The 55,278-nt window shown below is 67.8% G+C and carries 54 protein-coding genes and 1 riboswitch (2 of these 55 running past the window's edge); of the genes, 28 read left to right on the plus strand and 26 right to left on the minus strand.

The genetic code is table 11. The features are described from left to right. The 7 genes from H2037_RS06770 to H2037_RS06800 form a co-directional block, all read right to left on the minus strand. Nucleotides 1-479, minus strand: the 5' portion of a protein-coding gene (locus H2037_RS06770) for a response regulator (protein ID WP_292119432.1). The gene continues 1,078 nt to the left of window position 1, outside the view; 479 of the gene's 1,557 nt are visible here — the first part of the coding sequence; the start codon lies at nt 477-479; the stop codon falls past the left edge of the window. Nucleotides 480-548: 69 nt separating this feature from the next. Next, entirely contained in the window at nt 549-2,171 is a 1,623-nt protein-coding gene (locus H2037_RS06775; protein ID WP_292119435.1) for a YifB family Mg chelatase-like AAA ATPase, read from the minus strand. 61 nt (nt 2,172-2,232) lie between these two features. Further along, a complete protein-coding gene (gshB, locus tag H2037_RS06780) occupies nt 2,233-3,189 on the minus strand; it encodes a glutathione synthase (RefSeq protein ID WP_292119438.1) in 957 nt (318 codons plus the stop codon). Between the two features lie 91 nt (nt 3,190-3,280). Continuing rightward, entirely contained in the window at nt 3,281-3,475 is a 195-nt protein-coding gene (locus tag H2037_RS06785; protein ID WP_271164955.1) for a Trm112 family protein, read from the minus strand. A 25-nt stretch (nt 3,476-3,500) separates the two neighbouring features. Next, a complete protein-coding gene (locus H2037_RS06790) occupies nt 3,501-4,157 on the minus strand; it encodes an LON peptidase substrate-binding domain-containing protein (protein WP_292119442.1) in 657 nt (218 codons plus the stop codon). A 15-nt stretch (nt 4,158-4,172) separates the two neighbouring features. Beyond that, nucleotides 4,173-5,078 carry a thioredoxin gene (trxA, locus tag H2037_RS06795; RefSeq protein WP_292119443.1) on the minus strand — a complete coding sequence of 302 codons (906 nt, stop codon included), beginning with the start codon at nt 5,076-5,078 and terminating at the stop codon, nt 4,173-4,175. A gap of 308 nt (nt 5,079-5,386) precedes the next feature. Further along, nucleotides 5,387-6,145: an SDR family oxidoreductase gene (locus H2037_RS06800; RefSeq protein WP_292119444.1), complete on the minus strand. Its 759-nt coding sequence runs from the start codon at nt 6,143-6,145 to the stop codon at nt 5,387-5,389. Between the two features lie 250 nt (nt 6,146-6,395). Here H2037_RS06800 and H2037_RS06805 point away from each other — a divergent pair, with 250 nt between their 5' ends. Then, nucleotides 6,396-7,685: a cation:proton antiporter gene (locus H2037_RS06805; RefSeq protein WP_292119446.1), complete on the plus strand. Its 1,290-nt coding sequence runs from the start codon at nt 6,396-6,398 to the stop codon at nt 7,683-7,685. A gap of 10 nt (nt 7,686-7,695) precedes the next feature. On the opposite strand, the gene H2037_RS06810 is transcribed toward H2037_RS06805, so the two are convergent. Then, nucleotides 7,696-8,208 carry a prolyl-tRNA synthetase associated domain-containing protein gene (locus tag H2037_RS06810; protein ID WP_292119449.1) on the minus strand — a complete coding sequence of 171 codons (513 nt, stop codon included), beginning with the start codon at nt 8,206-8,208 and terminating at the stop codon, nt 7,696-7,698. 37 nt (nt 8,209-8,245) lie between these two features. Here H2037_RS06810 and H2037_RS06815 point away from each other — a divergent pair, with 37 nt between their 5' ends. After that, nucleotides 8,246-9,013, plus strand: coding sequence for a DUF6065 family protein (locus H2037_RS06815; protein WP_292119452.1), 768 nt, complete (start codon nt 8,246-8,248; stop codon nt 9,011-9,013). Between the two features lie 18 nt (nt 9,014-9,031). Here H2037_RS06815 and H2037_RS06820 read toward each other — a convergent pair whose 3' ends face one another. Beyond that, a complete protein-coding gene (locus H2037_RS06820; RefSeq protein WP_292119455.1) occupies nt 9,032-9,448 on the minus strand; it encodes a Tat pathway signal protein in 417 nt (138 codons plus the stop codon). Nucleotides 9,449-9,581: 133 nt separating this feature from the next. Here H2037_RS06820 and ahcY point away from each other — a divergent pair, with 133 nt between their 5' ends. The 3 genes from ahcY (at nt 9,582) to H2037_RS06835 (ending at nt 12,771) form a co-directional block, all read left to right on the plus strand. Next, complete coding sequence (gene ahcY / locus H2037_RS06825; RefSeq protein WP_292119457.1) at nt 9,582-10,973, plus strand: adenosylhomocysteinase; 1,392 nt, start codon at nt 9,582-9,584, stop codon at nt 10,971-10,973. 24 nt (nt 10,974-10,997) lie between these two features. After that, nucleotides 10,998-12,218: an NAD(P)/FAD-dependent oxidoreductase gene (locus H2037_RS06830; protein WP_292119460.1), complete on the plus strand. Its 1,221-nt coding sequence runs from the start codon at nt 10,998-11,000 to the stop codon at nt 12,216-12,218. A 220-nt stretch (nt 12,219-12,438) separates the two neighbouring features. Continuing rightward, the gene (locus H2037_RS06835) at nt 12,439-12,771 is read left to right on the plus strand and encodes a zf-TFIIB domain-containing protein (RefSeq protein ID WP_292119462.1); all 333 of its coding nucleotides are present in this window, start codon (nt 12,439-12,441) and stop codon (nt 12,769-12,771) included. 2 nt (nt 12,772-12,773) lie between these two features. Here H2037_RS06835 and H2037_RS06840 read toward each other — a convergent pair whose 3' ends face one another. Then, nucleotides 12,774-14,495: a hypothetical protein gene (locus tag H2037_RS06840; RefSeq protein WP_292119465.1), complete on the minus strand. Its 1,722-nt coding sequence runs from the start codon at nt 14,493-14,495 to the stop codon at nt 12,774-12,776. Nucleotides 14,496-14,696: 201 nt separating this feature from the next. Between H2037_RS06840 and H2037_RS06845 the strand changes: the two genes are divergently transcribed. The 5 genes from H2037_RS06845 to H2037_RS06865 all read left to right on the plus strand — a co-directional run bounded on the left by H2037_RS06845 (nt 14,697) and on the right by H2037_RS06865 (nt 18,225). Further along, entirely contained in the window at nt 14,697-15,401 is a 705-nt protein-coding gene (locus H2037_RS06845; RefSeq protein WP_292119468.1) for a response regulator transcription factor, read from the plus strand. Further along, nucleotides 15,370-17,007, plus strand: coding sequence for a stimulus-sensing domain-containing protein (locus tag H2037_RS06850; protein WP_292119471.1), 1,638 nt, complete (start codon nt 15,370-15,372; stop codon nt 17,005-17,007). Before H2037_RS06845 ends, H2037_RS06850 begins: the two co-directional genes overlap by 32 nt. Continuing rightward, nucleotides 17,004-17,432 carry an HPr kinase/phosphatase C-terminal domain-containing protein gene (locus tag H2037_RS06855; protein WP_292119474.1) on the plus strand — a complete coding sequence of 143 codons (429 nt, stop codon included), beginning with the start codon at nt 17,004-17,006 and terminating at the stop codon, nt 17,430-17,432. The genes H2037_RS06850 and H2037_RS06855 overlap by 4 nt, the downstream gene beginning before the upstream one ends. A gap of 119 nt (nt 17,433-17,551) precedes the next feature. Next, nucleotides 17,552-17,956, plus strand: a complete 405-nt coding sequence (locus tag H2037_RS06860) for a PTS sugar transporter subunit IIA (RefSeq protein ID WP_292119475.1) — start codon at nt 17,552-17,554, stop codon at nt 17,954-17,956. Continuing rightward, nucleotides 17,953-18,225: an HPr family phosphocarrier protein gene (locus tag H2037_RS06865; protein ID WP_292119477.1), complete on the plus strand. Its 273-nt coding sequence runs from the start codon at nt 17,953-17,955 to the stop codon at nt 18,223-18,225. The genes H2037_RS06860 and H2037_RS06865 overlap by 4 nt, the downstream gene beginning before the upstream one ends. A gap of 4 nt (nt 18,226-18,229) precedes the next feature. Here H2037_RS06865 and H2037_RS06870 read toward each other — a convergent pair whose 3' ends face one another. Further along, the gene (locus tag H2037_RS06870) at nt 18,230-19,336 is read right to left on the minus strand and encodes a phytase (protein WP_292119479.1); all 1,107 of its coding nucleotides are present in this window, start codon (nt 19,334-19,336) and stop codon (nt 18,230-18,232) included. A 235-nt stretch (nt 19,337-19,571) separates the two neighbouring features. Here H2037_RS06870 and H2037_RS06875 point away from each other — a divergent pair, with 235 nt between their 5' ends. The 3 genes from H2037_RS06875 to lpdA all read left to right on the plus strand — a co-directional run bounded on the left by H2037_RS06875 (nt 19,572) and on the right by lpdA (nt 25,515). Continuing rightward, nucleotides 19,572-21,881: a TonB-dependent receptor gene (locus H2037_RS06875; protein WP_292119481.1), complete on the plus strand. Its 2,310-nt coding sequence runs from the start codon at nt 19,572-19,574 to the stop codon at nt 21,879-21,881. A 213-nt stretch (nt 21,882-22,094) separates the two neighbouring features. Continuing rightward, nucleotides 22,095-23,975, plus strand: coding sequence for a PAS domain-containing protein (locus H2037_RS06880; protein ID WP_292119484.1), 1,881 nt, complete (start codon nt 22,095-22,097; stop codon nt 23,973-23,975). A gap of 133 nt (nt 23,976-24,108) precedes the next feature. Next, nucleotides 24,109-25,515 carry a dihydrolipoyl dehydrogenase gene (lpdA, locus tag H2037_RS06885; RefSeq protein WP_292119487.1) on the plus strand — a complete coding sequence of 469 codons (1,407 nt, stop codon included), beginning with the start codon at nt 24,109-24,111 and terminating at the stop codon, nt 25,513-25,515. A gap of 103 nt (nt 25,516-25,618) precedes the next feature. Here the strand turns inward: lpdA and H2037_RS06890 are convergent, their stop codons facing one another. Together H2037_RS06890 and mutS are read right to left on the minus strand one after the other, a co-directional pair. Then, entirely contained in the window at nt 25,619-27,445 is a 1,827-nt protein-coding gene (locus H2037_RS06890) for a methyl-accepting chemotaxis protein (protein ID WP_292119490.1), read from the minus strand. Nucleotides 27,446-27,536: 91 nt separating this feature from the next. Further along, a complete protein-coding gene (gene mutS / locus H2037_RS06895; RefSeq protein ID WP_292119493.1) occupies nt 27,537-30,242 on the minus strand; it encodes a DNA mismatch repair protein MutS in 2,706 nt (901 codons plus the stop codon). A gap of 96 nt (nt 30,243-30,338) precedes the next feature. Further along, nucleotides 30,339-30,479: riboswitch (cobalamin riboswitch) on the plus strand. Nucleotides 30,480-30,646: 167 nt separating this feature from the next. Here mutS and H2037_RS06900 point away from each other — a divergent pair. Next, nucleotides 30,647-32,476, plus strand: coding sequence for a TonB-dependent receptor (locus H2037_RS06900; protein WP_292119495.1), 1,830 nt, complete (start codon nt 30,647-30,649; stop codon nt 32,474-32,476). Here the strand turns inward: H2037_RS06900 and H2037_RS06905 are convergent. The 3 genes from H2037_RS06905 to H2037_RS06915 all read right to left on the minus strand — a co-directional run bounded on the left by H2037_RS06905 (nt 32,460) and on the right by H2037_RS06915 (nt 34,752). Further along, a complete protein-coding gene (locus tag H2037_RS06905) occupies nt 32,460-33,380 on the minus strand; it encodes an aldo/keto reductase (protein WP_292119498.1) in 921 nt (306 codons plus the stop codon). The two genes, H2037_RS06900 and H2037_RS06905, sit on opposite strands and share 17 nt — an antisense overlap. Before the next feature lie 83 nt (nt 33,381-33,463). Further along, a complete protein-coding gene (gene maiA, locus H2037_RS06910) occupies nt 33,464-34,099 on the minus strand; it encodes a maleylacetoacetate isomerase (protein ID WP_292119500.1) in 636 nt (211 codons plus the stop codon). After that, nucleotides 34,099-34,752 carry a fumarylacetoacetate hydrolase family protein gene (locus tag H2037_RS06915; RefSeq protein WP_292119502.1) on the minus strand — a complete coding sequence of 218 codons (654 nt, stop codon included), beginning with the start codon at nt 34,750-34,752 and terminating at the stop codon, nt 34,099-34,101. The genes maiA and H2037_RS06915 overlap by 1 nt, the downstream gene beginning before the upstream one ends. A gap of 138 nt (nt 34,753-34,890) precedes the next feature. On the opposite strand from H2037_RS06915, the gene H2037_RS06920 reads away from it, so the two are divergent. The 3 genes from H2037_RS06920 (at nt 34,891) to H2037_RS06930 (ending at nt 35,936) form a co-directional block, all read left to right on the plus strand. Next, nucleotides 34,891-35,235 carry a DUF883 domain-containing protein gene (locus H2037_RS06920; RefSeq protein ID WP_292119504.1) on the plus strand — a complete coding sequence of 115 codons (345 nt, stop codon included), beginning with the start codon at nt 34,891-34,893 and terminating at the stop codon, nt 35,233-35,235. Next, nucleotides 35,235-35,645, plus strand: coding sequence for a hypothetical protein (locus tag H2037_RS06925; RefSeq protein ID WP_292119507.1), 411 nt, complete (start codon nt 35,235-35,237; stop codon nt 35,643-35,645). The genes H2037_RS06920 and H2037_RS06925 overlap by 1 nt, the downstream gene beginning before the upstream one ends. A gap of 111 nt (nt 35,646-35,756) precedes the next feature. Then, on the plus strand, nt 35,757-35,936 hold the full coding sequence (locus H2037_RS06930; protein ID WP_292119509.1) for a DUF1328 domain-containing protein: 180 nt from the start codon (nt 35,757-35,759) through the stop codon (nt 35,934-35,936). Nucleotides 35,937-36,009: 73 nt separating this feature from the next. Here the strand turns inward: H2037_RS06930 and H2037_RS06935 are convergent, their stop codons facing one another. The 3 genes from H2037_RS06935 to H2037_RS06945 are packed head-to-tail and all read right to left on the minus strand — an operon-like array spanning nt 36,010 to nt 38,211. Further along, nucleotides 36,010-36,861, minus strand: coding sequence for a metallophosphoesterase (locus H2037_RS06935; RefSeq protein WP_292119511.1), 852 nt, complete (start codon nt 36,859-36,861; stop codon nt 36,010-36,012). Continuing rightward, nucleotides 36,861-37,817 carry a diacylglycerol kinase family protein gene (locus tag H2037_RS06940; protein ID WP_292119513.1) on the minus strand — a complete coding sequence of 319 codons (957 nt, stop codon included), beginning with the start codon at nt 37,815-37,817 and terminating at the stop codon, nt 36,861-36,863. The genes H2037_RS06935 and H2037_RS06940 overlap by 1 nt, the downstream gene beginning before the upstream one ends. A gap of 43 nt (nt 37,818-37,860) precedes the next feature. After that, the gene (locus H2037_RS06945) at nt 37,861-38,211 is read right to left on the minus strand and encodes a hypothetical protein (protein WP_292119515.1); all 351 of its coding nucleotides are present in this window, start codon (nt 38,209-38,211) and stop codon (nt 37,861-37,863) included. A gap of 142 nt (nt 38,212-38,353) precedes the next feature. Between H2037_RS06945 and H2037_RS06950 the strand changes: the two genes are divergently transcribed. The 3 genes from H2037_RS06950 (at nt 38,354) to H2037_RS06960 (ending at nt 41,485) form a co-directional block, all read left to right on the plus strand. Then, the gene (locus H2037_RS06950; protein WP_292119517.1) at nt 38,354-38,695 is read left to right on the plus strand and encodes a glycine zipper domain-containing protein; all 342 of its coding nucleotides are present in this window, start codon (nt 38,354-38,356) and stop codon (nt 38,693-38,695) included. A gap of 144 nt (nt 38,696-38,839) precedes the next feature. Further along, on the plus strand, nt 38,840-39,247 hold the full coding sequence (locus H2037_RS06955) for an OmpA family protein (RefSeq protein ID WP_292119520.1): 408 nt from the start codon (nt 38,840-38,842) through the stop codon (nt 39,245-39,247). Nucleotides 39,248-39,304: 57 nt separating this feature from the next. Next, entirely contained in the window at nt 39,305-41,485 is a 2,181-nt protein-coding gene (locus tag H2037_RS06960) for a thioredoxin family protein (protein WP_292119523.1), read from the plus strand. A 16-nt stretch (nt 41,486-41,501) separates the two neighbouring features. Here the strand turns inward: H2037_RS06960 and H2037_RS06965 are convergent, their stop codons facing one another. Then, nucleotides 41,502-41,978, minus strand: coding sequence for a hypothetical protein (locus H2037_RS06965; protein ID WP_292119526.1), 477 nt, complete (start codon nt 41,976-41,978; stop codon nt 41,502-41,504). A 109-nt stretch (nt 41,979-42,087) separates the two neighbouring features. Here H2037_RS06965 and pgi point away from each other — a divergent pair, with 109 nt between their 5' ends. Continuing rightward, nucleotides 42,088-43,719 carry a glucose-6-phosphate isomerase gene (pgi, locus tag H2037_RS06970; RefSeq protein ID WP_292119529.1) on the plus strand — a complete coding sequence of 544 codons (1,632 nt, stop codon included), beginning with the start codon at nt 42,088-42,090 and terminating at the stop codon, nt 43,717-43,719. Nucleotides 43,720-43,722: 3 nt separating this feature from the next. Here the strand turns inward: pgi and H2037_RS06975 are convergent, their stop codons facing one another. Then, nucleotides 43,723-44,307, minus strand: coding sequence for a DUF1826 domain-containing protein (locus H2037_RS06975; RefSeq protein WP_292119532.1), 585 nt, complete (start codon nt 44,305-44,307; stop codon nt 43,723-43,725). A 96-nt stretch (nt 44,308-44,403) separates the two neighbouring features. On the opposite strand from H2037_RS06975, the gene zigA reads away from it, so the two are divergent. After that, complete coding sequence (gene zigA, locus H2037_RS06980; RefSeq protein WP_292119535.1) at nt 44,404-45,624, plus strand: zinc metallochaperone GTPase ZigA; 1,221 nt, start codon at nt 44,404-44,406, stop codon at nt 45,622-45,624. A 56-nt stretch (nt 45,625-45,680) separates the two neighbouring features. Here zigA and H2037_RS06985 read toward each other — a convergent pair whose 3' ends face one another. Continuing rightward, nucleotides 45,681-46,115: a hypothetical protein gene (locus H2037_RS06985; protein WP_292119538.1), complete on the minus strand. Its 435-nt coding sequence runs from the start codon at nt 46,113-46,115 to the stop codon at nt 45,681-45,683. A 285-nt stretch (nt 46,116-46,400) separates the two neighbouring features. Here H2037_RS06985 and H2037_RS06990 point away from each other — a divergent pair, with 285 nt between their 5' ends. Both H2037_RS06990 and groL read left to right on the plus strand, forming a co-directional pair. Further along, entirely contained in the window at nt 46,401-46,688 is a 288-nt protein-coding gene (locus H2037_RS06990) for a co-chaperone GroES (RefSeq protein ID WP_287927486.1), read from the plus strand. Between the two features lie 53 nt (nt 46,689-46,741). Further along, nucleotides 46,742-48,388, plus strand: a complete 1,647-nt coding sequence (gene groL / locus H2037_RS06995; RefSeq protein WP_292119544.1) for a chaperonin GroEL — start codon at nt 46,742-46,744, stop codon at nt 48,386-48,388. Nucleotides 48,389-48,564: 176 nt separating this feature from the next. Here the strand turns inward: groL and H2037_RS07000 are convergent, their stop codons facing one another. Further along, entirely contained in the window at nt 48,565-49,299 is a 735-nt protein-coding gene (locus H2037_RS07000; protein ID WP_292119545.1) for a glycosyltransferase family 2 protein, read from the minus strand. Between the two features lie 76 nt (nt 49,300-49,375). Here H2037_RS07000 and H2037_RS07005 point away from each other — a divergent pair, with 76 nt between their 5' ends. The 3 genes from H2037_RS07005 to H2037_RS07015 all read left to right on the plus strand — a co-directional run bounded on the left by H2037_RS07005 (nt 49,376) and on the right by H2037_RS07015 (nt 52,479). After that, on the plus strand, nt 49,376-51,049 hold the full coding sequence (locus H2037_RS07005) for a glycosyltransferase family 39 protein (protein WP_292119546.1): 1,674 nt from the start codon (nt 49,376-49,378) through the stop codon (nt 51,047-51,049). Continuing rightward, a complete protein-coding gene (locus H2037_RS07010) occupies nt 51,046-51,960 on the plus strand; it encodes a hydroxymethylglutaryl-CoA lyase (RefSeq protein WP_292119549.1) in 915 nt (304 codons plus the stop codon). The genes H2037_RS07005 and H2037_RS07010 overlap by 4 nt, the downstream gene beginning before the upstream one ends. Nucleotides 51,961-52,050: 90 nt before the next feature. Next, nucleotides 52,051-52,479, plus strand: coding sequence for a hypothetical protein (locus tag H2037_RS07015; protein WP_292119551.1), 429 nt, complete (start codon nt 52,051-52,053; stop codon nt 52,477-52,479). Nucleotides 52,480-52,703: 224 nt separating this feature from the next. Here the strand turns inward: H2037_RS07015 and H2037_RS07020 are convergent, their stop codons facing one another. From H2037_RS07020 to H2037_RS07030, 3 genes are all read right to left on the minus strand, one after another. Then, nucleotides 52,704-53,063: a hypothetical protein gene (locus H2037_RS07020; RefSeq protein WP_292119554.1), complete on the minus strand. Its 360-nt coding sequence runs from the start codon at nt 53,061-53,063 to the stop codon at nt 52,704-52,706. Then, the gene (gene phaR, locus H2037_RS07025) at nt 53,060-53,692 is read right to left on the minus strand and encodes a polyhydroxyalkanoate synthesis repressor PhaR (protein ID WP_292119557.1); all 633 of its coding nucleotides are present in this window, start codon (nt 53,690-53,692) and stop codon (nt 53,060-53,062) included. The genes H2037_RS07020 and phaR overlap by 4 nt, the downstream gene beginning before the upstream one ends. A 76-nt stretch (nt 53,693-53,768) precedes the next feature. Beyond that, nucleotides 53,769-54,482: a hemolysin III family protein gene (locus tag H2037_RS07030; RefSeq protein WP_292119559.1), complete on the minus strand. Its 714-nt coding sequence runs from the start codon at nt 54,480-54,482 to the stop codon at nt 53,769-53,771. A gap of 156 nt (nt 54,483-54,638) precedes the next feature. Here H2037_RS07030 and H2037_RS07035 point away from each other — a divergent pair, with 156 nt between their 5' ends. Next, on the plus strand, nt 54,639-55,278 hold the 5' portion of the coding sequence (locus tag H2037_RS07035; protein ID WP_292119562.1) for an acetyl-CoA C-acetyltransferase. It continues 536 nt past the right edge of the window; only the first 640 of its 1,176 coding nucleotides appear in the window; the start codon lies at nt 54,639-54,641; its stop codon lies beyond the right edge, outside the window.

Here is a 55,278-nt window from a genome sequence, read left to right on the forward strand (position 1 = left end):
ACGGCGATGCGGACGCCGCCGGTCTCGGTGAACTTGACCGCGTTGCCGGCCAGATTGAACAGGACCTGTCTCAGCCGGCCCTCGTCGGCGACAATGTCGGGGGCGTCGTGCGCGATCGACCAGACGATCTCCAGACCCTTTTCATGAGCACGCGGGCTGAGCAGTTCGGCCACGCCCCGCACCAGGGCTTCCAGATCGACCGGGGCCATGTCGAACTCGAGCGCGCCAGCCTCGAGCCGGGCATAGTCCAGCAGGTCGTTGACCAGGCCCAGCAGATGCTCGGCCGACTGCCGCGCGTTCTCGGCATAGGCCCGTTGGGCGCCGTCCAGCCGGGTGCGTTGCAACAGATTGATCATGCCCAAGACGCCGTTCAGCGGCGTACGCATCTCGTGGCTCATCAGCCGCAGGAATTGCTGGGCCGGATCGGGGGCCGAGGCCGCCTGATCTTCGATATGTTTCTGCGCCGCCCGTCGCGTCATCTCGGTCTCCGTGGTCGGTGGACCTTACAGCGGACCGGTTAAGGAACCGCCTTTCCGGGCCTAGCCGGCTCACGAATAGAGAAAGGGCGCCTGGCTCAGCTCGTCCCCTCCCCGCACTCCGAGCGACGGATCGCCCCGCTGGGCCACGCGCCGATCGAAGTCGGCCTCGGCGCCGATGGAGTTGCGGCGATAGATCAGGGCCTCGGCGATATGGCGGCGCAGGACCCCGGTGCAGCCGTCCAGATCGGCGATGGTCCGGGCCAGCCGCAATGTCCGGGTCCAGCCGCGGGCCGTCAGTCCCCCGGCCTCGCCCGCCCGCATCAACAGCATCCGCCCGGCCTCGTCCGGCGTGGCGAACCGGTCCAGGGTATCGCCCGAGGCGCGGGCGTTCAGGGCCTGGGACGGGTCCAGTCCGGCCGCCCGAGCCCGGTCCTCCTGCATGGCTCGCGCGGCGGCGACGCGAGCGTGAGCCTCGGCCGTGCCCTCGGCCGGCGGCGGCAGGGCCATGTCGGCGGCGGTGACGGGCGGGGTCTCGACCGTCAGGTCGATCCGGTCGAACATCGGACCGGAGATCCGGTTCTGGTAGTCGCGCTGGCAGCGAGGCGCCTTGCCGCAGGCGCCCCGACCCGCGCCCCCCATGCCGCAACGACAGGGGTTCATCGCCGCCACCAGCTGGAACCGCGCTGGATAACGGACGTGGGCGTTGGCGCGGGCCACCACGATCTCGCCCGTCTCAAGCGGCGCGCGCAGCGAATCCAGGGCTTGGGCGCTGTATTCCGGCAGTTCGTCCAGGAACAGGATTCCGTTGTGCGCCAGGGAGGCCTCGCCCGGTTTGGCCCGCAGGCCGCCGCCGGTCAGGGCCGCCATCGAGGCCGAATGATGCGGGCTGCGGAACGGGCGGTCCCTTGTCAGGGCGCCGCGTTCGATCAGGCCGGCGACCGACCAGACCATCGAGGTCTCCAGCAGTTCCTGAGAGGTCAGGGGCGGCAACAGGCCCGGCAGCCGCTGGGCCATCATCGACTTGCCCGATCCGGGCGGGCCGATGAAAAGCAGATTGTGGCCGCCCGCCGCCGCGATCTCCAGCGCCCGCTTGGCGCCCTCCTGGCCCTTGACCTCGCGCAGGTCCGGCACGGCGCCGCCGGTCGCCAGCGGGCCAGGCTCGGGCGCGCGCAGCAGCTGGGTTCCCTTGAAATGATTGACCAGGCCGATCAGCGAGCGCGGGGCCAGGATGCGCGCCCCGCCGGCCCAGGCCGCTTCCGGCCCCGTCGCCTCGGGACAGATCAGGCCCAGGCCCAGGGCGTCGGCGGCGACGGCTGCGGGCAGGGCTCCCCCCACCCGCGCGATCTGTCCGTCCAGCCCCAGTTCACCGATGGCGGCCCAGCCGTCCAGGGCGTCGGGGGCGATCACTCCCATCGCCGCCATCAGGGCCAGGGCGATGGGCAGATCGAAATGACTGCCCTCCTTGGGCAGGTCGGCGGGAGCCAGATTGGCGATGATCCGCTTGGCCGGCAGGGCCAGGCCTATGCCGGCGAAGGCGCCCCGCACCCGTTCGCGGCTCTCGGCCACCGCCTTGTCCGGCAGGCCGACGATGTTGAACACCGTCTGCTGGTCCTGGCCGACCAGCTGGACCTCGACGTCCACACGACGGGCCTCGACCCCGTCGAAGGCGACTGTGACAACCCGCGCGACCATGACCGTTCTCCCCACCCGCAGAGAGAACGAACCATGAACTGAAATCTAATTCAAGTGGCGTTTACGCAACCTGTGCGGCGCACCTCTTCTCGATCACGTCCCACATCAGGGCCGTGGCGTCGATACCGGTGAAGGTCTTCAACTGCTGGGCGCCGGTGGGGGAGGTGACGTTGATCTCGGTCAGATAATCGCCGATCACGTCGATGCCGACGAAGATCAGGCCGCGTTCCTTCAGGGTCGGGCCGATGGCGGCGCAGATCTTCAGGTCGCGCGGCGTCAGCTCGACCGGCATGGCGGTGCCGCCGACGTGCAGGTTGGAGCGCACGGCGCCGGCCGCCGGGACCCGGTTGATGGCGCCGACCGGCTCGCCGTCGATCAGCAGAATCCGCTTGTCGCCCTTGGACACGGCGGGGATGAATTTCTGGATCACCAGCGGATCGCGGCTGCCGACGGCGTGGATCTCGATCAGGGCGTCCAGATTGGGGTCGTCGGCCCGCAGCTTGACCACGCCCGAGCCGCCGTTTCCGTGCAGCGGCTTCAGAACCACCTCGCCGTGCTTCTTGTGGAAGGCGGTCAGGGCGACGGGGTCGGCCGAGATCAAGGTCGGCGGCTGAAGACCCGGGAAGGCGGTGACCAGTAGTTTCTCGGGCGCCGAACGCACCTGAGCCGGGTCGTTGACCACCAGGGTCCTGGGATGGACCGTCTCCAGCAGATAGGTGGCGGTGACATAGGCCATGTCGAAAGGCGGGTCCTGGCGCATCAGGATGACGTCCACGTCCTCGGCCAGGTCCAGCCGGACCCAGTCGCCGAAGTCGACGTGGTTTCCCACCTCGCGCCGCACGGTGATCGGCCTGGCGCGGCAGTAGAGGCGGCCGTCCTCCAGGGCCAGGGTGCGGAAGTCGTAGACCCACAGCTGGTGTCCCCGCGCCTGGGCCGTCTCGGCCATCAGGAAGCTGGTGTCCCCGGCGATGTCGACGGCCTCGATCGGGTCCATCTGGATGGCGACTTTGAGGGTCATGCTTGGGCCTATCGCGCTTCGCGCTACTTGAGGCCCGTCAGGTGTTTGGGGCCTTTGCGTAAGGTTTGGGGTGGGCGGCGGGCGGGATGCCTTAATCCAGCTGACGAGCTTCCTCGGCCAGCATGATCGGCACGCCTTCGCGGATCGGATAGGCCAGTTTGGCGCCGGCCGAGATCAGTTCGCCCGCGTCGCGGTCGTAGGTCAGCTTGCCGCGCGTGACCGGGCAGACCAGCACCTCGAGCAGACGGGGATCGACGGACACGGGCGTGTTGAAAGCATCGCTCATTGTGGTTTCCTGAAAGCGTGGCCGCTTATTGCATGGACGGCGACGCGTCGTCACCGCCGTCGGCGGCGTCGATGCGGAGGAGGGCGGTCAGGGCCTCGGCGCGGGGCATCAGTCCCATGGCCTCCAGCAGCGCCTGTTTCTCGGCCGGTTCGAACGGCAGGGCCATCGACAGACTGTTCACCAGGGCCTCCATCGGCGCGGTCTCGGCCGTTTCCCAATCAATGTCGAGGGCGCGGTGGGCCATATAGACCCGCAGGGCGTCGAGGAAGGCGTGCCGGTCGAAATCCGGCTCTTCCGGCGGGGGCGCCAGATCGTCCTCATAGGCCTCGAAGGCGGCGCGCACCTGGCGATAGGGCGTCTTGGACGGCAGTTCGGCGGCGATGCGGAACCGCGACACACCCGTAAGGGTGATCAGATAACGGCCGTCGGAGGTCTCGGCGAAACTGGTGATCCGTCCGGCGCATCCGACGGGCGACAGGCTGGGCAGGGCCGGCGTCCCTCCCTTGGGCTGGACCAGGCCGATGATCCGGTCCCCAGCCATGGCGTCGTCCACCATGTTCAGATAGCGGGGCTCGAAGATGTTCAGCGGCAGTTGCCCGCGCGGCAGCAGAATCGCGCCGCCCAGCGGAAACACCGGGATCACCTGAGGCAGGTCGAGCGCCCTGACATAGCCCTGGGGCATGGGATCAGCCGATCTCTAGGAGAACAGGATGGAGGAGAGGCGCCGACGACCGTCCTTGGCCACGTCGGAACTCAGTCCCGCCGCCTCGAAGATCACCAGCAGCTGTTTGCGCGCCGCTTGCTCGTTCCACTCGCGGTCGGCCTTGACGATATGCAGCAGATTGTCGACCGCGCCCTTGAAGTCGCCGGCCGCGCTCTGGGCCTCGGCGAGCTCGAAGCGGGCCTGATGATCGTTCGGATCGGCCGCGACCTTGGCTTCCAGCTCCACCGAGGCGCCCGAAGGAGCTTTCGCCGCCAGCGCCAGTTGGGCGCGCACGCTCTGGACCGCCGGCTCCTTGGAATCCTGGGGCGCCATGGCGATGGTCTGGGCGGCCTGTTCGGGATCGCCGCCGGCCAGATAGACCCGCGCCATGCCGGCGATGGCCTTTTCGTTCTCGGGCTCGATCGACAGGACATGGGCGAAGGCCTGTGCCGCGCCGCCGAAGTCGTTCAGGCCCAGCGACTCCTCGCCCAGCTCCAGCAGTTGCGCCGTCTCGGTCGAACCGCCCTGACCGCCGGTCAGCTTGTCGATGAAGGCCTTGATCTGGCTGTCGGGGATGGCGCCCTGGAAGCCGTCTACCGGCTGGCCGTTGACGAAGGCGTAGACGGTGGGGATCGACTGGACCCGCAGCTGGCCCGCATAGGCCGGATTGGCGTCGACATCGATCTTGACCATTTTCACCGCCCCCTTGGCGGCGCGCACGGCCTTCTCCAGCGCCGGGCCCAGGGTCCGGCACGGTCCGCACCAGGTGGCCCAGAAGTCGACGATCACCGGCTGATGCTTCGACGCCTCGATGACGTCGGTCATGAAGGAGGCGTCCGTGCCTTCCTTGATCAGGTCGCCGGAAAGGTCAGGGGACAGGGTGGGATCGACGAGGGTCATGGCGGGTCCGTGCAAGCAATCAGTCAGGGTCAACGGCTCAGATGGCGTCGGGATGCGCCGTCATCAAGCGGTGATTTCGCCGCGTCCGGCCGCAGGCGGCGTCGGCCGGCGGGATTTCAGACCCGGGCCCAAAAAAACACAGTCTGAATCGTCTGAAATCGTCGCCGTTCCGCCTGTTGCGGCGGCGTCCCCGAGGGGGAGATGGGGCAACGAAAACGATCGTCAAGCGGACCTGTCGAATATCTGACGGGGGTGGAAGGCGGAAGTTGGCAGGTCCGCTCCAGGACCTGCCTCCCGTGCCTAATCGATCAGTTCAGACGCACCGATACGCCGCCGTCCACGATCATGGGGCTTCCGGTCATGAAGGAGGAACGATCTCCCAGCAGGAATAGCGCGGCCTGTGCGATCTCGAGCGGAGCGGCCATGCGCTTCATCGGGTGCAAACCGGCGACGAAGGCAAGGACATCGGGATTCCCTTCGCCGCCCATCGGGGTGATCGTCCCTCCCGGAAGCAGGGCGTTCACGCGCACGTTCGCACCGGCGTGATCCGCCGCGAGGGACTGCGTCAGTCCAATGAGGCCGGCTTTGGAGGCGGCATAGGCCGCCATGCCCGGCAAGCCGGCATTGCTATAACCGACGAAGGAGGATGTGAAGACGATCGAGCCGCCGCCCCGCGCGGCCAACACCGGCGCCTGGGCTTTGGCTGCGAGAAACGCGCTTGTCAGATTGGTGGCGAGCACGTCATTCCAGTCGGCAAGTTCCATCTCGCCTACCGGGCCCATAGCGCCCACCGTTCCGGCGTTGTTGAACGCGCCGTCGAGCGAGTCGAACGCGCCCAGCGCAAGATCGACCAATGCCTGTGCATAGCCTTCGTCCCGCACGTCGCCCGCCAGGTAGACGGCTTGGCCGCCCCGAGCGCTGATGCGCTCAGTGATGATTTCGAGATTGTCGCTCCGTCGCGACCCGAGAACCAGCCGCGCTCCCTCTGCGGCGAACAGGTCGGCCGCGGCCTCTCCGATCCCGCTGCTCGCACCCGTAATCACGATTGTCTTGTCCATCAGTTCCATAGGCCGTCCTTAACCGTTGACGTCGGCCGCAGGGCGCCGCCGACGAGGCTGTGGTAGCGGGAAGGACTGGATCCCTCTGGCGAGTTTCGGCCCTGCAATGGCCCGGGAAAGGCTGGGACTGTGGCTTCCGTTGCCAAGAGGAGCCCACAAGGCCGCCAGCACGCCCACCGCACCGAATCCCCATCGTCGGTAACCGGACCGGCCTTGCCGCATTAAGGGAGCGCCCTATCGTCGAGCTTGCCGGAGACCCATGCCCGATCCCTATATTCTGATCCTGTTCGTGGTGGGGGCGCTGGTCGCCCTGGTGGCCTGGCTGCCGCTGGTGTTTCGCCGCGCGCCCCTGTCGCTGCCGATCATCTGCGTGATCCTGGGGGCGGGGCTGTTCAGCCTGCCGCAGGCGGGGTTCGACCCCCTGCCCCAGACTTTTCCCGACATCACCGAGCGGCTGACCGAGTTCGTCGTCATCGTGGCCCTAATGGGGGCTGGGCTGAAGATCGACCGAATCTTCAATCTGAAGCGCTGGGGCGTGACCTGGCGGCTGCTGGGCGTGACCATGATGCTGTCGATCGCGGCGATCGTGGTGCTGGGCTGGACGGTGCTGGGGCTGGGGCTGGCCGGAGCGGTCCTGCTGGCCGGAACCCTGGCGCCGACCGATCCGGTGCTGGCGTCGGACGTTCAGGTGGGGGCGCCCCGCGAGGGGGGCGAGGACGAGGTGCGGTTCGGACTGACGTCCGAGGCGGGGCTGAACGACGGGCTGGCCTTCCCGTTCGTGAACCTGGCCATCGCCCTGGCCCTGGCGGCGTCGGGGCAGAAGACCGACTGGTTCATGGACTGGCTGACGGTCAATGTGCTGTGGGAGATCGGCGCCGGGCTGGCGATCGGCTGGGCTGTCGGCTGGCTGTTCGGCTGGCTGACCTTCACCATTCCGGTCAGCACGCGGCTGGCGGCGACGCGGGACGGGTTCATCGTGCTTGCGGCGACCTTCATCTCGTATTCGGTGACCGAGATGCTGCACTGTTACGGGTTTCTGGCGGTGTTCATCACGGCCCTGGCCTTCCGGCACGCGGATCGGGACCACGATTTCCACGTCGAGATGCACGACTTCATCGAGCAGATCGAGCGGATGGCGATGATGGTGGTGCTGGTCCTGTTCGGCGGGGCCCTGGTGTCGGGCCTGCTGTCGCCGCTGAGGCCCCTGGACGTGGCGGTCGCGGTGGTGATCGTGCTGGTGGTGCGGCCCGTGGCCGGAATGATCGGCTTCATCGGCTACAGGCGGCCGCTGCGGGAAAAACTGATCCTGGCCTTCTTCGGCATCCGCGGCGTCGGGTCCTTCTATTATCTGGCCTATGGGCTGAACGCGGCGCCGTTCGAGGGCGGCGACCGCCTGTGGGCCATCGTGGGCCTGATCTGTCTGATGTCGATCCTGCTGCACGGGATCACGGTCACGCCCGTCATGCGGTGGTTCGACAGGAGCCAGGGTCGCGACCCGGACGCCGACGCGGACGAAGCCGAGACCGCCGGGCGGGGAATGTCGGTTTGAGCCCGGCCGCTCAATCCAACGCGCCGAAGTCCAGCAGCACCGGTTGCCGCCCCAACAGATTCAGCACCCGCCGGAAGGCGGACTGATCCAGGGCGGTCGTCGCCGTATTGGTCAGGGGGTGAAAGTTGACGATGTCGGCCTCCCACAGACGGCGGTCCAGGACGAAGGTCACGCGGCGGTCCGTGTCGTTGATCAGGGCCAAGGCGGTGACCGAGCCGGGGCTGACGCCCAGGGTTTCGAACATCAACGGCTCGTTTCCGAACGACAGGCGGCCCGAACCCATTGCGACGGCGGCGGCTTTCAGGTCGATGACCGTGTCCTGTCGGGCCGAGATCAGCCAAAGACGGCCCTTATGGTCCTTCAGGAACAGGTTCTTGGTGTGGGCGCCGGGCAGGTCGGCCTTCAGGTCCAGCGCCTCTTCGACGCGGAAGACGGCGGGGTGGTCGTGGGTCGTGTGATCGACCCCGTTCTCGGCCAGCCAGGCGATCAATTTATCGCGGTCGAAAGCGGGTTCTGTCGTCATGGTTGAGCCGTCGGGTTTCGGGCGGTAGGAAAAGCTCATGATCGATACTGTGCAGACGCGCTCGCTGGAACTGGAATGCTATCCGATGACGGCGCGGCCGCCGGATCTGGTGCCCGGCCGCCAGTCGCGAAACTGGATGGACGCCTTCATCAGCCGCCACCCCTATCGCTGCCTGCCGCTGAACATGGCCAACACCACGGGGTGGGAGATCCTGTGCCCGTTCGGCTTCTCGGCCGAATGGAACGGCGGGCCGCGTCAGGAAGACATCGTCATCACCCCCGACCGGCCCCAGCACGACCTGGCCCATTTCGTCACCTCGCACTTCTCGCGCGGCGTCCTGACCATGCACCCCCAGTACCTGTTCCGCACGCCGCCGGGCTGGGGGATGATGTGTTCGGGGTCGCCCAACCACGTGAAGGACGGGATCCAGCCCCTGGTCGGTCTGATCGAGACCGACTGGCTGCCCTTCCCCTTCACGATGAACTGGATCTTCACCCGGCCGGGTCGGGTGACGTTCGAGAAGGGCGAACCCTTCTGCTTCATCAATCTGATCGAGCACAAGAAGGTCGAACAGTTCCAGCCGGTGATCCGGACCCTGGAGTCCAATCCGGTGATGAAGGGGCAGTTCGAGGCCTGGAATCGCGCCCGCACCGACTTCAACCAGCGGCTGGCCGGCGGCGATCCGGACGCGGCCAAGGAGGCCTGGCAGCGCTATTATTTCAAGGGCGAGGTGCCCGAGGATCTGGGCGCCGCCCCCGCGACCCATTCGAACAAGCGCCGCCTGAAGTCCCCGCGCGTCGGCTGACGCCGGTTCTCGGCCCGATCAGAGGGCCATCACCGTGCCCAGCAGAATACGCGCGCCGGGACGGCCCAGCGTCGTGTTGGTGGCGGCCTGAAGATCATTGGCCAGCTGGTCGATGTTCGGCACGACGCCGGAGCGCAGGCCGTTGGCGAACCGCTGAACGGCGGTCGTGTATGCGGCGCGCAGCCGGGGCGTGGACTGCTGGGCGCGGGTGCGAAGCGCAGCGTCGGGCACATCCACCCCCGCTTCGACCGAAAACACCCCACGCCGACCGTCGGGATGCAGGATCGAGGCGGTGATCACCGGCAGGCGGAAATAGCTGTCGGGCGAGACGGCGGCGGCGCCCCCGCTCGACGAAGCCCGGGCGGGGGTCGAGGCGGAGGTCGAGGCGGCGGCCGTCGCGACGACGGCGAGACCGAGAAGGGCGCGGCGTTCCATGCCCGGCATCCTGACGGCGATCGCTTAAGAAACTGCTGAGCCCCTGCATATAAGGATATCCTTATGGGTTTGTTGCTCCTTGATCCTCCACGGGCTATGAGGGCTGAAAACCCCCTGCGGCCAGGAGCCTCCCATGACCGACTACATCATCCGCGACCTTTCCCTGGCCGACTGGGGCAGGAAGGAAATCGAAATCGCGGAGACCGAAATGCCGGGCCTGATGGCCCTGCGCGCCGAGTTCGGCCCAGACCAGCCGCTGAAGGGCGCCCGGATCGCCGGCAGCCTGCACATGACCATCCAGACGGCCGTGCTGATCCAGACGCTGGAAGCCCTGGGCGCCGAGGTCCGCTGGGCCTCGTGCAACATCTTCTCGACCCAGGATCACGCCGCCGCCGCCATCGCCGCCGCCGGCACCCCGGTCTTCGCCGTCAAGGGCGAGACGCTGGAGGAATACTGGGACTACGCCCACAAGATCTTCGAATGGGCCGACGGCGGCTATCCGAACCTGATCCTGGACGACGGCGGCGACGCCACCCTGCTTTGCGTGCTCGGCCCGAAGGCCGAAAAGGACATCTCGGTCCTGGCCAATCCGCAGAACGAGGAAGAAGAAGCCCTGTTCAAGGTGATGAAACGCTACATCGCCGAGAAGCCCGGCTTCTATTCGGCCATCCGCGACGCCATCGGCGGCGTGTCGGAAGAGACGACCACGGGCGTGCACCGCCTGTATCAGATGTCGGAACGCGGCGAGCTGCCCTTCCCGGCCATCAACGTCAACGACAGCGTCACCAAGTCGAAGTTCGACAATCTGTACGGCTGCCGTGAATCCCTGGTCGACGCCATCCGTCGCGGCACCGACGTCATGCTGTCGGGCAAGGTCGCCGTGGTCTGCGGCTACGGCGACGTGGGCAAGGGCTCGGCCGCCTCGCTGCGCCAGGGCGGCGCCCGCGTGATCGTGACCGAGATCGACCCGATCTGCGCCCTGCAGGCCGCCATGGAAGGCTATGACGTCCAGACCCTGGACGATGTCGCCGACAAGGCCGACATCTTCGTCACCGCCACCGGCAACAAGGACGTCATCACCGTCGATCACATGCGCCGGATGCGTCACAACGCCATCGTCTGCAACATCGGCCACTTCGACTCGGAGATTCAGGTCGCGGGCCTGAAGAACTTCAAGTGGGACGAGATCAAGCCTCAGGTCCACCACATCGAATTCCCCGGCGGCAACAAGATCATCCTGCTGTCGGAAGGCCGTCTGGTGAACCTGGGCAACGCCACGGGCCACCCCTCCTTCGTGATGAGCGCCTCCTTCACCAACCAGACCCTGGCGCAGCTGGAACTGTGGACCAACAAGTCGGCCTATGAGACCAAGGTCTACACCCTGCCCAAGCATCTGGACGAAAAGGTCGCCGCCCTCCACCTGGGCAAGCTGGGCGCCAAACTGACGGTGCTGAACAAGGAACAGGCCGATTATATCTCCGTGCCGCAGGAAGGCCCGTTCAAGCCTGAGCACTATCGCTACTAAGCCCCTGATCCCGGAGCCGGTCTCGTGAGCCGGGCGTCGTTCGACGTCCTGGTGGTCGGGGCCGGCGCCGCCGGCATGATGTGCGCCGCCGAGGCGGGGCGGCGCGGCCGTCGGGTTCTGGTCGTCGATCATGCGGCCAACCCCGGCGAGAAGATCCGCATCTCCGGCGGCGGACGGTGCAATTTCACCAATCTGGGCTGCGGACCCGCGAACTTCCTGGGTGAGAACCCCAGGTTCGCCACCTCGGCCCTGCGCCGCTTCACCCAGCACGACTTCATCAAGCGCGTGGACCGGGCCGGCATCGCCTGGCACGAAAAGACCCTGGGCCAGCTGTTCTGCGACGACAGCGCAAAGCAGATCGTCCGTATGCTGACTGACGACATGGCGGCGGCGGGCGTGGTGCTTAAGTTGAAGACCGGCGTGGAGCGGCTGGCGCATTCTGGCGACGGCTGGACGGTCGGCCTGTCGGACGGATCCGAAGTCCAGGCCGCCGCCCTGGTCGTGGCGACCGGCGGCAAGTCGATCCCCAAGATGGGCGCCACCGGCTGGGCCTACGAGGTCGCGCGTCGGTTCGACATTCGCGTCACCGAGACCCGGCCGGCCCTGGTCCCCCTGACCTTCGAGGCTGGACTGCTGGAGACCCTGACGCCGCTGGCGGGCGTGGCCGTGGACGCCCGCGTCGCTTCGGCGCCCGAGGGGAAGGCGCCCGATACCAAGGCGCGAAAGGCGGCCTTCGATGAGGCCATGCTGTTCACCCATCGGGGTCTCAGCGGGCCGGCGATCCTGCAGATCAGTTCTTACTGGCGCGAGGGCGAGGCCATCGTGGCGACCATGGCGCCGGGGCGAAACGTCTTCGAGGAACTGAAGGCCGCCAAGGCCACGAACGGACGGCAGGCCGTGCATACGGCAGTGGGCCATATCGTGCCTCGACGCCTGGCCGAGAGCCTGTGCGCGCGGGAGGGCGTGGCGGGCAATCTGGCCGACCTGTCCGACGCCACGCTGCGGCGGCTGGAACAGGCGGTCAACGGCTGGAGCGTCAAGCCGGTGGGGTCGGAAGGCTATCGGACGGCGGAAGTCACGCTGGGCGGGATCGACACCGCCGCCCTGGACCAGCAGACTCTGGAGGCGAAGGCGGTTCCGGGCCTCTATTTCATCGGCGAGGCGGTCGATGTCACAGGCTGGCTGGGCGGCTATAATTTCCAGTGGGCCTGGTCGTCGGGCTGGGCTGCGGGCCAGGTCTGCTGACGCGGGCGGCCTGTGGCGCCGCGACGCATGGCGGAGACTTCATGCGATCCCTAGCTTGATTTGGCGGGACGGGCCCCTCTGGCGGCGTTCAGCCTGACGCTTCCCCTCCGTCAGACCGCTCGACGCGATGTCGGACCGCACGCGCGTTGACGCGACGGATTAGATCCCCCTCCGCCCGTCGCGTCGACGCGTGTTCGCAGAAACGACAATGGAGCCCCACATGCCTCTTCTAATGTGCCCGAACGACAACGCCGCCATGCAAACGCTGGATCGCGACGGGGTGCAGTTCGACATGTGCCCAACCTGCCGCGGCGTCTGGCTGGATCGAGGCGAACTGGAGAAACTGATGGCTTCAGCCGCCGAGGACGGCCGCGCCTCGGCCCCGCCCGTCGCTCCGCCGACCCAGCCCCAGGCCCAGGCCCAGCCCTGGAATACGCGGCGGACCTATGAGGATGACCGGGGGTATCGAGACGACAAATATCGCGACGATCGTCACGACGACCATCGCTACAAGAAGAAGAAGCGCGACAGCATCTTCGACATATTCGACTGACGTCAGGCCTTCACGCCCGCCGTCTGCAGCAGTCCCTGGAGCGCCGTCATCGCCTCCGGGTCCGCATTGACCGCCTGGCGTATCTCGGGGATGCGGAGCATTTTTACGGCTTCCGCGCGCGAGCGGTCAGCGACAGGCCCGAACGGCGCCGTCTCGCCATTGATCATCTTCAGCAAGGCCATGAGCTTCTGCACCGGCGTAGCCTGGGCCCGTCCGATCTGGCTCAGCAGGCCGGCGTCCGCCTCCAGGGTTCCCCCCAGGGCGCCGATCGCCGTCGATATCTCCCGTTCGTCGAGTTCGCCCAGTTGGACGGCCCGAACCGAACGCTGCAGTCGCGCCAGCACGAGCAGTTTCTGCGAGACGCTGGGCCCGCCCGGCTGCGTCTGACGCATCTCGTTTTCCAGCCTGAGGGATGTGACGCAGCCGCTCAGCCACCGCGCCGCCGCCCGCTTGTTGGCGCCGCCTGTGACGTTTTCGCAAAGCCGTGTCAGGTGTTCGGCCTCGGACAGGACGTTCGGGCAGTGCTGAACATAGTTGCCGACGAAATCGGGCGTGACCAGGCTCTTGGAGCGTTCCACGAAGGCGTTCTGGACCTCTTCCAAGGTCAGCAGCCGCCCCGCCGCCGCAGTCAACGCCATGGCGAGCGTTCGCAGGATGTCGATTTCGCCGACAGGGTCGGTAGGCCGCAACCGGCGGGGGATAGCCAGTTCTCGCGTAACCATCTTCGCCAGGGAGGCCGAAAGCACCGGGAAGGCTCCGGCCGACAGGTGGCGGCCGAGGCGAGCGGCGGGACCTTCGACCGTCGGCGTCATCAGCGCCATCTTCGGGTCGATGCTGATGAGTTTCTCGACCTCGCGAGGCGCCACCATCCGCACGATGGCGGCGAGGCTGGCGCCATGATCCAGCGATGGGCCGAGAATTTCCGCGAGGTTGGATCGCGTCGCTAGCATTTCCGCCGCGATCTGTTCGACCGTCGTCATGACCAGGGCGCGCGGCGGACCGTCGGACGGCGCGGCCTCGATCAGGTCCATCAGGCCGTCCAGCCGTTCGCGCGTTCCACGGCGGTCGGCCAGACCCTGGGCGATAACCCCGCCCATGATGAAGGCCCTGTCCGGTGTTCCGCTCAACCGGTGAGCCAGGTCGGCGATCGACTGATTTTCAAGGGAGGGGAAAGCACCCGAACGGCCGGCCTTCAGCAGCCGCGCGACGGCGTCTTCCGCAAGACGCTGATAATGTCTGACGACGCTGTGCAAATCCTGACCATTGGCCTGACTTTCCGGAACCGCGACCTTCTGGACGGCATGCTGCAACTCCACGCCGGACGCATCGAGGCGCTCCGCAAGATCCGGCCGATGCAGCAGTTCGAACGCCGTGACGCCCTGACGTTTGAGCCAATCCTCGAGCACGCGCCCGATCAGGGCTCGGGAATGGGCGGTATAGAGTTCGGGCGGCGCGCTGCATGCCGGACGGGCGTCCGCCTTGGGCTTGGGCGCCTTTTTCTTCTCTTCCGGCGCGCCGATCGTCAGGATGGTCAGACTGTTGAATTCCATCGTGTCCGGATCCAGCGTCTCCTTGGTGACGCGGGCCGCGGCGGCCAGGCTGCCTCTCAACTGGTCCTCGGCCGTCTCCAGAGCGCGCTTGCGATCCTCGGTGGCGATGAGAAGGGTCCAGGCCGCCGGAACGGTCTTTCGGATGTAGACTTCGTAGTGGATCGGTCCTGCCATGCCGACCAATCTAACGGTCAAGCCATTAAAGCCGGGTTTTCACGGTGAATTTTCATTGCGCCGACGGAGGCGAACCCGTCTATCGTTGAAACAGACGGCTTGGCGGCCCATCTGCCTTAGCCCTAATGTGACCCAGATCGAACGGTTACGCTTGCCGTGCGTTCCCTTCTACGGGAACGGGAAGTTCAGGAGAAAACAACCTTGGCCAACATCACCCTGGTCGATGACGACGAGAATATCGTGGCGTCCGTCTCGCTGGCGCTGGAAAGCCATGGCCACAAGATCACCGCCTATCACGACGGGGCTTCGGGCCTCGCCGCCCTGGAGGCGACGCCGCCCGACCTGGCCATCCTCGACGTCAAGATGCCGCGCATGGACGGCATGGAAGTGCTGCGCCGTCTGCGTCAGACCTCGCAAATCCCGGTCATCATGCTGACGTCCAAGGACGAGGAGATCGACGAGATCCTCGGCTTCAACCTGGGCGCCGACGACTATATCCACAAGCCGTTCAGCCAGCGGCTGCTTATCGAGCGGGTCAAGGCCCTGCTGCGCCGGACCGGCGCGGACGGCATCGAGCCCGAGCCGTCGGCCGAAGTGTCCGGCAAGGCGATCAAGCGCGGCAAGCTGAGCATGGACCCGGCCCGCCATGAATCGACCTGGGACGGCAAGCCGGTCAAGCTGACCGTCACCGAATTCCTGCTGCTTCAGGCCCTGGCCCAGCGCCCCGGTTTCGTGAAGAGCCGCGACAACCTGATGGACGCCGCCTATGACGATCAGGTCTATGTCGACGACCGCACCATCGACAGCCACGTAAAGCGGATGCGCAAGAAGTTCCGCGCCGTGGACAACGAGTTCGACGCGATCGAGACCCTGTATGGCGTCGGTTACCGCTACCGCGAAAGCTGATCTTCCCGGCGCTCCGGAGCCGGAAGAGACCCCTTGGCGTCCGTGGTTTCGCTTCGGCGGATCGCGGCTGGGCGCGTTTATCCTCGCGCTCAACCTGCTCAGCCTGCTGATCCTGTTCGGCGGCGCCCTGGCGCTGAACGAATGGCGTCAGGGGCTGATCGAGGCGCGCCAGGAATCGCTCACGGTCCAGGCCGAACTGCTCGGCAATGTGCTGGGCGAGCTGGGCATCAGCCGCGGCGTGCCGACGCCCGAGCTGGACGTCGGCGAGGCGGCGAAATGGCTGCGCGACAATTTCGTGCCCGCGGGACAGCGGGTCCGCCTGTACGACATCAACGGCCTGCCGGTCATCGACAGCTATGAGGTGACCGAGAACATCCCCGGTCGCATCCTGCCGCCGGCCCGGCCCGCCGGCGCCCCGGTTCCGGCCGACCTGATCAAAAAGATCGACCGCGACGCCGAGCACAAGCGGCTGGTCGAGGCCGAGGTGGCGGCCGAGGTCGAACGGGCCCTGGCCGGAGAGCCTCAGACCACCGTCCGGCGCAACGAGTCCGGTGACCGGGTCGTGTCCGTCTCCATTCCGATCCGCCATGTCCGCCAGGTCCTGGGCGTCCTGACGCTGGAAGCCGGCAATGTCGATGAAATCCTGGACGACCAGAGGCGGGCCCTGGTGCCCTTCGCCCTGGTGGCCCTGGCCGTAAACCTGTCGGCCTCTCTGTTGCTGCACCTGTTCGTGGCGCGGCCCATCAGGCGACTGTCGGCGGCGGCGGATCAGGTCAAGCTGCAGCGCGCCCGCGCCATCTCCCTGCCGGACCTGGAGGAGCGCAAGGACGAGATCGGCGACCTGGCCCGGTCTCTGGAATCGATGACCGACACCCTGTCGACGCGAATGGACGCCATCGAACGGTTCGCGGCCGACGTGTCGCACGAGATCAAGAACCCCCTGACCTCGATCCGCTCGGCGCTCGAAACCCTGCCCCTGGTCAAGACGGACGCCCAGAGAGAGAAGCTGACCAATCTGCTGCAGCAGGACGTGCGGCGTCTGGACCGGCTGATCACCGACATATCCAACGCCTCGCGGCTGGACGCCGAACTGTCGCGGGACCGCCCCCGCGCCATCGACCTGAACCGGCTGCTGGGCGACATCGTCGGCGTTTACGAGACCACCATGAGGCCCGGGGAGGTTCCGGTGCGGCTCGAGCGTCCCCCCCACGGGCTGAAGGTCGTCGGTCGCGACGGCCCCCTGGGCCAGGTCTTCCGCAACCTGATCGACAATGCGCGCTCCTTCAGTCCGGAGGGCGGCGAGGTCCGGGTCGTGCTGGAGGAGGTCGAGGGCGACCTGCCCATCCGCATCCGGGTCGAGGACCAGGGTCCCGGCATTCCGCCCGAGAACCTCGAGACGGTGTTCGAACGTTTCTACACCTCGCGACCTAAGGGCGCGGCCTTCGGTTCCAACTCCGGCCTGGGCCTGTCCATCGTCCGCCAGATCGTCGAGGCGCATGGCGGGCGGGTGACGGCGACCAACCGCGCGGACGCCGCCGAGGGCGGCGCGGGCGCGCGGTTCGAGATCGTCCTGCCCGCCACGCCCCCCGCAGGCCGACGCTCATGAACCCGCAACAGCCCGTTCACGCCACCACGGTCGCCATCCGACACGCCGGCGAATGGAAGGCTGTGATGATCCTGGGCCCGTCGGGCGCCGGAAAAAGCGATCTGGCCCTGCGGCTGATCGGGCTGGGGTGGCGGCTGGTCAGCGACGACTACACCCATGTCTGGGCCTCGGGCGGCGCGCTCCGTGCGACCGCCCCCACCGCCATAGCCGGTCAGATCGAGGCGCGAGGCGTCGGAATCGTGTCCTTCAGAACACGGCTGGTCGCCAGACTCGTCCTCGCCGTCGCCTGTGTTCCGGAGGCCGTCGAACGGCTTCCAGAGCCCCAGACGCGGCGTTTCGCGGGCATGGACCTGCCCCTTCTAGCGCTCGACCCTCGCCCCCCCTCGGCCGTCGACATGGTCGCAGTCGCGCTTCAGACGCTTTGAACCCGCGCATAACGGGTCTATGACACGCGTCTTGCGGTCCCGAGAGGATGCGCCCGGCCTCCCTGCCGGGCACGGGGAAGTCCAGGGATGGTTCGGGGTGGGATGCGAGTGAAATCCTTATGATTGGCCTGGTTATCGTCACCCATGGGGGACTGGCCTCGGAATTTCTTTCGGCGATGGAGCATGTGGTCGGGCCGCAGCGCGGCGTCGCGGCCATCTGCATCGGGCCGGAAGACGACATGGAGCGCCGCCGTCGCGACATCGTCGACGCCGCCGCCGCCGTCGACGACGGCGACGGCGTGATCCTGCTGACCGACATGTTCGGCGGCACGCCCTCCAACCTGGCCATCTCGGTGATGGAACAGACCCATGCCGAGGTGATCGCCGGGCTGAACCTGCCGATGCTGATCAAGCTGGCCAGCGTGCGCGGACGTGAAACCCTGGAGTCCTGCGTGTCTCACGCCCAGGAAGCGGGGCGCAAATATATCTCGGTCGCCTCCTGGGTGCTCGCGGGCGAAAAATGAGCGTCACGGCCACTCTGGACATCTGCAACACGCGCGGTCTGCACGCCCGCGCCTCGGCCAAGTTCGTCAAACTGGCCTCCAGCTTCAACAGCGAGATTCACGTCACGCGCGACGGCGTCACGGTCGACGCCCGGTCGATCATGGGCCTGTTGATGCTGGGCGCCGGCATCGGCTGCAGCATCGACGTCGCCGCCGAGGGGTCTGACGCCGAAGAGGCGATCGAGGCCCTGAAGGACCTCGTCGCCCGCAAGTTCGACGAGGATCAGTAGGGCCTTAGAGCCCCAGGGCGCGGCGGATGTCGCGCCAGTCCACATATTTGAAGTTCTGCGTGCCGACGTCATTCACGTCGTCCTGTATCACCACCAGGCCTTCCGGGAAGGGACCGACCGCGCCGCTCGCGGCCGCGAGACCATCCGTGCCGGTCACGCCGTCCACCACGCCGTCCACGATCTTGAACCGCCCCTTGTACTCCGGCGCGGCGCCGTCGATCCGCCACACCGGGAAGGTCGAGTCGCCCTGGCTCGAGGCGATCAGATAGCGTTTGCCGCCATCCGTCAGCGTCGTCAGGCCTTCGGCGTCGGCGACCAGGATGTCCTTGGCGATCGGCTGGACCAGGGTGCGCGCCGCGCCGGTCGCCGGATCTAGGCCGTAGCGCCACAGGCCGACGTTCTCCTCAGTGATATAGAGGGCGTCCGTAGCTTCGTCGGCGGCGCAGCCCTCGGAAATGGTTCCGATCTCGGCGCGACGCACCTCGCGCGAGACGGGCTGTCCGGCCGCATCGACGGTGAGCACGAACTGACGCAGTTCGCCCTCGTGACCGACCAGGATGGCGTGGATCTCGGCTCCCCGCCGAGCGAAACAGAAGCCGTAGGGTTCGACCACGTCGGTGGTGATCGCGCCCCAGTGGCGCACGCCGTTCTGGCCCGTTCCGGCCGGGTCGAACAGGTAGAGGGAGACGCCCGTCTTGCCCGGCGTGCGGTCGCTGGCGCCCAGGACGACCTGGGGCCTGCCGCCGACGCTCAGACCTTCGACCAGATCGACATTGTTCAGCAGGCCCTCGGGCATGAACTGCAGAATCTGACCGTCCAGCCCATAGATGTAGAGGCCCGACTTCTTGTCCGTGCCGGCGACGAAGCCCGAGATGGTCTTGCCCATCACTGTCGCCGGCGCGGCCGAGGCCCAGACGGCGGGATCGTCAGCGGCGTCCTGGCCGGCCGTGCCGACCGACGGCGTCTCCAGCACCGCCTGGACCGGCGCTCCCGGGCCGACGAAACCTTCGCCCTCGCCCTGGAAATCGACCTCGTGCGTCGCGCAGGCGGTCAGGGCCAGAAGACAGACGGAGGCGGTCAGCGCGCCCGCGCGCTTGAGCGACAGATTCATCGGATTTCCCCTTCAACGACAACATCGGAGACCACAGGCCTCCGGCTGGGGTCAAGAACGAAGACGTCGCAGTCTGTGGCGACGAACTAAAGTTAATCTTTAGTCAGATCATTTGTCGCAAAATCTACCCACAACATCCCCGTAGACGTCGCGTAATATTCACGGACGCGTCGTTCCTCAAGTCTAAGCGCGGCTCATTCGTCGAAGGCCACAGCCCGACGTTGGGGGACTTATCATGAGACTGAAACTGCTCGCGGGCGCCTCGCTCGCGTCTCTGGCCTCGCTGGCCTTCGCCGGCGCCGCCTCCGCCCAGAATTCAGGCACGAGCCAAATGCCGGCCACCGCGCTTGAAGAGGTCATCGTCACCGGCGAGCCGGCGATGCGCAATCGGACCGACGACGTCGTCCCGACCCTGTCCTACGACCTCGACTATTTCCAGCGCTTCGAGCCGCTGACCGCCGGCGACGCCCTGAAGCGCGTGCCGTCGGTGACCTTCCTTTCAGACGTCCTGGAATCGGACGGTGTCCGTATGCGCGGCCTGGACTCGGCCTATACGCAGATCCTGATCAACGGCGAGCGCGTCCCGGGCGCCAATCTGGACCGCTCCTTCTTCGTCGACCGCATCCCGGCCGAACTGATCGAACGCGTCGAGGTCGTCCGTTCGTCCTCGGCCAACCGTTCGGGCGACGCGGTCGCCGGCGCCATCAACATCGTGCTGCGTGACGCCCTGTCGCTGGACGGCGGCTATGTCCGGCTCGGCGCCCTGCACTGGAACGACAGCCAATACGGCGAATGGGGCGGCACCTACGGCGCCGTCTGGGGCGGCCAGGTCGGTCCGGGTCGCCTGCTGATCGGCGGCAACATCCAGGACCGTCGCAACCCGAAGGAGAAGTTCTCGCAGCGTTTCGACGAGCCGGGCGCGGAACTGAACGATACCGAGGTCCAAAGCGACGTCCGTGACGGCACCGACTATTCGGCCAATCTGTCCTATGAACTGCCGGTCGCCGGCGGCGATCTGCGCCTGTCCGGCATCTTCGTCCGCACCGATCGCGTGCAGGACGAGAACTCGATCGAATATGATGAAGGCGACATCAACGATCCGGCGAAGATCAACGCCAATCCCCTCGACATCCTGACCGACAACTGGTCGATCAATGGTCGCTATGAGCGCGAGATGCTGGGCGGTGAAACCACCTTCAAACTGGGCTACGCCACCATCGAAGACAGCCAGTTCGAGCAGGAAGCAGAGCTCGACATCGGCGACGAAGTCATCGAGGGCGAACGCACCGACACCGACCTGACGGACGAGGAAATCCAGGCCGCGATCGAGCACAAGATCCAACTCGGCGGCGGCATGGAACTGGAGTTCGGTGTCCAGTATTCGGACAAGAACCGCGAAACCTCGATCTTCTCTGCCGAAGCTGAAGTCGAGGACGAGGTTACCTTCCGCGCTCTGCTGGACAGCGAGTACGAGGACTACGAGGCGGTCGCCGGCGGCGTGAACACCATCGAGGAAACCCGGATCGACCCCTATGTCATGCTGTCGGGCGAGAACGGTCCCGCCAAGTGGGAAGCCGGTCTGCGTTATGAGATGACCGACGTCAGCATCACCGATGAAACCGTCGATGACGCCGACCGCGTGAACGACAAGGATTATGGCATCCTGCTGCCGTCGGCGAGCATCCGCTGGAAGCTGTCGGACGCGAACCGGATCACGGCCTCGGTGGCCCGCACCGTGCGTCGTCCGAACTTCGACTACATCTCCCCGGCCGTCCTTGAAGGCGAATACGGCGACAACGACTTCATCGGCAATCCGGATCTCGAGCCGGAAACCGCATGGGGCGTAGACTTCGGCTTCGAACGTCGCCTGGGCCGTCGCGGCGTGTTCGGCGTCAACGCCTTCTACCGTGACATCACCGACCTGATCGAACTGACCAACACCGGTGAGTACTCGGACGAAGCCCAAGGCAACTATGACGATGCGATCGACGATGGCGCCACGCCTGAAGAGGCCGCAGAAGAACTGACGTCCTTCGTCCTCACAGCCGAAAACGTCGGCGACGGCCAAGTGTGGGGCATCGAGTTTGACCTGTCGACGCCGCTGGACTTCATCGGCATGGAGCACACGGGCGTCTTCCTGAACTACTCGTGGCTGGACAGCTCGGTCGACGACTTCATGGGCGACCGTCGCTTCAACTCGCAGTCGGACTATGTCTTCAATGTCGGCTTCACCCAGGACATCCCGACCTGGGGCGCGGCCTTCGGAGCCACCTACCGCAAGCAGGGCGACGCCGAGAGCCGGATCGTCGGCGAGGAAGTGGTCACCACCTACGGCGCCGACCTGGAAGTCTTCATCGAAAAGCAGGTCGCCTCGAACGTGGTGATCCGTCTGACCGGTTCGAACCTGCTCGACTCGTCCAAGGACGAGGTCTTCGATAAGTTCAACACCATCGAAGACCAGATCGATCGCGACTACGACGAGTACGAACTGGAAACCGAGAGCGCCGGTCCCTGGTACCAGATCGTGGCTCGCATGGCCTTCTAAGGCCGACCAAAGACTGAACCGAGAGGGCCGGACGGCGACGTCCGGCCCTTTTTTCATAGGCGGCGAAGAAGACCGCCTCGGCGGCGCTTGACGGCGCCCGCCCTGATGACGTCTGGCTGTCGGCGACAAGGACTTCCCCCATCGCTGGTTCAGCCCTTGCAGAGCCGGGGCGCGAGCGGGCGATCGACGCCCCAAATTGAAACGGATCGATTGATGTTCCTCGAAGGCGAGGTCGACTGGACGCTGATCTTCGGCATACTGGCCCTGGTGGGCAACTTGGTCGCGGCCGTCGCCATCTGGTTCGCCGTGACCCACGGCGCCCGTCACGCCAGCGCGACGGACCAGTTGGACATGGTTCAGAAGGTGGCCGAAACCTCGGACCGGCGCCTGTTCGAGACGATGAACGCCGTGCCCGTCGCCATGGTCGAGACCGACAGCTCCGGCAAATTCGTCTTCGCCAACCGCGCGGCGCACCAGTTGCTGGGCCGTCGCGACGCCGAACTTCTGGGCCTGCGCTTCCACTCGGCGACCTGGGGCATCACCTTTCCCGACGGCAAGCCGATCCCCGCGGACCTTTTGCCCAGCGCCCGGGCCCTGCGCGGCCAGACGGTTCGGGGTTTCCAGCACCTGATGATGAACGCCGCGACCCGCAAGAAGATGCTGGTCTCGGTCACCGCCATGCCGATCGAAAACGACCGGGGGCAGATCAGCGGCTCGATCGCCGCCATCGTCGAAACCGACATCCTGACCACTCCGGCGATCGAGCCCGCCGCCCCGCCGCCCCCGCCGCCGGTCCGGCCGAGCGTGGCCGATCGGGTCTTCGACGCCGCATCCAGCGCCCTGGTCGTCGTCGATCCCGACGGCCGCATCCGTCAGGCCAACCGCACGGCCCTGATCATGCTGGGCCGCGGCGAGGGGGTGGCGGGGTCCGATTTCGCGGACCTGTTCCTGCCGCTCGACCGCCGGACCGAGGGCCGTCAGGCCTTGCGCGCGGCCCTGACCTCGACCGACAATCCCGACGGCGAGATCGGGCTGATCGAGACCGTGGACGCGGACGGGGCGGCGATCCGCTGGACCCTGCTGCCGCTGACCGACGACATGGACCGGGTCGACGCCGTCCTGCTGGCCGGAACCGCGGTGGCCGAAGCGCCGCCGGTCGAGACCATCGCCGAGCCGGCCGTCGCGGAGGTGGGTGAGACGTCGGCGGACGGCGTCCCGGACTCCGGGGTTCTGGACCCCGTCGCCGAGGCCCTGCAAGCGGCACAGGCCGACTTCGCGCGGCGCGAAAGCGAAATCCTGGCCGCCCACAACCAGGCCCTGCTCGACACCCTGGCGGAGGCGGCGCGCGCCGAGCGCGAGGTCCGGGCCGAACTGGAGGCCGAACGCCGCATGGCCAATGTCGGCCGTCTGACCGGCGGCGTGACCCAGGACTTTAACGCCCTGCTGGGGGTCATGACCTCGGCTCTGGACATGATGCTGCGCCACGCCGATGAGCCGGAACGCGTTCGCCGTCTGGGCCAGGCCGCCCTGGCCGCCGGTCAGCGTGGCGAGCGTCTGACCCGTCGTCTCAGCGCCTTCTCGCAGGACGAGGACCGCACCAATCTGCAGACGCTCGACGCAGGGATCTTCCTCGCGGGGCTGGAGACCAAACTGCGCCTGCTGTCGGGCCCCGGCATCGACCTGATGATCGAAACCCCGGCCCAGCCAGCCTTCGCCCGGATCGATCCCTCGGCCTTCGAGGCGGCGGTCCTGGCTCTGACCCGCAACGCGGTCGAAGCCTCGAACGGCGCGGGCTCGGTCGCCGTCCGCCTGGAAATCCAGCCCGATGGGCAGCTGAGGCTCAGCGTGCGGGACTCCGGCCCCGGCATGGACGCCGACACGTTGCGTCGCGCGCCCGAACCCTTCTTCACCACCCGGCCGGACGCCGCCGGCCTGGGCCTGTCGCAGGCCTTCGCCTTCGCCCGCCAGTCCTCCGGCGTCCTGGCCATCGACAGCGCGTCGGGCGAAGGGGCCGAGGTCTCCATCACCCTGCCCGCCGAGACCGACGCGGACAGGGGCGGTCCCGTCGATCAGACCGAGGACGGGGCTGCCTAAAAACGCCTCCTGACGGCTTCATCCCCCTGCAAAGGTCGATTCCGCGTCCCATATGTGACCCGGCGGTTGACCCCTGCGGGCTCGACGCTAGTGTCCGCCCGCTCCGCCCCGCGCCAGAAGACCAGAGGATATCATGGCCGAAGCCCCCGTTCCCTACGACGTCGTCATCATCGGCGGAGGGCCTGGCGGTTACAACGCCGCGATCCGCGCCGGCCAGTTGGGCCTGAAGGTCGCCTGTGTCGAGATGCGCGCCACCCTGGGGGGCACCTGCCTGAACGTCGGCTGCATGCCGTCCAAGGCCCTGTTGCACGCGTCGGAAATGTGGAACGCGGCCAACAGCGAATTCGCCAAGATCGGCATCGAGGTCCAGCCGAAGCTGAACCTGGGCCAGATGCACAAGGCCAAGGACGAGAGCGTCACCGCCCTGACCAAGGGGATCGAGTTTCTGTTCAAGAAGAACAAGGCCGACTGGATCAAGGGCAAGGGCAAGATCGTCGGAAAAGGCAAGGTCGAGGTGACCGCCGCCGACGGATCGGTCCAGACCCTGGACGCCAAGAATATCGTCATCGCCACCGGCTCGGAGCCGACCCCCCTGCCGGGCGTCGCCTTCGAAGAGGGCAAGGTCATCGATTCCACCGGCGCCCTGTCGCTGCCGGCCGTGCCCAAGAAGCTGATCGTGGTCGGCGCGGGCATCATCGGCCTGGAGCTGGGTTCGGTCTGGCGCCGTCTGGGCGCCGAGGTCACGGTGGTCGAATTCCTGGACCGGATCACCCCGGGCATGGACACCGAGGTCGCCACCGCCTTCCAGCGCACCCTGACCAAACAGGGCATGATCTTCAAACTGGGCGCCAAGGTCACGGCCGCCAAGTCGGGCAAGGACGGGGTGGAGCTGACGGTCGAACCGTCTGCCGGCGGCGCTGCCGAAACGATCAAGGGCGACGTCGTTCTGGTCGCCATCGGCCGCCGTCCGTATACCGAAGGCCTGGGCCTGGAGAGCGTCGGCGTGACGCCGGACAAGCGCGGCTTCGTCGACCATGACCACTTCAAGGTAGCCGACGGGGTATGGGTGATCGGCGACGTGACCCACGGCCCGATGCTGGCCCACAAGGCGGAAGAAGACGCCGTGGCCGTGATCGACACCATCGCCGGCAAATATGGCCACGTCGACTACGCCCTGGTCCCCAGCGTCGTCTACACCTTCCCCGAAGTGGCCTGGGTCGGCCAGACCGAGGACCAGCTGAAGGCGGCGGGCGTCGCCTACAAGAAGGGCAAATTCCCCTTCACCGCCAACAGCCGCGCCAAGATCAACCACGAGACCGACGGCTTCGCCAAGGTCCTGGCCGACGCCGCCACCGACAAGGTGCTCGGCGTGCACATCATGGGACCCCAGGCCGGCGAAATGATCCACGAGGCCGCCATCACCATGAGCTTCGGCGGCGCCTCGGAAGACATCGCCCGCACCTGCCACGCTCACCCGACCCGTTCGGAAGCCGTCCGCCAGGCCGCCATGGACGTCGAAGGCTGGATGATGCAGGCCTGATCGAACCTCGCAGGGAGCGATCCCTTCGACGAAAGGTCGCAAGACAAAGGCCCGCCCGGCCGTCGCCGGGCGGGCCTTCTGATTTCAGACGAGGCTCAGCCGATCAGGCGGCCCAGACCGCCCGATCCGGGTGCGCGGCGCCGGCCTGGGCCTCGACGTCGATGCGGAAGCGGGCGACCAGATCCGCCAGTTTTTCGGCCTCCTGGCTCAGGGCCTGATTGGCGGCGGTGGTCTGTTCGACCATGGCGGCGTTCTGCTGGGTCGTCTGATCCATCTGGGTCACCGCCGTATTGACCTCGGCCAGGCCCACGGCCTGATCCTTGGCCGAGGCGGCGATCTCGCCGGCTAGCTGATTGATTTCCGCTACCTGGCCGATCAGGGCGCTGAGGGCGCCGCCGGTCTGGGACACCAGGCGGGCGCCTTCGCCGACGCTGGCGCTGGAGGCGGCGATCAGGGTCTTGATCTCGCGCGCGGCCTCGGCCGAGCGCTGGGCCAGGGCCCGGACTTCGGAGGCCACGACTGCGAAGCCGCGACCGGCCTCGCCCGCACGGGCCGCCTCGACCCCGGCGTTCAGGGCCAGAAGATTGGTCTGGAAGGCGATCTCGTCGATAACGCCGATGATCTCGCCGATCCGACCCGAAGTGGTCTCGATCTCGCCCATGGCGGCGGTGGTGTCGGCGATGATCTGTTCACGGGCCTCGGCGCCGCCTCGGGCCTCGGCGGTGATGTTCGCCGCAGACTGGGCGCCCTCTGCGGTCCTGCGGACGGTGACGGTGATCTGGTCGAGGGCGGCGGCGGTTTCCTCCAAGGCGGCGGCCTGGCGCTCGGTGCGGCGCGACAGATCGTCGGTGGCGGTCGTGACCTCGGCGGTGCCGGCGCGCATGGCGCCGACCAGATCGATGATGTCGCCCATGGTTCCCGCCAGGGTGTCGGCGGCGGCGTTGTAGTCGTCCTTCAGCTTGCGGCTGCGCTCCGCGAAGGCGGTCGTGATCCGATAGGTCAGGTCGCCGCGCGCCAGAGCCGCCAGTCCGTCGCCGAGCGCCTCGACCACCACCGCGTCCTCCTCGGCCAGCCGTTCGCGTTCGGCCTCGCCCGCCATCTGCGTCTCGCGCGCCGTCGCGCGCATGGCCTCGGCCTCGACCTGGGTCTCCTTCTGGCGCACGGCGGCGTCGCGGAAGGCGAGCACGGCGCGGGAGATCTGGCCGATGTCGTCGCCGCGCGAGACCCATGGAGCGTCAAAGTCCGTGCGGCCCTGGCGCAGGGCCTCCATGCGGTCGCACAGGCCTTTCAGGGGCGAGAACATCCTGCGCGACAGGAAGAGACAGGCGCCGACGATCAGCAGCGCCACGACAAGGCCGCAGACGAACAGGGCCAGCATCACCTGGTTCACCGAGGCCATGAAATCGACCTTCGGGATGCCGACATAGAGGACGCCGATGGTCTGACCCGCGGCGTTCTTGATCGGATCATAGGCGACGAAATAGGGTTTTCCGAGAATTTCCGTCTGGCCGCGGTACGCCACGCCGGACTTGAGCACGGCGTCATAGACCGGGCCGGGTTTCAGCTTGGTGCCGACCGCGCGCGACCCGTCGTCCTTGACCACATTGGTTGTCACCCGCACGTCGTTCAGAAAGACGGTCGCGGTGCCCCCGACCAGCGCCTTGATCCGATCCACCGGTTCGACAAAGTCGTTCATCGGCGTCGAGCCGACGTATAATTTGCCGTCCCGCGCGGAAAAGCCGTCGCCATAGTCCGACAGAACGTCCCAGGCGACCCGCATATTGGCCTCTTGCCGTTCCGTGGCGCGCGCCTCGGCGTCACGACCCAGCAGGAAGGCGGCCACCGCCATCAGAACAATGGTCAAGGCGCCGAGGGCGGCGACGACCATCAGGGCCGTCTTGGCGGAGAGAGAGAGGGCGCTGAACTTCATGATCAGGTCCGAAACGGATCGGCCGACATCTAGGCCGAGACTGAACCTCTCACCGATATGGTTAAGATTTCCAGACCCTAAGGATTTCCACCTATTTCTTCCCCGCGAGGGCCTTGAGCCGATAGAGGGCCTCCAGCGCCTCGCGCGGGCTCAGGGCGTCCGGATCCACGGCCTCCAGCGCCGCCTCGACCGGCGACGGCACGAAGATCGGCTCGGGTTCGGCGACGGCGAAAAGCGGCAGGTCGTCCAGCCGCGCGACGGCGGCCTTCTCGCCTTCCAGACGGGTCAACACGGATTTGGCTCGGGCCACGACGGCGCTGGGCACCCCGGCCAGCTTGGCCACCTGAACGCCATAGGACCTGTCGGCCGCCCCCGGCGCCGCCTCGTGCAGGAAGACGAGGTCGCCGTTCCATTCCTTGGCCGCCATGGACAGGTTGCAGACATGGTCCAGCCGCGACTCCAGCTGAGCCAGCTCGTGATAGTGGGTGGCGAACAGGGTGCGCGCCCGGTTGACGTCGTGCAGGGCCTCCGCGGTGGCCCAGGCGATGGCCAGGCCGTCATAGGTGGCCGTGCCCCGCCCGATCTCGTCCAGGACGACGAAGCTGCGCGGCGTGGCCTGGGTCAGGATGGCGGCGGTCTCGACCATCTCCATCATGAAGGTGGAGCGGCCGCGCGCCAGATCGTCGCCGGCCCCGACCCGGCTGAACAACCGGTCGACCACGCCGAGCCGCATCGACCGCGCCGGCACGAAGGCCCCGGCCTGGGCCAGGATCACCAGCAGGGCGTTCTGGCGCAGGAAGGTCGACTTACCGGCCATGTTCGGGCCGGTGACGATGGCCAGGCGGGCTCCCGCTCTTTCGGCATCGGCGGCGCCGGATCCGTCCAGCCGGGCGTTGTTGGGCGTATAGGGATCGCCGGCCGCCTTGACCGCCGCCTCGACCACCGGGTGGCGGCCGGCTTCGACGCAGAAGACCAGACTGTCGTCCACCACCGGCCGGGTCGCCCCCGCCTCCTGGGCCCATTCCGCCAGGGCCGCATGGGCGTCCAGTTCGGCCAGAGCCTCGGCGACCGCCTGCAGCGGCTGAGCCAGGCGCGCGACCTCGCGCCGCCAGCCCTCGAAGGTCTCGGCCTCTATGGCCAGGGCGCGATGACCGGCCTGACTGATCTTGGCGTCCAGTTCCGACAGTTCGACCGTGGTGAACCGCACCTGGCTGGCCAGGGTCTGACGGTGGATGAAGGGGCTGTCCGGCCCGGCACGCAGCAGGCCCTCCGCGGCCTTGGCCGAGGTTTCCAGGAAATAGCCCAGGACGGCGTTGTGTTTGACCTTGAAGGCCACGCCGGATTCGGCGACGGCGCGCGCCTCCAGATCGGCCACCACCCGACGGCTGTCGTCGCGCAGGGTGCGGGCGGCGTCCAGTTCAGGCCGATAGTCGGGGCGGACGAAGCCGCCGTCGCGCGCCAGGTGCGACGGCTCGTCCACCAGGCCGTCGATCAGGTCAGCCTTCAGCCGCGAGATGTCGGGCGAAAGGCTCAGACGATCCAGGGCCAGGGCGATGCGGCGGGGTTGACCCGTGATCGGGTCCACCTGACCGATGAACAGGCCCGCGATCCCCTCGGCGATCGACAGGCCGACGCGCACCGCCGCCAGATCGCGCGGCCCTCCGCGCCCCAGCGCCAGCCGGCCGACCGCGCGGGCCACATCGGAAGACGCCTTCAGGCCGTCGCGCAGATGACGCCGCAGATCGCGCCGCTCCAGCAGCCATTCGACCGCGTCCAACTGTTCGTTGATCGCCGCCGGATCGCGCAGCGGCCGGGCGATCCGTTCCGCCAGGGCGCGCGCTCCACCCGATGTGACGGTGCGGTCAATACAGGCCAGCAGCGATCCCTCGCGTTCTCCACGCTGGGTGCGGTCGATCTCCAGACTGGCCCGGGTCGCCGGGTCGATAGCCAGAAAGCCGCTCTCGCCCAGCCGGCGTGGCGGCGCCAGGGCCGGGACCTTGCCGGCCTGGGTCGTCTCCAGATAGGCGGCGATCAGGCCGAGCGCCGAGACCTCGGCCTCCTCGAAGGCGCCGAAACCGTCCAGGGCCGCGACCCCGTACAGCCGCTCGACCCGCGTCCGCGCCGCCTGGGGTTCGGCGATGGCCGAGGCCAGGGCCTGGACCACGCCGCCGGAGCCGTCGAGCGCATCGCGCGTCGTCGGGTCCGAATAGATCCGGTCGGTGACCAGAACCTCGGACGGACGGAAGGCCGCCAGGGCCGCGCCCAAGTCCTCGATGGAACAGGCCACGGAATCGACCGCGCCAGACGACAGTTCCACCACCGCCACCGCCGCCCGCGCCTTGCGGATCGCCACGGCCGCCAGCCGGTTGGCGCCGCGCGCGTCCAGCAGACTGTCCTCGGTCAGGGTGCCGGGCGTCACCACCCGCACCACGCCGCGGTGGACCACCGCCTTGCCGCCGCGCTTCTTGGCCTCGGCGGGGTCTTCCAGCTGTTCGCAGATCGCGACCTTGTGGCCCAGGCGGATCAGCCGGGCCAGATAGCCCTCCATCGCATGGACCGGCACCCCGGCCATCGGGATGTCCTCGCCCTGATGCTTGCCCCGCTTGGTCAGGGTGATGCCCAGGGCGGCCGCCGCGACCTCGGCGTCCTTGAAGAACAGCTCGTAGAAATCGCCCATCCGGAAGAACAGAATGGCGTCCGGCTGACCGGCTTTGGCCGTCAGATACTGCGCCATGAAGGGCGTCGCGCCCTCGAGCGAGGCGGCGATTTCAGGCGGGTGAGAGACAGGGGCGTTCATGTGCTGTCAGGGTGACGGATCACAGCCGACCGCTCAAGCCCGTTAACGGCTCTTGCACAGGCTTCTCACCCCTGCGATAGGCCGCGTCAGGCGGTTAAGGGAACACGGTGAGACACCGTGGCTGTGCCCGCAACTGTAGGCGGCGAGAGCGTCGTCCGTCCGGGGTCTCGACCTCGGCGCCACTGGGTGACTGGGAAGGCGAGGACGGCGGTTTATGACCCGCAAGCCAGGAGACCTGGCCGCCTGTGTCGCTCGTCCGCTGTCCGGGACCAGACAGAGGCGCGGGGACTTCTCGTCGCAGCGACCCGATCTTGCGCCGTCCGGACCTCTCAGGCCCGGCGGATCGGCTCGCTCATAACGGCTCCTCGCGCGCACTCGCGGAGCCTGCACGGGGGTTTTCGCTCATGAAGCGCTCCATACTTCTCTCCACGGCGGCCCTGTCCGCCTTATTCGCCGCGCCCGCCTTCGCCCATGGCTCCGACGAGCTGGACGAGGTGGTCGTCACCGCCACCCGCATCCCGGCCATCGTCGCCGACACGCCCGGCGCCCGGGTGATCGACGGCGTGACCATCGAAAAACGCGGCGCCGTCTTCGCCGCCGACATCCTGTCCGACATTCCCGGCCTGTCGGTGACCCGTTCCGGCGCCTTCGGGGGTGTGGCCCAGGTGCGGATGCGCGGCGCCACGCCGGGCAAGACCCTGGTCCTGGTCGACGGCGCGCCGGTCAACGACCCGTCCGAGGTCAATGGCGCCTATGACTTCTCGGGCTTCGAACTGGGCGACATCGCGCGGATCGAAGTCTTGTCCGGTCCCCAATCGTCGCTGTGGGGCTCGGACGCCATAGGCGGGGTGATTTCCTTCACTACCAAAGAGATCGACGGACTGCGCGCCGAGGCCGAGGCTGGCAGTTTCGACACCGTGCGCGGGCGGCTGGCCGCCGGGGTCGCCAACGAGACCTGGGCCTTCGGCGGCTATGTCTCGCATTTCGACACCGACGGGATTTCGGCCGCCGACGAGGCCGACGGCAACAGCGAGACCGACGGTTTCACCAACACCACCGTGGGCCTGAAGGGCCGCTACGCCGTCTCTCCGACCATCAAGCTGGACGGCTCGGCCCGCTGGTCCAGAAGCGAGGCCGATCTGGACGGTTATCCGGCGCCGACCTACGCCCTGGCCGACACCGACGACAGCCAGGAGTCGGAACAATGGTCCGGTTTCGGCCGCCTCGGCCTGGCGGCCCTGGGTCTGAACCATCAGTTCAGCGTCTCGGCCTCGGACATCCGGCGCGACAGCTTCAGCGACTATCCGTCGACCTATGAGGCCGACCGTCAGGTCTATCGCTGGCAGGCCGACGGCGCCGCCGCCGCCCTGACCTACGCCTTCGGCGCCGAGCGCGAGGAGACCGAAGGCAGCGTCTCTACCGGCGCCAAGGAGGATCTGGGCACGACCTCGGTCTTCTCCACCGCCCGCTATGTCCTGACCCCGGCCTTCAGCATCACTGGCGGTTTGCGTTTCGACGATACCGACGACTTCGGCTCCAAGACCACTGGCCGGATCTCGGCCGCCCATGATCTGCCCGGCGGCTTCATCCTGTCCGGCGCCTATGGCACGGGCTTCAAGGCGCCGTCGATCAGCCAGGCGGTTTGCGACTTCTGCTTCTCGTCCGTCCCTGTCCCCACCCTAAAGCCGGAAACGGCCGACAGCGTCGAGGTCGCCCTGGGCTGGGCATCGGCGAACGGCCGGCTCGATGGCCGCGCGACCCTGTACCGGCTGAATATCGAGGACCAGATCACCTATTTCACCGATCCGGCCAGCTTCGACAGCTATTACATCAACATCGCCCGGACCCGCACCGACGGGTTCGAGCTGGAAGGCCGCGCCCTGCTCGGGGCCGGGTTCGACCTGACCCTGGCCTATGCCTGGACCGACGCGGAGGATCGTTCGACCGGCGCCCGCCTGCTGCGCGTGCCCGAACACGCCGGTTCGGCGACCCTGGCCTGGAGCGGCGAGCGTCTGTCGGGCGCCCTGACCGTCCGCGCCGAGGGAGACCAGGACGATTCCGGCGGCGTGCGGGAGAGCTTCGTCACGGCCAATCTGAACGCGGCCTATCAGCTGACGTCGGCAGTCGCCCTGACGGCGCGGATCGAGAATCTGGCCGACGAGGACTACCAGCAGGTGCTGGGCTACGGCGAGCCGGGCCGTTCGGCCTATGTCGGGGTCAGGCTGCGCTACTGATCCGAATGCGGGCGTCGGCGGTGAAGGCCGCCGGCGCCTCCAGCGCTAGTTCCGACCAGTTCAGGTCGGGACAGGGCGCATGGGCGGCCGCCAGAATGGCGCGCATCTCGGCGGCCGAGGCGACGCTGGCCACCACGCGGTCGACCGCTTCGAGCGAAAAGACGTAGGCCAGGGCCGCCTGCATCGGGTCGCAGCGCCGCTCGGCCAGGCGACGGCGCGTTCGCGACAGGGCCTGGGCATGATCGGCCAGATGCGGCGGCAGGTCGTCGCCGCCGGCGAACAACAGTCCCCCGGCGAAGACCGAGCTCAGATGGACCTCGGCCCCGACGGACTTGATCTCGTCCAGCACGCCCTCGGCGGCGGCGCGTTGGTCCAGAAGATTACAGGGTATCTGAACCACGTCGGCTTCCAGCCGCCGCGCCAGAAGCGCCGGACCGTCCTCGATCGTGGCGCAGAAGCCGATACTGCGGAACAGGCCGCGCGCCTTCAACGCCTGGAGCCGGTCCCACAGGGCGCGGCCCTCGGCGCCGGCCAGATCGGCGGCGTTGTCGACCAGCAGAGCCTCGCCGCGCGGCAGGCCCAGCCGTTCCAGCGACCTGCGCGCCCGCGCCTCGACCCGATCCAGCCCTTCGCTCAGGGCCACGGTCCGAACCGTCACCCGGAAGGGCGAAGGAAAGGGCCAGGCTTGGCCCAGAAGCCGTTCGCCGTCGCCGGAGGGTTGGGTCGCGATCATCCGGACGCCGGCCTCGGCCCCGGTTTGCAGCAGGAAGCGCATCGCCTCCTCGCGCGCGCCGGACGGGGCGGACATGAAGGGATTGACGGCTCGCTCGGGCTCGGTCGCCACGGCCAGGGCCAGGCGATCGATGGGCGAGGGCGCCGAAGGGGTGGCCGGGGGATGCGTCACCGGTCGAGAATGACGCGCAATACTTAAGGGAGATTGAGCGAGACGTTACGCGAGTCTTACTTGTCCACCGTCGATATGCCGGCTCAGGCGTCGGCGTCGGGCTGGCGATCCGGATGGGCCGCCTGAAACGCCGGATGATCCTGAGCCCGGGTCTCGACGGCGAGCAGGCGCGGCCAGGCGTCCAAGTCCATGTTGAACCGCCGCGCCGAATAGAGTTGCGGGACCAGATAGCAGTCGACCAGACCCGGTCCATCGCCGAAGCTCCAGCCGTCGCCGTGACGCGCCACCAGGGTTTCCAGCGCATCGAATCCCGGCGCGATCCAGCGCGCGGCCCAGGCGTCGACCGTCTGCTGATCCGCCTGGAAGTCCGCACGCAGCGATTTCAGCACACGAAGATTGTTCAGCGGATGGATGTCGCAGCCGATCAGGGCCGCCATGGCCCGCGCATGCGCCCGGTCGGTCGGATCGCGGGGCAGAAGGGCGGGCTCCGGCCGGGTCTCCTCCAGCCATTCCAGTATGGCCGGGCTCTGGGTGACGACAAGGTCGCCGTCCTCCAGAGCCGGGACCATGCCCTGGGGGTTCAGGGCCAGATAGGCGGCGCTCTTCTGCACGTTCTGGCGCAGGTCGAGCGCGGCAGTCTCGTACGCTACCCCCTTCAGGCCCAGGGCGATGCGGACGCGATAGCTGGCGCCCGAACGCCAGTATCCGTGCAGGATCATCAGACCATCTCGAAGGACAGGGGCTCCAGGCCGTCGATGGTCACGACCACCTTGTCGCCGCGAACCAGGGGGCCGACGCCCGACGGGGTGCCGGTGAAGATCAGGTCGCCCGCCTGGAGGGTCCACAGCTTGCCGGCCTCTTCGATGATCCGGTCGGGGTTCAGGATCATGTCGTCCAGCGTGCTCGACTGTTTCGTCTCACTATTGACGGTCAGGGCGATGGTCCCCGCCGGCGCCGGAAGATCGCCCAGGGTCAGTGGGCCGCAGGGCGCCGACTGGTCGAACCCCTTGGCCGCATCCCAGGGCCGGCCGGCGGCCTTGGCTTCGGCCTGAAGATCGCGGCGGGTCAGGTCGCAGCCGGCGGCCCAGCCGATGATCTGGCCGCCCTCGCCGATGGCCGCCACCAGTTCGGCCTCGTAATGCAGGTTCGACGTCGCCGACGGATAGGCGGGATTCGCCCCGTCCGAAACCAGGGCGTCGCCGGGCTTGGAGAAGAAGAAGGGAGTCTGCTTGTCCGGATCCCCGCCCATCTCGCGCGTATGGGCGGCGTAGTTCTGGCCGACGCAGAGGATGCGACGAACCGGGAAACGCTGGTCGCTGCCCGTGATCGGCAGGGTCGGAACGGGGCGGGGCGCGAACAACATCGAGGTCATGCGTTCAATCTAGTGCGGCGACCGGCGCGTGACGAGACCCGAGCTTCACCGGCAAAATCGGGAACCTCGATCCCGGTGTGGCGTTCGCAGACGGGGTCCCCTATTCTATAGCCAAGCTTAAAACCCGGAGCGCGCATCATGGCCACCACCAAGGCTCGAGAAGACATCAAGGCCGATCTGAAGACCCTCAAGGAGGATCTGAAGACCGGCGCCCGCGAAGAAACCCAGCGCCTGCGTGAAAAGGCCGGCGAGGCCGAGGCCAAGCTCCGCGCCAAGAGCGAGGAGGTGCGCGAACAGGCGCGCGGCTATTACGACACCGCCCGGGTTCACGGCCGCGAATATTATGACGACGCCGCCGAACGGCTGGATGAGGCCCAACGCTATATCGTCGAGCGCGTGCAGGAGCGTCCGCTGCAGTCGACCGCCGTCGCGCTCGGCGTCGGCGTCGTCCTGGGTCTGCTGCTCGCCGGTCGCCGTCGCTGATGTTCAAGGGCATAGTCAAACGTATCGTGGCGACCTGCGTGGTCGCCGCGAGCGTCTTTCTGGCCGTGGTCTTCCTCGGCCTGACGCTCTTCTATGCGCTCAGCCTGATCACGACCCCGCTGGGCGCTGCCGCCATCACCTTCGGCCTGTTCGCAGTGGTGGCGCTGATTGTCGCACTCGTCTTCCTGAAAGGCGACGGCGGCGACGACGAGGACGAGGAAGACGAGCCCGAGGGCCTGATCGGCAAGCTGGTGCATATCATCCGTGAACGTCCGGTCATTGGCGCGGTCGGCGGTCTGGGCGCGGCCTTCCTGTTGCTTCGCAACCCGGCCTTGGCGGCCATCGTCGCCAGCATGGTGGCCGATAGAAAGATGGATGCGAGCGGCTATCGCAGACGCCGTCGCCGCTGACCGATTTCACGTCGCGCCACGGAACGCACCCGATCCGGGAACGTTGATCCACCGACGGGACGAACGGCTGCAAGGCCGCCGTCGAAACATCAACGCAGGAGAGCTAAACCCATGATTCGCTGGGCAATTATCTTCCTGATCGTGGCCTTGGTCGCAGCCGTTCTCGGCTTCGGCGGCATCGCGAACTTCTCGTTCGAGATCGCCAAATTCATCGCCGTGGTCGCCATTATCCTGTTCGTCATCGCCCTCGTGGCGGGCGGACTTCGCGGACGCGGCGCGCCCCGACTTTAGGGCGGACCGCACGAACACGAGACGAAGGGCCGGAACATCAGTTCCGGCCCTTTTTCCATGGCCGAAAAGCCGTTCAGAGCGCAGCCTTCTCTAAGGCGCCGGGTTCGTTCGGCCGGGGGGCTGTGGCGGCCATGCGCGTGTCCTGGCGTCGCGGCAACCGCCAGACCTGATGCGAACTGTAGGACCGTCCGTCCCAGGCCAGGGCGGTCACGGTTATGGTTCGCGCGTCCCAGTCCACCTGGTTGAAGCCGGGAGGCGATCCCCGCTCCCGGTGCGACAGGGTTCCGCAGCCCACGGCATAGGAGCAGCGATCCGCCAGATCGATCGGTAGGGCGAAGGGGACATGGACATGGCCCGTCATGATCAGATCAACCCCGGCCTCGGCGAAGATCAGCGCCGCCGCCTCGCCGCGTTTGACCTCGCCGGTCATGGGCGTGCCGATCATCTCGACCAGCGGATGGTGACAAGCCAGAATCCGCAAGGCCCCGATCGGCGCCTGGCGCAGAGCCTCGGCCGCGCGGCGCGTCTGGTCCAGATCGATGACGCCCTTGGACCAGTTCGGCCGCGCCTGCCATCCGCGCGCGGTCACGACGCCGCGCACCATCACCGTATCGTTGCAGAACTGGCCATCATGCGCCGGAAATCCGGTCGCGGTCTCGAACGCCTTCCACGGTTGAAACACCCGCGCGAAAGCGTCCCAATAGGGAACGTCGTGATTGCCGACGATGACGAACCGGGGTTCGGGCATGGCCCGCATCCATTCGCCCGCTGCCCTGAACTCGGCCGGATAGCCCTTCTGGGTGATATCCCCCGTGATCAGGACCAGGTCGTTGGGCGTGGCGTGGGCGTAGTCCAGCGCCGCCGCGACGGCGTCCTTGTGCTCGCACCCGAAATGAACGTCGGAGAACTGGAGAATACGTCCCATTACACGCTGTCCTCGGCCGCGGGGGGCCGGGGCGCGAGCGCACGGAAGGCCTTGGGAACGAAGCGTACGCCAGCTTCCGACTTCAGCAGAAGCGGCTCGCCGTCGATGACCGCCGGAATCCTTGAGCGCGCCCGCACATCGACGCGCTTGGCCGAGCGGGTCGAGACCGCTGGGTCGTGGCGCCAGTCGCTGAACAGGGCGGTGGCGGCCAGCCGGAAGGCCTGGGCTGCGTCCGCCGGATCCATCGCCGCCGCCTCCAGGCCGGTCGGCTCCTCCATCGCCTTGGAGATCATCGGACTGATCAGGACCAGGGCCTCGGCCCGACGCTTTTGGCCGCCGTCGAGACTGAATCTCAGCCGACCGGTGAAGGCCCGTTTCAGGGCCCGCCGACCATAGGTCCAGGCCAGTTTCACCTTGCCGGTCCGCATGGCCTCGCGCGCCGGCGCCCACAGGGCCGGGGATCCCAGGATGGCGGCGCAGTAGAAATATTCGCCTGCGACCTCGCCGCCCGATACGGTCTGGGGCTCGCCCTCCTCCAAGGCGCGGCGCAAGGCGAGTTTCCAGTCACCCGTGCCGTACAGGGCTTTGGGCAACATGTTCATGGTTCCGCCGGGCAGGGGAGCGATCATCGGCCCGTCGGGTCGGGCTTTCGACGCCACCGACCGCGCGGTCCCGTCGCCGGCCAGCACGAAGACCACGTCCGGCGCGGCGGCGAAGGCCTCGGCGATGGCGGCATCGTAGTTTCCGCCCTCCAGCACCATAAGCTGCGTCTCGAGCGTGTACTCGGCCAGTATCGCTTCCGCCTCCGAAACCGCGCGCGGCCCCACGCCGCCCGACAGGGGATTGACCAGCATCACCACCCGTTTCAGGGCCGTGTGCGGCGTCAGGATACGTGCACCCTGGTCGCGCGGCTCGCCCGCGACGGCTTCGGATTCTGAACTCAAGGTGTCGGCCATGGCCGCCGAACGTGTCGGCGGCCCGCCCGTTCCCTAAGCGTGGCTATTGTTTGAGTTCGTCGCGCGCGGCGGCGGCGCCGGCTTCCAGCGCGTCGCCCGTCTTGCCGGCCGCCTGCCCCGCCTTGTCCGCGGCGACGTCGGCGGCCTGGGGCGCTCGCCCGGCCAGCTTCTGGGCCTCGGTCCATCCGGCGGTGATCCAGCCGTCCATCATCCGGCCCGCGCCCTCGACCGACCTTTCCTTGACCGACAGGACCAGGGTCAGGGCGCCGATCAGGGCCAGAAGGGTCACCAGCACATTGATCAGCGGCGCGGCCGACGGCTTGCGCTTCTTGTTGCGCGCCCAGATCGGACCCTCGGCGCCGATCGCGGCCCGCGTCATCTGTGAAAAACGCATATTCTCCCCCCACACATTCTGCGCGGGCCCGGCCCGCATTAACGATCTTAACCCTTCCAACAGAACAGCGATAGACAGGGGAACCGGAGCCGTAAGCCAGCGTTATCACGCACGGGGCGAACCCAGGACAGAGGATTTCACCATGAACAAGGCCATCATCGCGATCGCCGGCGCCGGGCTTCTGGCTTCGGCCTGCGCGAGCGACCCGTACGGCAACTCGAACCAGACGGTGCGTCAAGGCGCCATCGGCGCCGGCCTCGGCGCTGTCGCCGGCGCCGTCATCGGCAACAATGTCGGCAGCGGCAACGCCGCGACGGGCGCCCTGATCGGCGGCGCCCTCGGCGGCGCGGCCGGCGCCATCCGCGGTTCGTCCCAGGACCGCAACAACCAGCAGCGCTACCGCGACAGCCAAGGCCGTTATTACTACTGCTACGATAACCGCCAGGACGAGTGCTACTGGGACAACGGCCAGCGTCGGTACTGAGCCGCCGGCGGATCGGGTTTCGGCCCGGACGCGGACAGTTTGAGTTTCGGGAGGGCGGTTCGTCAGGCGGGCCGCCCTTTTCGTGTTCAGAACGAAGGGGAGCAGGGCATGGGATATAGGGCGATTTGGGCGTTGGCGGGCGTTTTGGCGTTGGGCGCGTGCGCCACGCCGATGCGGCGCGAGGCGCTGGTGACGGGCGAGTCGATGTGCGCGCCGGTGCGGTTCGACATCTATTTCCGCGAGAACGAGGCGAGGCTGACCGATGCGGCGGGCCAGGCGATCGAGGCGGCGGCCGGGGTGCTGCGGACCTGCGAGGTGCGGCGGATCCAGGTGCTGGGCCTGGCGGACGCGACCGGAGCCAGCGAGGCGAACCTGACCCTGTCGCAGCGCCGCGCCCGGACCGTGGCCCAAGCCCTGGGCGATGCGGGCCTGCCGGCGCCGGTGTTCGAGGTGGCGGCGGCCGGCGACGCGGGTGCGACCACGGCGGGCGGGGCGGCCGAACCCCTGCGTCGTCGCACCGAGGTGGTGGTCGACGCCCGACCCCGCCGGTGACGAACGGATTGACGGCGAGCGCTGACAGGGGCCGCCGCAGCGCCTAGAAGCGGGGCCATGCGCCCGATCGCCTTCCTGTTCGCCCTTTTGTTCGCCCTCGGCCTGTGGATCGCGCCCCCGGTCACGGCCCAGCCGGTCAGCCGTCCGGCCCAGACCGCCGCCATGGTTCCGGCCGGGCCGCAGAAGAGCGAGAATATCGAGGCGGAGCTGGTCCCCCTGACGCGCTGGGCCGCCCCCGGCTCGACGGTGGTGGCGGCGGTGCATCAGAAGATCGCGCCCGGCTGGCACACCTATTGGCGTAATCCGGGCGATTCCGGCGGCCCGACGACCCTGGACTGGCGCCTGCCGCCGGGGGTCGAGGCCGGGGAGGTCGTCTGGCCCCTGCCGACGCGCCAGCGGCTGATGAGCCTGGTCAACTACGGCTATTCGGGCGAGGTCTATCTGCCCGTGCCGATCGAGATCCCGGCCTCGGCCCGGCCCGGAACCACCCTGCCCCTGATCGCCGACGCCCTGTTCCTGGTGTGCAGCGACCAGATGTGCGTGCCGGTGCAGATGAGCCTGCGGCTGGACCTGCCGATCCGCGAGGGAACCCCGCCGCTGGACCCCGATCACGGTCGCGCGCTTCAGACCGTGCTGGAGGCCGCGCCGCGCCCCGCCGGAATCGAGGCGCGCGCCGTGCTGAAGGACGGCGTCCTGACCCTGTCGGCGGCGGGCGGCCCCCTGGCCGGCGCCGACCCGAGCCAGGCCTATTTCTATCCGTTCGATGGCGGCGTCATCGACCATGCGGCCGCCCAGTCGGGCGTGGCCGGGCCGAGCGGGCTGAGCCTGAAACTGACCCCCGGCGCCGATCTGAAAACCGGGGGCCTGACCGGCCCGATTTCCGGCGTCCTGGCCACCGACGTCGGCGCCTGGGAGATCACGGCCCAGCCCGGTCCGCCTCTGACCGGAACCACAGGCGGCAAGCCCCTGTCCGGCGAGGTCGAGCCCGTCGCCGCCGGAACCAGCCTGGGCCTGATCCTGCAATCCGTGCTGTTCGCCTTCGTCGGCGGCCTGATCCTGAACCTGATGCCCTGCGTCTTCCCCATATTGGCGATGAAGGCCGCCGCCCTGGCCGCATCGGCCCATCAGGCCAGGGAGGCGCGCCGCGACGGCCTGCTGTTCCTGGCCGGGGTGCTGTCCAGCTTCCTGGTCCTGGCCGTCGTCCTGCTGATCCTGCGCGCGGGCGGCGAGGCCATAGGCTGGGGCTTCCAGCTGCAGTCCCCGGCGGTGATCGCGGGCCTGGCCCTGCTGATGCTGGGGGTCGGACTGAATCTGTCGGGCGTCTTCCATGTCGGGGCGGGGTTGCAGGGCGCAGGCGTCGGCCCCCTGTCGCGACTGCCCGGCGGCATGGGCGCCTTCTTCACCGGGGTTCTGGCCGTGGTCGTCGCCGCCCCCTGCACCGCCCCCTTCATGGCCGCCGCCCTGGGCGCGGCCCTGCTGGCGCCATGGCCTGCGGCCCTGGCGATTTTCCTGATGCTGGGCCTGGGTCTGGCCCTGCCCTATGTCGCCGTCAGCCTGTCGCCCGGCCTTCTGAGGCGGTTTCCCCGGCCTGGACCGTGGATGGAACGGCTGAAGGGCTTGCTGGCCTTTCCCATGTATGGGGCGGCGCTGTGGCTGGTCTGGGTGTTCTCGCGCCAGACCGGCACCGACGGCCTGGCCTTGCTGATGGCGGCCGCGCTGACGACCGCCTTCGGCCTGTGGCTGTTCGGCCTGACCCAAGCCCAGCGCGGCCTGGGCAGGCCCGCCCGCCTGTCCAGCATCGCCGCACTGATCGTTCTGGCCGCCGCCCTGGCCCTGGCGGTCGTCGCGGGCCGCGCCCCCGTCGTGGAGGCGAGCGCGTCCGCCCAGACCGGTCCCCTCGCCTCGGCCCCCTGGTCAGGCGAGGCCGTCCGCGCCACCCAGGACCAGGGTCGGCCCGTCCTGGTCAATTTCACCGCCGACTGGTGCGTCACCTGCAAGATCAACGAGCGCGCGGCCCTGTCCTCGCCCCGCGTCGCCGAAGCGTTGAAGACGGCGAACGCCGTCTATCTGGTCGCAGACTGGACCCGGCGCGACGACGCCATCACCCGCGAGCTGGAACGGCGCGGCCGCTCGGGCGTGCCCCTGTATCTGCTGTATCCGGCGAACGGCGGCGAACCCCGCATCCTGCCGCAACTGTTGACCGAGGGCGTGGTGGTCGAGGCGTTGAAGGCGGGGTGAGGTTCGCCCCCGGCGCCTAGACCTCGGGCGCCGGCGGGGCGGTGATGACCTCGACATTGTCGTTCAGCAGATAGGACAGTTCTGACAGGGCCGTGGCGCGTTCGGCCGGGGTGGTCGCGGCCTGGACGGCCTCGATCTTTTTCGGGATGTCCTCGGAAATGCCGCGCAGGATGCATTTCAGGTCGCCGTCGGTGCCGCGCTGTTTCAGAATCAGGTGGCCCTGCATGTCCAGCGCCGCCAGTTCGGCCGCCTGGGCCTTGAAGCCGGCGAAGGCCTGGCCGGTGAAGAAGGCCGCGTCCTCGGCCGCCTTTGACGCCGCCCAACCGTCGACCATGGTCTTCAGCGCGCCGGACCGGGCCACGATGTCCGAAAACAGGGGCTCGCCGGCGACCGACACGGGGGCGCCGACCGCCGCGGGGGGCGTTTCGGCCGCCAGGGCGACGGCGGGATTGGACATCGACAGGGCGATCGTGAGAGCAAGGCCGCAGGACATGGGGTACCTCTGGGGGTGACTTCCTGTTTCAGCGTCGGCTAGGACGTTGGACCGGCATACGCCCCAGCCGTAAACGAGTGTTTACCATCTCTCTCCCCAGAGGACGCCAATGACCCGCCCGAGCCGCGACGACGCCTGGACGACCTTCGACCAAACCGCCGCCCAAGCCGGCGAGACGCGCATTCTGGACCAGTTCGCCGCCGACCCCGACCGGCTGGCGCGGATGTCGGTCGAGGCGGCGGGTCTTTATCTGGACCTGTCGAAACAGAGCTGGACCCGCGAGGCCTTCGAGGCCTGTCTGGACCTGGCCCGCGCCTGCGACGTCGAGGGACGCCGCGCCGCCCTGTTCGCCGGCGAGGCGGTCAATCTGACCGAGGGCCGGGCCGTGCTGCACCCGGCCCTGCGCGCGGCGCCGGGCGCCGACTTCAAGGCCCTGGGCGAGCCGGTCTCGGCCGAGGTCGAGGCCGTGCGCGCGGACATGAGGACCTATGCCGAGGCGGTCCGATCGGGCGCCGAGTCGGGCGCAACCGGTCGCCGGTTCGAGGCCATCGTCCATGTCGGCATCGGCGGGTCGGATCTGGGACCGCGCGTGGTCTGGGACGCCCTGCGCCCGCTGGACCCGGCCATCGACCTGAGGTTCGTCGCCAATATCGACCCGCGCGACATGGCCGAGGCCCTGACCGGCCTGGACCCCGAGACCACCCTGGTGGTGGTCGTGTCCAAAACCTTCACGACCCAGGAAACCCTGGCCAACGCCGAGGCGGCCAAGGCCTGGCTGGCCGCCGCCCTGCCGGCCGAGGGGATGACCAAACACTTCATCGGAGTGACGGCGGCGCCGGAAAAGGCGGGCCAGTTCGGTTGCGGCCGCACCTTCGCCTTCCGCGACTGGGTCGGCGGCCGGTATTCGCTGTGGTCGGCGGTCAGTCTGTCGTGCGGCATCGCCCTGGGCTGGGACGTGTTCGAGGCCATGCTGGCCGGGGCAGCCGCCATGGACGACCATTTCGTCGCCGCCCCGCTGGAAAAGAACGCGCCGGTCCTGCTGGCCCTGGCCCAAGTGTTCAACGTCGATGGCCTGGACCGCCCGGCGCGCACCGTGGCGCCCTATGCCCACGCCCTGCGCCGCCTACCCTCCTTCCTGCAGCAGCTGGAGATGGAATCGAACGGCAAGCGGGTGCATCGCGACGGCACGCCTGTGACGCGCCAGACCTGCCCCGTGGTGTTCGGCGAACCGGGCACCAACGGCCAGCACGCCTTCTTCCAGCAGATCCACCAGGGGCCGCAGATCGTCCCGGCCGAGTTCGTGATCGTGGCCCAAACCTTGACTGGGGGTACGCATGCTGACGCACCCGAGTCACCCCTGTGGTCGAACGCCCTGGCCCAGGGTCAGGCCCTGATGCTGGGCAAGACCACCGAGGCGGCCAAGGCCGAGGGCCTGGCCCAGGGCCTGTCGGAAGAGGAGGCGAGCCGGCTGGCGCCCCATCGGACCTTCACCGGAAACCGGCCCTCGACCGCCATCGTCATGGAGCGTCTGACGCCCCAGACCCTGGGCGCGCTTCTGGCCCTCTACGAGCACAAGACCTTCGTCGAGGGCGTGATCTGGGACATCAACAGCTTCGACCAGTGGGGCGTCGAACTGGGCAAGGTCCTGGCCAGGGCGATCCTGAAGGACGTCGACGCCGGCGGCCCCTCAACCGATCTGGACCCGTCCACCGCCGCCCTGATGACGCGGCTGATGGGCTGAGCCTCAGCCCGGCCGCGCGGCGTCTATGGTCAGCACCCGCCGGGGGGTTCGCCATCCGGCGGGCGGCGACCGATGCAGCACCACCGGAAAGTCGGGCCAGGCCTCCCAGCCCGGCGCCGTCCCCTTCATGATCGCCACATCCCCGGGCTGAAGGGTGCGGACGCGACGGCGCGTGCCGATCCTGCGGCCGTCCAGATCCTCGCCGATCTCCCCGGCGAAAGCCCATTCCGGCCCCGGCCCGGCATAGGCGAGGATCAGGCGCACCGACACCGCATCCTGGTGAAAGCGCGGGCAGGCGCGGTGGGTCACCGTCTCGCAGCGCGCGCGCCAGGCCTCGCACCCGCTGATCGCCGCGACGATCTCGCCCAGTCCCTGAATATCCCGCAGCAGCCAGTCCGGCGCCGGGCCGGACGGGGCGATCCATCGCCCGTCGCACTCGGCGGTGAAGTGGGCTGGCGCGTCGTCCCGAGGCGGGGCGTCGGCCGGAAAGGGGCTCGGCCTGGACCAGATCGCCATCCGCACCTGGGGCTCGAACAATGTGGTGAAGACCGTGGGCCCGAGCCCCTGGACGACAGCGCCAACCGCCATGGAGAACCTTGCTGACCGTGAACGTTATACTATAACGTAACTCTCACAGTCGCCTGGCTATGGTCAAGCTCGGCGAGACCCAGCGTCGAGAGCCCCATGTCCGTATTCCGCAAACTGCCCGTCACCGTCCTGTCCGGCTTCCTGGGGGCCGGCAAGACCACCCTGCTGAACCATGTGCTGTCCAATCGCGACGGACTGAGGGTCGCCGTCATCGTCAACGACATGAGCGAGGTGAACATCGACGCGGCCCTGGTGCGGGACGGCGGCGGGGCCGACCTGTCGCGGACCGAGGAACGGCTGGTGGAGATGTCGAACGGCTGCATCTGCTGCACCCTGCGCGAGGATCTGCTGATCGAGGTCGGCAAGCTGGCGCGCGAGGGGCGGTTCGACCATCTGCTGATCGAATCCACCGGGATTTCGGAGCCCATGCCGGTGGCCGCCACCTTCGACTTCCGCGACGAGGACGGTTTCAGCCTGGCCGATCTGGCGCGGATCGACACCATGGTCAGGGTGGTGGACGCCTTCAACTTCCACCGCGACTATCCGTCGACCGACCGGTTGAAGGCGCGCGGCGAACATCTGGGCGAGGACGACGAACGCACGGTCGCCAATCTGCTGATCGACCAGATCGAGTTCGCCGACGTGATCGTGCTGAACAAGACCGATCTGCTGGATGCGGCCGCCCTGGGCGTGCTGAAGGCGATGATGACCCAGTTCAACCCCCGCGCCCGGATCGTCGAGGCGGTGCGGGGCGCCGTGCCCCTGGATCAGGTGATCGGCACGGGCCTGTTCGACATGGAGCGGGCCGAACAGGCGGCGGGCTGGTCCCAGGCCCTGCGCGGCGAAGTCACGCCCGAGACCGAGGAATACGGGGTCTCCACCTTCGTCTACAAGGCGCGGCGGCCCTTCCATCCCCGCCGGCTTTACGATCTGCTGAACCGCGAATGGCCCGGGGTCTGGCGTTCAAAGGGCTTCTTCTGGCTGGCCGGCCGGATGGACTATGTCGGCTCCTGGAGCCAGGCGGGGGCGGTGACCGAGCACGAATGGGGCGGTCTGTGGTGGGCCTCGGCGCCGCGCGACCGCTGGCCCGACGACAATCCGGAATGGCTGAAGTCCATCGAGGCGGTCTGGCGTCAGCCCTACGGCGACCGCCGCCAGGAGATCGTGCTGATAGGCAAGGACATGAACCGCGACCTGCTGACCTCGATGTTCGACGCCGCCCTGCTGACCCGGTTCGAGATGGAGCGAGGGCCCAAGGGTTGGGCGAAGTTCGACGATCCCTTCCCGCACTGGGGACCACGACGCGACGCGGCCTGACGAAAAAGGGGCGTCCGCGCTGGGACGCCCCCTTTCCGGCGTTGAGGCTTCGTCGACTACCAGCGGCGGTCGTAGCGGTAGTCGCGACGGTCATCGCGGCGGTCGTAACGCTGGTCCCGGCGATAGTCGCGATAGTCGCGGCGCTGTTCCCAGCGCGGGTCGCGGCTGTTGATGCCGTGGTCACGCTCCCAGTGGCCCTGGTTCCGGTAGCAGCGGCCGCCGCGGTAGTATTCGCAGCCGGAGCCGCGGTTGGTCGCCACGGCGCCCAGGGCCGCGCCTGCCAGGGCGCCGCCGGCGATGTAACTGCCGTCGCCATTGCCGTAGAGGGCGCCGGCCAGGCCGCCGATGGCGGCGCCGATCAGGGCGTTCTTGGCGCTGTCGTCGTCACGGTCGCGGTCGCGATACGACTGGGCCGAGGCGGGGGCCGCCATCAGGGTCATGGCGACGACCGGAGCGGCGACGACGGCGGTGATCTTCAGCATCTTCGACATGGTGGATCTCCTTATGTCTCTGGCTCGAGCGGTGGTCCCACAGGGAATGCGTCGAGCGTTGGCTCAGTTGTAGGTCGCCGCGTTTGAACCGACCCGGAGGCGCGCGTTCATTTCGGGTTCATTTGTCGCGGAAGTTTCGCGGCCCGGCGCTTGACGCACGGCGGGCCTCTGACTAACTCCCCGCTTGCGTTAGCACTCTCACTGACTGGCTGCCAAAACAGCGGTCCAAGAGAGGCTGACCCATTGTTCAAATCGCCCCATCCGGGGGATCAAGGGAGACAACCGATGGCGTTTCGTCCGCTCGGCGACCGCGTGCTGGTCAAGCGCGTTGAAGAAGAATCCAAGACCAAGGGCGGGATCATCATCCCCGACACCGCCAAGGAAAAGCCGCAGGAAGGCGAAGTCGTCTCCGTCGGCCCCGGCGCCCGCGATGAGACCGGCAAGGTCAATGCTCTGGAACTGAAGGCCGGCGACCGCATCCTGTTCGGCAAGTGGTCGGGCACGGAAGTGAAGATCGACGGCGACGACCTCATCATCATGAAGGAATCCGACGTCCTGGGCGTGCTTTCGTAAGCACCCGACGCTCGCGTTTCTTCAATCAATCCATCTAGATAGGAGCTGCCCGCATGGCCGCTAAAATCGTACACTTCAACACCGACGCGCGCGACAAGATGCTGCGCGGCGTCAACGTTCTCGCCAACGCCGTCAAGGTGACGCTCGGTCCCAAGGGCCGCAACGTCGTGATCCAGAAGTCCTTCGGCGCCCCGCGCTCGACCAAGGACGGCGTCTCGGTGGCCAAGGAAATCGAGCTGGAAGACGCCTTCGAGAACATGGGCGCCCAGATGATCCGCGAAGTCGCTTCGAAGACGAACGACAAGGCGGGCGACGGCACCACCACCGCGACCGTCCTGGCTCAGGCCATCGTGCAAGAGGGCCTGAAGGCCGTCGCCGCCGGCATGAACCCGATGGATCTGAAGCGCGGCATCGACAAGGCCGTCACGCTGGTCCTGCAAGAGATCAAGGACAAGTCCAAGCCGGTCTCGAACAACTCGGAAATCGCCCAGGTCGGCACCATCTCGGCCAACGGCGACTCGGAAATCGGTGAACTGATCGCCCAGGCCATGGCCAAGGTCGGCAACGAAGGCGTCATCACCGTCGAAGAAGCCAAGACCGCCGACACCACCGTCGACGTCGTCGAAGGCATGCAGTTCGATCGCGGCTACCTGTCGCCCTACTTCATCACCAACGCCGACAAGATGGAGGTCGTTCTCGAAGAGCCGCTCATCCTGCTGTTCGAGAAGAAGCTGACCTCGCTGCAGGCCATGCTGCCGATCCTGGAAGCCGTGGTGCAGTCGGGCCGTCCGCTGCTGATCATCGCCGAGGACATCGAAGGCGAAGCCCTGGCCACCCTGGTCGTCAACAAGCTGCGCGGCGGCCTGCGCGTCGCCGCCGTCAAGGCTCCGGGCTTCGGCGACCGCCGCAAGGCCATGCTGGAAGACATCGCCATCCTGACGGGCGGCCAGGTCATCTCGGAAGACCTGGGCATCAAGCTTGAGAGCGTCACGCTCGACATGCTGGGCAAGGCCAAGAAGGTCTCGATCACCAAGGACGACACCACCATCGTCGAAGGCGTCGGCGGCAAGGAAGAGATCGAAGCCCGCGTGGCCCAGATCAAGCGCCAGATCGAAGACACCACCTCCGACTACGACAAGGAAAAGCTGCAGGAACGTCTGGCCAAGCTGGCCGGCGGCGTCGCGGTTCTCCGCGTCGGCGGCTCGACCGAAGTCGAAGTGAAGGAAAAGAAGGACCGCGTCGACGACGCCCTGAACGCCACGCGCGCCGCGGCTGACGAAGGCATCGTTCCCGGCGGCGGCATCGCCCTGCTGAAGGCCTCCAAGATCCTGGCCGACGTCAAGGGCGACAACGCCGACCAGAACGCCGGCATCGCGATCATCCGTCGCGCCCTGCAGGCTCCGATCCGTCAGATCGCCGAAAACTCCGGCGTCGAAGGCTCGATCGTGGTCGGCAAGGTTCTGGAAAACGAAGACGCCTCGTTCGGCTTCAACGCCCAGACCGAAGAATACGGCGACCTGGTCAAAATGGGCGTCATCGACCCCGCCAAGGTCGTCCGCACGGCTCTGCAAGACGCCGCTTCGGTGGCCGGCATCCTGATCACGACGGAAGCCGCCGTCGCCGACGCCCCGAAGAAGGCTTCGGGCGGCGGAGCCCCCGACATGGGCGGCATGGGCGGCATGGGCGGAATGGACTTCTAAGTCCTTTCCAGCTCAGGCTGAGACTGCAGAGGGCGGGACCGCGAGGTCCCGCCCTTTTTGTTCGAGCGGCGGCGATTCTGTCTCCTCCCCACGCAGTGGGGAGGGGGACCGCGCGAAGCGGTGGAGGGGTTCTGGACGCCCCACAGGACTTCAGCGATGCGTGAAGAACCCCTCCGTCACGGCGCTGAAGAAGCGCCGCGCCACCTCCCCGCGGAGCGGGTCTTAAGCCACATGACGCCCAGGAGGTCGGCGAAAGCGACCTTGAGCCGGCCCCAGTTGGTGTATTTCGACCGGCCTGTTTCGCGGTGGCGGTGATCGACGTCCAGATACTGGTTGCGGAATCCCTCGCGAATGATCAGGGCCGGCAGATAGCGGTGGATGTGATCGAAATAGGGAAGCCGCAGGAAGACGTCGCGGCGGAAGGCTTTCAGGCCGCAGCCGGTGTCATCGGCGTCGTCGCCCAGCAGGCGGCGGCGGATGCGATTGGCCCAGAGCGAGGCCTGACGCTTGGCCTGGCTGTCCTGGCGTTTGGCGCGCCGGCCGCCGACAAGGCCGACGTCGGCGGGGGCGACCAGCAGGGCGTCGACCAGACGGGGGGCGTCGGCGGGCGGGTTCTGGCCGTCGCCGTCCATGGTGACCACCACGTTCCCCCGGGCCGCCAGCACGCCGGTGCGGACCGCGCGGCTCTGGCCCGCATTGGTTCCGTGCGACAGGACGCGCAGGGCTGGAAGCTCGGCCATGGCGGCCCGCAGCTCGGCCAGGGTTGCGTCCCTGGAAGCGTCGTCGACGAAGATCATCTCGTAGGAGCGACCGGCGAAGGCCTGTGCGATCTCCCGGGCCAGGGGCACGGCGGCGCCGGCCTCGTCATGGACGGGAACGACGACGGAGATTTCAGGATTTTCGGCGGTCATGGCCGCTCCATAGACGAGATCGACGGCTTAGGGGAGACGGCTGACGACGGGCCGGTCGCCGTGTAAGGAGTCTCATATGAAGACGTTCGATCTGGATCGCCGCATCGCCGGCTGGAGGGGGCCGGTGTTCGCCGCCCTGCTGACGCTGGTCGCGGGCCTGCCGGGTCTGCTGCTGTTGCCGCCGCTGGACCGGGACGAGAGCCGGTTCGCCCAGGCCACGGCCCAGATGCTGGAAAGCGGCGACTATATCGACATCCGTTTCCAGGACGAACCGCGCTGGAAGAAGCCGATCGGCATCTACTGGCTTCAGGCGGCGGCCGTCTCCGTGACTTCGGACGTCGAGGACCGCGAGATCGCCCCCTATCGCATCCCGTCCCTGCTGGGCGCCATGCTGGCCGCCTGGGCCGTGGCCTGGGCGGGCTCGGCGCTGCTGGGCAGCCGCGTCGGCTTCTTTGGGGGGGCGATCATGGGGACCGCCTTCCTGCTGTCGACCGAGGCGGGCATAGCCAAGACCGACGCCATGCTGTGCGGGGCCACGACCCTGGCCATGGCGGCCCTGGCGCGAATCTATATGGCGACCAAGGCCGGGGAACGCCCGATCCGGCCGCACAAGCTGCTGTTCTGGCTGGGCCTGGGCCTGTCGATCCTGATCAAGGGGCCGATCGGGCTTCTGGTCATCGCCCTGGCGATCCTCGCCCTGTCGATCTGGGACCGGGACGTGAAATGGCTGTACCGGCTCGGCTGGGGCTGGGGCCTGCCTCTGGTGGCCCTGATGGTCGGACCCTGGGCCATCGCCATCACCATCGCCACCGACGGCGGTTTCTGGCGCGAAGCCATCGGCGGCGACCTGGCGCCCAAGATCGCCGGCTCCCACGAGAGCCATTCCGGCTTCCCCGGCATGTATCTGCTGCTGGCGCCCCTACTGTTCTTCCCCTCGACCCTGCTGCTGCCCGCCGCCGTCTCGACCGGCTGGAGCCGCCGAGCCGAACCGGCCATCCGTTTCCTGGTCTGCTGGCTGGTTCCGGCCTGGCTGATGTTCGAACTGACCCCGACCAAGCTGTGGCACTATACGCTGCCGACCTTCGGGGCCCTGGCCCTGCTGGCCGCCGCCGCCCTGGCGCGGCCGATCGGCAAGGTCTCGCGCCTCACCGGGGCGGCCCTGGCGCTGTTCGCCGGCCTGCTGATCATCGGGATCACCGTCTATGGTCTGACGGTCTACGGCACGTCGACGGCCCAGACCTGGGCGGCCCTGACTGTGGTGTCGACCCTGGCGGCGTCGGCCATCGGCGCCTTCCTGCTGATCAACCGCGCGCCGGTCGCCGCCCTGGTCGCGTCGCTGGCCTTCGGGATCGTGGCCCATGGCGCCCTCGCCGGCACCATCCGCCAGCTGCGGCCCCTGGCCATAGCCCCCCAGCTAGAGAAGACGCTGGAGGCGGCGGACCTTCATCCCCGTCAAGGCCGTACGCCCGGTCCGGTGGCCATAACCAGCTTCCACGAGCCCAGCTTCGTCTTCCTGACGGGGCGCGACACCGAACTGACCGACGCCGAGGGCGCCGCGCGCGCCCTGGCCGAGGGACGACCCGCCATCGTCGAGGCGCGCGACGCCGACGCCTTCCGCATCGCCTCCGGGCGGCTGGGCGTCTCCGGACGCGCGGTCGGGGTGGTCCGGGGCTACAATTATTCCGGCGGAGACGAGATGAGCCTGACCGTCTACGCCCCGCCGCCCCGCAACGGGGCGGCGACGCAATGAGCCGCTTCATCCAGATCGTCGAAGTCGGCCCCCGCGACGGCCTTCAGAACGAGAAGACGGTTCTGGCCCCCGCCGTCCGCGCCGATCTGACGCGGCGGCTGGAGGCGGCCGGAGCGCGGCGGATCGAGGCCGTCTCCTTCGTCCATCCCAAATATGTGCCACAGATGGCCGGGGCCGAAGAGGTGATGGCCGCCCTGCCGCCCGAGCCGGGCCGCAGCCGCATCGGCCTGGTCCTGAACGGCAAAGGCTATGACCGGGCGCTGACGACCGGGGTGGACGAGGTCAATGTCTCGGTGGCGGCGACCGACGGCTTCGGCCTGAAAAACCAGGGTCTGTCGGTCAGGGATCAGCTGGTCATGCTGGGCGAGATCATGGCCCGCCGCCACAACGTCGAAGCCTCCGAGGGGACGCCGTCGCTGTCGGCCATGATATCCTGCGTCTGGGGCTGCCCGTTCGACGGCGAGGTCTCGGTCGGTCAGGTGGCGGACATGGTCGGCGCGATCGCCGAACTGGGGGTGGGCGAGATCGGCCTGGCCGACACCATAGGCGCCGGCGATCCCTGGGCCGTGACCCGGAAGGTCGAGGCCGCGCGCAAGGCCGCGCCGGACGCGACCCTGCGGCTGCATTTCCACGACACCCGCAATACGGGTCTGGCCAACGCCCATGCCGGGGTGGAAGCCGGGATCGACGTGCTGGACGCCTCGGTGGGCGGCATCGGCGGCTGCCCGTTCGCGCCCGGCGCCACCGGCAATATCGCCACCGAGGACCTGGTCTATATGCTGGAGCGCGGCGGGTTCCAAACCGGCTACGACCTGGAAGCCCTGATCGCCGCCGCGCGCTGGATCGGCGAGGCCCTGGGCCGCCCGGCGCCGTCCGCCCTCAGCCGCGCCGGCGGTTTTCCGCGGCCGTGAACGCACCGTCACGGCTCTGTCGTGGCGAATTGGGCAAAATGGCGTTAATCAGGGTTAACAAGCGCCGCCGTTGCGCCGGAGAGGACCGCCATGCTGACCGCCATTCCGCTGCTGCTGATCCCCGTCGTACTGTATAATATCGTGGTGCTGTTCGGCGCCTCGGGCAATGCGGGCATGACCCAGGCAGACGCTGTGCTGCGGGACCCGTTGTTTTCCCTGCCGATGGCTTCCGGCGCCCAGTGGAGCATAGGCTGGGGCGACCTGATCCTGTTCCTGGGCCTGATCCTTCTGTTCTTCGAGCTGATCAAGTCGACCTCGAGCCAGAAGGTGGCCATCGTCAATCACGCCCTGTCGATGATCCTGTTCATCGTGGTCCTGGTCGAATTCCTGCTGGTGCGCGGCTTCGCGACCTCGACCTTCTTCCTGATCGTGGTCATGATCCTGCTGGACGTGCTGGCCGGCTTCATCGTCACCATCATCGCCGCCCGCCGGGATCTCGACCTCGGCGCCGGAGGCTAGGCGCGACGACAAGGGTCAGCTCCCATGCAGGCCGGAGGCCAGAGAAGGCAGGCCGAAGGGCGATAGGGCCTAGGAAAACGCCGTGAAGATCAGGGTCACGACGGCGACGTCGAACACCTTGGCGGCGAGAGAGAAGGCGGCGGGCATGGGCTGGTCCGAAAAGAGGCGTCAGGCCTCGGTCCCAGCAAGCCTCGTGCCGCTTTCGGGTTCGCCGTCCCCGAGGATCAGATATCGGTCTTCCTGGCCTTGCCAACGGCCGGACGACGTTCGGCCTCGCCGGAATATTCGGTTCCCAGATAGGCTGCGCGGGCCGCGTCCAGCACCGGCGGGCCGCCCTTCAGTCCGCGCTTCTGGCCCCGCTGGCCCATCTGCTGGGCGACGAAGGCCGCCGCCCCGGGTTCGACCGTCGCATGGACGGCAGGTCTTGCCGGGCCGGTGACCGGCTTGAACTCGGCGTCGACAGGATCGACCGGGACCAGGCCCCGCGAAGCCGCCTTGTCGGCGCGACGCTCTCGCTCGCGGCGTTCGCCTTCGCGACGATCCACCGGGTCGACGCCGACGACCGCCTGGATTCGTTCGGTCATTTCGCCTTCGACCCGCCCGCCAGACGATCGATCTGGGCGCGCATCTCATCCATCTGACGCCGCATCTCGTCCAGGGCGTCGGATGCGCCGGGAGCAACAGGTTCATCCTTCGGATCGGTCGCCTCGGTCTGCACCGGCTCGACGCGAGAATAGCCGAAGGCGGGGAAGATCTGCAGGGCGCGCTCGAACATGGCCATGTTCGCCTTGGCCGCCTCCTCCATCAGGGTCGCGCCCGAGCCCGTGCCGAAGGCGCGGCTCATCTGGCTGGCGAACTGTTCCTGCTGGCGGCCGAAATTGGCCAGTGACATCTCCAGATAGGAGGGCAGGACCCCCTGCATCGAGCCGCCGTAGAAGCCGATCAGCTGGCGCAGGAACTGCACGGGCAGCAGGGCCTCGCCGCGGCTTTCTTCCTCAAAGATGATCTGGGTCAGGATCTGGCGGGTCAGATCGTCGTTAGTCTTGGCGTCATAGACGACGAACTCGGATCCCTCGCGCACCATGGCGGCGAGGTCCTCCAGCGTCACATAGGCGCTGGTCCGCGTATTATAGAGCCTGCGGTTCGCATACTTCTTGATGACGATCTGGTGGTCGTCGCCGTTCTTTCCGCCCTTGATCTTTTCGTCAGCCACGCTTGTTCTCGCGATGTTGCAACGCGTCACTATCCTCCGTTGCGACGCGAAGCGCCAGAGGGGTCGAGTCTTGGCGTCAGTGGCTCATCGCCGGGGCGAGGACCACGCCGACCAGAACCGCCGTCCAGTGGACGGTGGCGCCGGTGACGACGAAGCCATGCCAGATCGCCCGGCGGAACTTCACCTTGGGGCTGATGAAGACGAAGACGCCGGCGGTGTAGATCAGACCGCCGAGGACCAGCAGGGCCAGGGCGATGGGATGGACCGTCTCGACCATCGGCTTCAGGGCGGCGACGGCCAGCCAGCCGAACAGCACATAGACGCCGCTCCAGAACCGGTCGGAAATCCGCGGCGCGAAAAGCTTCACCCCGGCGCCCGCGAAGCCCAGGGTCCAGATCAGGGCCGTGAAGCCCACAGACCAGGCGCCCTCGAACCTCTGGGTCGTGAAGGGCGTGTAGCTGCCGGCGATCATCAGGAAGATGGCCGCCTCATCCAGGCGGCGCAGCACCGGGCGCGCGGCGCAGGGCTTGGTCTGATTATATATGGTCGAGGCCGTCAGCATGCCGACCAGGCAAAGGGCGTAGATGGCCGTGGCCAGCACGCCCCCGATGCCGGTGTAGACGCCCGCCAGACCGGCCAGGATCACCCCGCCGACCGCCGCCAGCATCAGACCGACGACATGGACCCACAGATCCGCCAGCTTTTCCGCACGCGTCTGGTAATGCTCGACCATGTCCAGCTCGTCCGGCGTGCAGACGTGGGTGACGAGACGTTTCAGCGTGCGCAGCATGGCCAATCAAATCCGGAATCGTCCGTATCGTTCCTAGAGAATGGGCCGTCACGGTGACGAATGACTGAATCCCGGCCGATCTTTATCGTCACAGGTGACGAAGCTGTCGGGATGCGGCAAAACGGCAACGAAATATTCCGCAGAGAGTGAAATCCCATGACCGAAGTCGTCATCGTCTCCGCCGCTCGCACCCCGGTCGGGTCCTTCCTGGGCGCGCTTTCGTCGCTGCCGGCGTCGAAACTGGGCGAGATCGCCATCAAGGCGGCGCTGGAACGGGCCGGGGTCTCGGGCGACGAGGTGGACGAGGTGATCCTGGGCCATGTGCTGCAGGCGGCCGCCGGCCAAGGCCCCGCGCGCCAGGCCGCCGTCGGGGCGGGCGTCCGCAAGGAAGCCGCCGCCTGGAGCCTGAACCAGATCTGCGGCTCGGGCCTGCGCGCCGTCGCCATAGCCGCCCAGCAGATCGCTCTGGGCGACGCCCGGATCGTCGTCGCCGGCGGCCAGGAGAGCATGAGCCAGGCGCCCCACGCCCAGCAGCTGCGCAACGGCCACAAGATGGGCGACGTCGCCCTGGTCGACACCATGATCAAGGACGGTCTGTGGGACGCCTTCAACGGCTATCACATGGGTCAGACCGCCGAGAACATCGCCGGCCGGTGGGACATCAGCCGCGAGGCCCAGGACGAGTTCGCCCTGGCCAGCCAGCACAAGGCCGAGGCGGCCCAGACGGCCGGCCGCTTCAACGCCGAGATCGTTCCGGTCGTCATCCCCGGCAAGAAGGGCGACCTCGTCGTCGACA

Source organism: Brevundimonas sp., assembly GCF_013912065.1.
Lineage (GTDB): Bacteria > Pseudomonadota > Alphaproteobacteria > Caulobacterales > Caulobacteraceae > Brevundimonas.

Bases quoted from the DNA above. Each gene is read 5' to 3' on its own strand.
- H2037_RS06775 (WP_292119435.1), bottom strand. From the start codon at position 2,171: ATGGTCGCGCGGGTTGTCACAGTCGCCTTCGACGGGGTCGAGGCCCGT.
- gshB (WP_292119438.1), bottom strand. From the start codon at position 3,189: ATGACCCTCAAAGTCGCCATCCAGATGGACCCGATCGAGGCCGTCGAC.
- H2037_RS06785 (WP_271164955.1), bottom strand. From the start codon at position 3,475: ATGAGCGATGCTTTCAACACGCCCGTGTCCGTCGATCCCCGTCTGCTC.
- H2037_RS06790 (WP_292119442.1), bottom strand. From the start codon at position 4,157: ATGCCCCAGGGCTATGTCAGGGCGCTCGACCTGCCTCAGGTGATCCCG.
- trxA (WP_292119443.1), bottom strand. From the start codon at position 5,078: ATGACCCTCGTCGATCCCACCCTGTCCCCTGACCTTTCCGGCGACCTG.
- H2037_RS06800 (WP_292119444.1), bottom strand. From the start codon at position 6,145: ATGGAACTGATGGACAAGACAATCGTGATTACGGGTGCGAGCAGCGGG.
- H2037_RS06805 (WP_292119446.1), top strand. From the start codon at position 6,396: ATGCCCGATCCCTATATTCTGATCCTGTTCGTGGTGGGGGCGCTGGTC.
- H2037_RS06810 (WP_292119449.1), bottom strand. From the start codon at position 8,208: ATGACGACAGAACCCGCTTTCGACCGCGATAAATTGATCGCCTGGCTG.
- H2037_RS06815 (WP_292119452.1), top strand. From the start codon at position 8,246: ATGATCGATACTGTGCAGACGCGCTCGCTGGAACTGGAATGCTATCCG.
- H2037_RS06820 (WP_292119455.1), bottom strand. From the start codon at position 9,448: ATGGAACGCCGCGCCCTTCTCGGTCTCGCCGTCGTCGCGACGGCCGCC.
- ahcY (WP_292119457.1), top strand. From the start codon at position 9,582: ATGACCGACTACATCATCCGCGACCTTTCCCTGGCCGACTGGGGCAGG.
- H2037_RS06835 (WP_292119462.1), top strand. From the start codon at position 12,439: ATGCCTCTTCTAATGTGCCCGAACGACAACGCCGCCATGCAAACGCTG.
- H2037_RS06840 (WP_292119465.1), bottom strand. From the start codon at position 14,495: ATGGCAGGACCGATCCACTACGAAGTCTACATCCGAAAGACCGTTCCG.
- H2037_RS06850 (WP_292119471.1), top strand. From the start codon at position 15,370: ATGGCGTCGGTTACCGCTACCGCGAAAGCTGATCTTCCCGGCGCTCCG.
- H2037_RS06855 (WP_292119474.1), top strand. From the start codon at position 17,004: ATGAACCCGCAACAGCCCGTTCACGCCACCACGGTCGCCATCCGACAC.
- H2037_RS06860 (WP_292119475.1), top strand. From the start codon at position 17,552: ATGATTGGCCTGGTTATCGTCACCCATGGGGGACTGGCCTCGGAATTT.
- H2037_RS06865 (WP_292119477.1), top strand. From the start codon at position 17,953: ATGAGCGTCACGGCCACTCTGGACATCTGCAACACGCGCGGTCTGCAC.
- H2037_RS06870 (WP_292119479.1), bottom strand. From the start codon at position 19,336: ATGAATCTGTCGCTCAAGCGCGCGGGCGCGCTGACCGCCTCCGTCTGT.
- H2037_RS06875 (WP_292119481.1), top strand. From the start codon at position 19,572: ATGAGACTGAAACTGCTCGCGGGCGCCTCGCTCGCGTCTCTGGCCTCG.
- H2037_RS06880 (WP_292119484.1), top strand. From the start codon at position 22,095: ATGTTCCTCGAAGGCGAGGTCGACTGGACGCTGATCTTCGGCATACTG.
- lpdA (WP_292119487.1), top strand. From the start codon at position 24,109: ATGGCCGAAGCCCCCGTTCCCTACGACGTCGTCATCATCGGCGGAGGG.
- H2037_RS06890 (WP_292119490.1), bottom strand. From the start codon at position 27,445: ATGAAGTTCAGCGCCCTCTCTCTCTCCGCCAAGACGGCCCTGATGGTC.
- mutS (WP_292119493.1), bottom strand. From the start codon at position 30,242: ATGAACGCCCCTGTCTCTCACCCGCCTGAAATCGCCGCCTCGCTCGAG.
- H2037_RS06900 (WP_292119495.1), top strand. From the start codon at position 30,647: ATGAAGCGCTCCATACTTCTCTCCACGGCGGCCCTGTCCGCCTTATTC.
- maiA (WP_292119500.1), bottom strand. From the start codon at position 34,099: ATGATCCTGCACGGATACTGGCGTTCGGGCGCCAGCTATCGCGTCCGC.
- H2037_RS06915 (WP_292119502.1), bottom strand. From the start codon at position 34,752: ATGACCTCGATGTTGTTCGCGCCCCGCCCCGTTCCGACCCTGCCGATC.
- H2037_RS06920 (WP_292119504.1), top strand. From the start codon at position 34,891: ATGGCCACCACCAAGGCTCGAGAAGACATCAAGGCCGATCTGAAGACC.
- H2037_RS06925 (WP_292119507.1), top strand. From the start codon at position 35,235: ATGTTCAAGGGCATAGTCAAACGTATCGTGGCGACCTGCGTGGTCGCC.
- H2037_RS06930 (WP_292119509.1), top strand. From the start codon at position 35,757: ATGATTCGCTGGGCAATTATCTTCCTGATCGTGGCCTTGGTCGCAGCC.
- H2037_RS06935 (WP_292119511.1), bottom strand. From the start codon at position 36,861: ATGGGACGTATTCTCCAGTTCTCCGACGTTCATTTCGGGTGCGAGCAC.
- H2037_RS06940 (WP_292119513.1), bottom strand. From the start codon at position 37,817: ATGGCCGACACCTTGAGTTCAGAATCCGAAGCCGTCGCGGGCGAGCCG.
- H2037_RS06945 (WP_292119515.1), bottom strand. From the start codon at position 38,211: ATGCGTTTTTCACAGATGACGCGGGCCGCGATCGGCGCCGAGGGTCCG.
- H2037_RS06950 (WP_292119517.1), top strand. From the start codon at position 38,354: ATGAACAAGGCCATCATCGCGATCGCCGGCGCCGGGCTTCTGGCTTCG.
- H2037_RS06960 (WP_292119523.1), top strand. From the start codon at position 39,305: ATGCGCCCGATCGCCTTCCTGTTCGCCCTTTTGTTCGCCCTCGGCCTG.
- H2037_RS06965 (WP_292119526.1), bottom strand. From the start codon at position 41,978: ATGTCCTGCGGCCTTGCTCTCACGATCGCCCTGTCGATGTCCAATCCC.
- pgi (WP_292119529.1), top strand. From the start codon at position 42,088: ATGACCCGCCCGAGCCGCGACGACGCCTGGACGACCTTCGACCAAACC.
- H2037_RS06975 (WP_292119532.1), bottom strand. From the start codon at position 44,307: ATGGCGGTTGGCGCTGTCGTCCAGGGGCTCGGGCCCACGGTCTTCACC.
- zigA (WP_292119535.1), top strand. From the start codon at position 44,404: ATGTCCGTATTCCGCAAACTGCCCGTCACCGTCCTGTCCGGCTTCCTG.
- H2037_RS06985 (WP_292119538.1), bottom strand. From the start codon at position 46,115: ATGTCGAAGATGCTGAAGATCACCGCCGTCGTCGCCGCTCCGGTCGTC.
- H2037_RS06990 (WP_287927486.1), top strand. From the start codon at position 46,401: ATGGCGTTTCGTCCGCTCGGCGACCGCGTGCTGGTCAAGCGCGTTGAA.
- groL (WP_292119544.1), top strand. From the start codon at position 46,742: ATGGCCGCTAAAATCGTACACTTCAACACCGACGCGCGCGACAAGATG.
- H2037_RS07000 (WP_292119545.1), bottom strand. From the start codon at position 49,299: ATGACCGCCGAAAATCCTGAAATCTCCGTCGTCGTTCCCGTCCATGAC.
- H2037_RS07005 (WP_292119546.1), top strand. From the start codon at position 49,376: ATGAAGACGTTCGATCTGGATCGCCGCATCGCCGGCTGGAGGGGGCCG.
- H2037_RS07010 (WP_292119549.1), top strand. From the start codon at position 51,046: ATGAGCCGCTTCATCCAGATCGTCGAAGTCGGCCCCCGCGACGGCCTT.
- H2037_RS07015 (WP_292119551.1), top strand. From the start codon at position 52,051: ATGCTGACCGCCATTCCGCTGCTGCTGATCCCCGTCGTACTGTATAAT.
- H2037_RS07020 (WP_292119554.1), bottom strand. From the start codon at position 53,063: ATGACCGAACGAATCCAGGCGGTCGTCGGCGTCGACCCGGTGGATCGT.
- H2037_RS07030 (WP_292119559.1), bottom strand. From the start codon at position 54,482: ATGCTGCGCACGCTGAAACGTCTCGTCACCCACGTCTGCACGCCGGAC.